The 57671-nt window shown below is 71.6% G+C and carries 45 protein-coding genes and 1 pseudogene (2 of these 46 cut by a window edge); 29 read left to right on the plus strand and 17 right to left on the minus strand.

Features of this window, described 5'->3' with window-relative positions; all coding sequences use genetic code 11:
• From serA to ACH4SP_RS32950, 3 genes are all read left to right on the plus strand, one after another.
• A protein-coding gene (gene serA, locus ACH4SP_RS32940; protein WP_398420409.1) for a phosphoglycerate dehydrogenase crosses the window boundary here: on the plus strand, positions 1-690 show its final stretch. The gene continues 906 nt to the left of window position 1, outside the view; only the last 690 of its 1596 coding nucleotides appear in the window; its start codon lies beyond the left edge, outside the window; its stop codon occupies positions 688-690.
• 79 nt (positions 691-769) lie between these two features.
• Positions 770-1363, plus strand: coding sequence for a TetR/AcrR family transcriptional regulator (locus ACH4SP_RS32945; RefSeq protein ID WP_398420411.1), 594 nt, complete (start codon positions 770-772; stop codon positions 1361-1363).
• Positions 1364-1541: 178 nt separating this feature from the next.
• A complete protein-coding gene (locus ACH4SP_RS32950) occupies positions 1542-5243 on the plus strand; it encodes a glycoside hydrolase family 2 TIM barrel-domain containing protein (RefSeq protein WP_398420413.1) in 3702 nt (1233 codons plus the stop codon).
• Between the two features lie 5 nt (positions 5244-5248).
• Here ACH4SP_RS32950 and ACH4SP_RS32955 read toward each other — a convergent pair whose 3' ends face one another.
• The gene (locus ACH4SP_RS32955) at positions 5249-6508 is read right to left on the minus strand and encodes a PucR family transcriptional regulator (RefSeq protein ID WP_398420415.1); all 1260 of its coding nucleotides are present in this window, start codon (positions 6506-6508) and stop codon (positions 5249-5251) included.
• A 196-nt stretch (positions 6509-6704) separates the two neighbouring features.
• On the opposite strand from ACH4SP_RS32955, the gene ACH4SP_RS32960 reads away from it, so the two are divergent.
• The 4 genes from ACH4SP_RS32960 (at position 6705) to ACH4SP_RS32975 (ending at position 11283) form a co-directional block, all read left to right on the plus strand.
• The gene (locus tag ACH4SP_RS32960) at positions 6705-7631 is read left to right on the plus strand and encodes a proline dehydrogenase family protein (protein ID WP_398420417.1); all 927 of its coding nucleotides are present in this window, start codon (positions 6705-6707) and stop codon (positions 7629-7631) included.
• A gap of 61 nt (positions 7632-7692) precedes the next feature.
• A complete protein-coding gene (pruA, locus tag ACH4SP_RS32965) occupies positions 7693-9324 on the plus strand; it encodes an L-glutamate gamma-semialdehyde dehydrogenase (protein ID WP_398420419.1) in 1632 nt (543 codons plus the stop codon).
• A gap of 406 nt (positions 9325-9730) precedes the next feature.
• A complete protein-coding gene (locus ACH4SP_RS32970) occupies positions 9731-10774 on the plus strand; it encodes a S1 family peptidase (RefSeq protein ID WP_398420421.1) in 1044 nt (347 codons plus the stop codon).
• A gap of 56 nt (positions 10775-10830) precedes the next feature.
• Complete coding sequence (locus tag ACH4SP_RS32975) at positions 10831-11283, plus strand: hypothetical protein (protein WP_398420423.1); 453 nt, start codon at positions 10831-10833, stop codon at positions 11281-11283.
• Here the strand turns inward: ACH4SP_RS32975 and ACH4SP_RS32980 are convergent.
• From ACH4SP_RS32980 to ACH4SP_RS32990, 3 genes are read right to left on the minus strand one after another with little or no spacing between them, the layout of a single operon-like run.
• A complete protein-coding gene (locus ACH4SP_RS32980; protein ID WP_398420425.1) occupies positions 11261-12463 on the minus strand; it encodes a lysophospholipid acyltransferase family protein in 1203 nt (400 codons plus the stop codon). The genes ACH4SP_RS32975 and ACH4SP_RS32980 overlap by 23 nt on opposite strands.
• A complete protein-coding gene (locus ACH4SP_RS32985) occupies positions 12460-13497 on the minus strand; it encodes a phosphatidate cytidylyltransferase (RefSeq protein ID WP_398420791.1) in 1038 nt (345 codons plus the stop codon). The genes ACH4SP_RS32980 and ACH4SP_RS32985 overlap by 4 nt, the downstream gene beginning before the upstream one ends.
• Positions 13498-13511: 14 nt before the next feature.
• A complete protein-coding gene (locus tag ACH4SP_RS32990; RefSeq protein WP_398420427.1) occupies positions 13512-14114 on the minus strand; it encodes a CDP-alcohol phosphatidyltransferase family protein in 603 nt (200 codons plus the stop codon).
• 100 nt (positions 14115-14214) lie between these two features.
• Between ACH4SP_RS32990 and ACH4SP_RS32995 the strand changes: the two genes are divergently transcribed.
• Complete coding sequence (locus tag ACH4SP_RS32995) at positions 14215-14823, plus strand: GNAT family N-acetyltransferase (protein WP_398420429.1); 609 nt, start codon at positions 14215-14217, stop codon at positions 14821-14823.
• A 61-nt stretch (positions 14824-14884) separates the two neighbouring features.
• Here the strand turns inward: ACH4SP_RS32995 and ACH4SP_RS33000 are convergent, their stop codons facing one another.
• Both ACH4SP_RS33000 and ACH4SP_RS33005 read right to left on the minus strand, forming a co-directional pair.
• Entirely contained in the window at positions 14885-15646 is a 762-nt protein-coding gene (locus ACH4SP_RS33000; protein ID WP_398420430.1) for a hypothetical protein, read from the minus strand.
• The gene (locus ACH4SP_RS33005; RefSeq protein ID WP_398420432.1) at positions 15643-16002 is read right to left on the minus strand and encodes a PadR family transcriptional regulator; all 360 of its coding nucleotides are present in this window, start codon (positions 16000-16002) and stop codon (positions 15643-15645) included. Before ACH4SP_RS33005 ends, ACH4SP_RS33000 begins: the two co-directional genes overlap by 4 nt.
• A gap of 324 nt (positions 16003-16326) precedes the next feature.
• On the opposite strand from ACH4SP_RS33005, the gene ACH4SP_RS33010 reads away from it, so the two are divergent.
• The 3 genes from ACH4SP_RS33010 (at position 16327) to ACH4SP_RS33020 (ending at position 18979) form a co-directional block, all read left to right on the plus strand.
• A complete protein-coding gene (locus ACH4SP_RS33010; protein WP_398420807.1) occupies positions 16327-16503 on the plus strand; it encodes a hypothetical protein in 177 nt (58 codons plus the stop codon).
• A gap of 84 nt (positions 16504-16587) precedes the next feature.
• Positions 16588-17631: a 3-isopropylmalate dehydrogenase gene (locus ACH4SP_RS33015; RefSeq protein WP_398420434.1), complete on the plus strand. Its 1044-nt coding sequence runs from the start codon at positions 16588-16590 to the stop codon at positions 17629-17631.
• A gap of 256 nt (positions 17632-17887) precedes the next feature.
• Positions 17888-18979 (plus strand): branched-chain amino acid aminotransferase, encoded by a 1092-nt coding sequence (locus ACH4SP_RS33020; protein ID WP_398420436.1) that lies wholly within the window; start codon positions 17888-17890, stop codon positions 18977-18979.
• A 199-nt stretch (positions 18980-19178) separates the two neighbouring features.
• On the opposite strand, the gene ACH4SP_RS33025 is transcribed toward ACH4SP_RS33020, so the two are convergent.
• Together ACH4SP_RS33025 and ACH4SP_RS33030 are read right to left on the minus strand one after the other, a co-directional pair.
• Positions 19179-20354: an amidase gene (locus tag ACH4SP_RS33025; protein WP_398420438.1), complete on the minus strand. Its 1176-nt coding sequence runs from the start codon at positions 20352-20354 to the stop codon at positions 19179-19181.
• The gene (locus ACH4SP_RS33030) at positions 20351-21217 is read right to left on the minus strand and encodes an endonuclease/exonuclease/phosphatase family protein (RefSeq protein WP_398420439.1); all 867 of its coding nucleotides are present in this window, start codon (positions 21215-21217) and stop codon (positions 20351-20353) included. Before ACH4SP_RS33030 ends, ACH4SP_RS33025 begins: the two co-directional genes overlap by 4 nt.
• A gap of 141 nt (positions 21218-21358) precedes the next feature.
• Here ACH4SP_RS33030 and ACH4SP_RS33035 point away from each other — a divergent pair, with 141 nt between their 5' ends.
• From ACH4SP_RS33035 to ACH4SP_RS33065, 7 genes and pseudogenes are all read left to right on the plus strand, one after another.
• On the plus strand, positions 21359-22579 hold the full coding sequence (locus ACH4SP_RS33035) for a hypothetical protein (protein WP_398420441.1): 1221 nt from the start codon (positions 21359-21361) through the stop codon (positions 22577-22579).
• 365 nt (positions 22580-22944) lie between these two features.
• Positions 22945-24609, plus strand: a complete 1665-nt coding sequence (cimA, locus tag ACH4SP_RS33040; RefSeq protein ID WP_398420443.1) for a citramalate synthase — start codon at positions 22945-22947, stop codon at positions 24607-24609.
• Positions 24610-24857: 248 nt separating this feature from the next.
• A complete protein-coding gene (locus tag ACH4SP_RS33045; RefSeq protein ID WP_362416699.1) occupies positions 24858-24974 on the plus strand; it encodes a keywimysin-related RiPP in 117 nt (38 codons plus the stop codon).
• A gap of 19 nt (positions 24975-24993) precedes the next feature.
• The gene (locus ACH4SP_RS33050; protein ID WP_398420445.1) at positions 24994-26895 is read left to right on the plus strand and encodes an asparagine synthase-related protein; all 1902 of its coding nucleotides are present in this window, start codon (positions 24994-24996) and stop codon (positions 26893-26895) included.
• A pseudogene (locus ACH4SP_RS33055) lies at positions 26892-27146 on the plus strand (lasso peptide biosynthesis PqqD family chaperone); the annotation flags it as partial. The gene ACH4SP_RS33050 and the pseudogene ACH4SP_RS33055, both read left to right, overlap by 4 nt.
• Positions 27147-27250: 104 nt before the next feature.
• Entirely contained in the window at positions 27251-27679 is a 429-nt protein-coding gene (locus tag ACH4SP_RS33060; RefSeq protein ID WP_398420447.1) for a lasso peptide biosynthesis B2 protein, read from the plus strand.
• 119 nt (positions 27680-27798) lie between these two features.
• Entirely contained in the window at positions 27799-29163 is a 1365-nt protein-coding gene (locus ACH4SP_RS33065; RefSeq protein WP_398420449.1) for a hypothetical protein, read from the plus strand.
• 63 nt (positions 29164-29226) lie between these two features.
• Here ACH4SP_RS33065 and ACH4SP_RS33070 read toward each other — a convergent pair whose 3' ends face one another.
• Positions 29227-29838: a YceI family protein gene (locus ACH4SP_RS33070; protein WP_398420794.1), complete on the minus strand. Its 612-nt coding sequence runs from the start codon at positions 29836-29838 to the stop codon at positions 29227-29229.
• A gap of 288 nt (positions 29839-30126) precedes the next feature.
• Here ACH4SP_RS33070 and ACH4SP_RS33075 point away from each other — a divergent pair, with 288 nt between their 5' ends.
• The 8 genes from ACH4SP_RS33075 to ACH4SP_RS33110 all read left to right on the plus strand — a co-directional run bounded on the left by ACH4SP_RS33075 (position 30127) and on the right by ACH4SP_RS33110 (position 43832).
• Positions 30127-33993 carry an endo-alpha-N-acetylgalactosaminidase family protein gene (locus tag ACH4SP_RS33075; protein WP_398420451.1) on the plus strand — a complete coding sequence of 1289 codons (3867 nt, stop codon included), beginning with the start codon at positions 30127-30129 and terminating at the stop codon, positions 33991-33993.
• A gap of 109 nt (positions 33994-34102) precedes the next feature.
• A complete protein-coding gene (locus tag ACH4SP_RS33080; protein ID WP_398420453.1) occupies positions 34103-35503 on the plus strand; it encodes a serine protease in 1401 nt (466 codons plus the stop codon).
• Positions 35503-37785, plus strand: coding sequence for a tetratricopeptide repeat protein (locus ACH4SP_RS33085; RefSeq protein WP_398420456.1), 2283 nt, complete (start codon positions 35503-35505; stop codon positions 37783-37785). The genes ACH4SP_RS33080 and ACH4SP_RS33085 overlap by 1 nt, the downstream gene beginning before the upstream one ends.
• Before the next feature lie 109 nt (positions 37786-37894).
• Positions 37895-39487: a hypothetical protein gene (locus tag ACH4SP_RS33090; protein WP_398420458.1), complete on the plus strand. Its 1593-nt coding sequence runs from the start codon at positions 37895-37897 to the stop codon at positions 39485-39487.
• Positions 39484-40560, plus strand: a complete 1077-nt coding sequence (locus tag ACH4SP_RS33095; protein ID WP_398420460.1) for a hypothetical protein — start codon at positions 39484-39486, stop codon at positions 40558-40560. Before ACH4SP_RS33090 ends, ACH4SP_RS33095 begins: the two co-directional genes overlap by 4 nt.
• Positions 40557-41837, plus strand: a complete 1281-nt coding sequence (locus ACH4SP_RS33100; RefSeq protein ID WP_398420462.1) for an extracellular solute-binding protein — start codon at positions 40557-40559, stop codon at positions 41835-41837. The genes ACH4SP_RS33095 and ACH4SP_RS33100 overlap by 4 nt, the downstream gene beginning before the upstream one ends.
• Before the next feature lie 154 nt (positions 41838-41991).
• On the plus strand, positions 41992-43572 hold the full coding sequence (locus ACH4SP_RS33105; RefSeq protein ID WP_398420464.1) for an acyl-CoA carboxylase subunit beta: 1581 nt from the start codon (positions 41992-41994) through the stop codon (positions 43570-43572).
• A gap of 41 nt (positions 43573-43613) precedes the next feature.
• On the plus strand, positions 43614-43832 hold the full coding sequence (locus ACH4SP_RS33110; RefSeq protein ID WP_185034324.1) for an acyl-CoA carboxylase subunit epsilon: 219 nt from the start codon (positions 43614-43616) through the stop codon (positions 43830-43832).
• 311 nt (positions 43833-44143) lie between these two features.
• Here the strand turns inward: ACH4SP_RS33110 and ACH4SP_RS33115 are convergent, their stop codons facing one another.
• The 8 genes from ACH4SP_RS33115 to ACH4SP_RS33150 form a co-directional block, all read right to left on the minus strand.
• On the minus strand, positions 44144-44725 hold the full coding sequence (locus tag ACH4SP_RS33115) for an ATP/GTP-binding protein (protein ID WP_185034326.1): 582 nt from the start codon (positions 44723-44725) through the stop codon (positions 44144-44146).
• The gene (locus ACH4SP_RS33120) at positions 44706-45317 is read right to left on the minus strand and encodes a DUF742 domain-containing protein (protein WP_398420466.1); all 612 of its coding nucleotides are present in this window, start codon (positions 45315-45317) and stop codon (positions 44706-44708) included. The genes ACH4SP_RS33115 and ACH4SP_RS33120 overlap by 20 nt, the downstream gene beginning before the upstream one ends.
• 153 nt (positions 45318-45470) lie before the next feature.
• A complete protein-coding gene (locus ACH4SP_RS33125; protein ID WP_030980891.1) occupies positions 45471-45884 on the minus strand; it encodes a roadblock/LC7 domain-containing protein in 414 nt (137 codons plus the stop codon).
• Between the two features lie 10 nt (positions 45885-45894).
• Positions 45895-49266, minus strand: a complete 3372-nt coding sequence (locus ACH4SP_RS33130; RefSeq protein ID WP_398420468.1) for a nitrate- and nitrite sensing domain-containing protein — start codon at positions 49264-49266, stop codon at positions 45895-45897.
• A 397-nt stretch (positions 49267-49663) separates the two neighbouring features.
• A complete protein-coding gene (locus ACH4SP_RS33135; protein ID WP_362416163.1) occupies positions 49664-50251 on the minus strand; it encodes an ATP/GTP-binding protein in 588 nt (195 codons plus the stop codon).
• Positions 50232-50648, minus strand: a complete 417-nt coding sequence (locus ACH4SP_RS33140) for a DUF742 domain-containing protein (protein ID WP_362416166.1) — start codon at positions 50646-50648, stop codon at positions 50232-50234. Before ACH4SP_RS33140 ends, ACH4SP_RS33135 begins: the two co-directional genes overlap by 20 nt.
• 141 nt (positions 50649-50789) lie before the next feature.
• Positions 50790-51203 (minus strand): roadblock/LC7 domain-containing protein, encoded by a 414-nt coding sequence (locus tag ACH4SP_RS33145; protein WP_185034582.1) that lies wholly within the window; start codon positions 51201-51203, stop codon positions 50790-50792.
• A gap of 9 nt (positions 51204-51212) precedes the next feature.
• A complete protein-coding gene (locus ACH4SP_RS33150) occupies positions 51213-55487 on the minus strand; it encodes a nitrate- and nitrite sensing domain-containing protein (RefSeq protein WP_398420470.1) in 4275 nt (1424 codons plus the stop codon).
• 505 nt (positions 55488-55992) lie between these two features.
• On the opposite strand from ACH4SP_RS33150, the gene ACH4SP_RS33155 reads away from it, so the two are divergent.
• The 3 genes from ACH4SP_RS33155 to gltX all read left to right on the plus strand — a co-directional run.
• Complete coding sequence (locus ACH4SP_RS33155) at positions 55993-56214, plus strand: hypothetical protein (RefSeq protein ID WP_398420472.1); 222 nt, start codon at positions 55993-55995, stop codon at positions 56212-56214.
• A 108-nt stretch (positions 56215-56322) separates the two neighbouring features.
• On the plus strand, positions 56323-57099 hold the full coding sequence (locus ACH4SP_RS33160) for a fumarylacetoacetate hydrolase family protein (RefSeq protein ID WP_398420474.1): 777 nt from the start codon (positions 56323-56325) through the stop codon (positions 57097-57099).
• Positions 57092-57671, plus strand: the start of a protein-coding gene (gene gltX / locus ACH4SP_RS33165; protein WP_398420476.1) for a glutamate--tRNA ligase. 929 nt of this gene lie beyond the right edge of the window; the window shows 580 of its 1509 coding nt (coding positions 1-580); its start codon is at positions 57092-57094; its stop codon lies beyond the right edge, outside the window. Before ACH4SP_RS33160 ends, gltX begins: the two co-directional genes overlap by 8 nt.

The raw sequence follows: 57671 nt of genomic DNA on the forward strand, positions 1-57671 counted from the left end.
CTCGCGCTCGCCGGTGAGCTCGTTCCGGACGCGGTCAACGTCCAGGGCGGCGTCATCGCCGAGGACGTACGACCGGGTCTGCCGCTGGCCGAGAAGCTCGGCCGGATCTTCACCGCGCTGGCGGGCGAGGTCGCGGCCCGCCTCGACGTCGAGGTGTACGGCGAGATCACCCAGCACGACGTGAAGGTGCTCGAACTCTCCGCGCTCAAGGGCGTGTTCGAGGACGTCGTCGAGGAGACGGTGTCCTATGTGAACGCGCCGCTCTTCGCGCAGGAGCGCGGTGTCGAGGTCCGCCTCACCACCAGCAGCGAGTCCACCGAGCACCGCAATGTGGTGACGGTGCGCGGCACCCTCACCGGCGGCGAGGAGGTCTCGGTCTCCGGCACGCTGGCCGGTCCGAAGAACCTCAAGAAGATCGTCGCCATCGGCGAGTACGACGTGGACCTGGCGCTCGCCGATCACATGGTCGTCCTGCGCTACCAGGACCGCCCGGGTGTCGTCGGCACCGTCGGCCGCGTCCTAGGGGAGGCCGGTCTGAACATCGCGGGCATGCAGGTCGCCCGTGCGGGCGCGGGCGGCGAGGCCCTCGCGGTCCTCACCGTCGACGACACCGTCCCGCAGAACGTCCTGGGCGAGCTGGCCGAGGAGATCGGCGCGGCTTCGGCCCGCTCGGTCAACCTGGCCGACTAGTACGGCAGTCGTCCATGGCGTACCCCTGCTCTAGACGTTTGTCTTACACAAGCGTCTAGGGCGGGGGTACGCTGCATCCATGGGACATCGTGAGGATCTGCTCGAAGGCGCCAAGCAGTGCCTGCTGGACAAGGGGTACGCCCGGACCACCGCCCGTGACGTCGTCGCCGCGTCCGGCACCAACCTCGCCTCCATCGGCTACCACTACGGCTCCAAGGAGGCCCTGCTCAACCAGGCCTTCCTGGCCCTGACCGAGGAGTGGGGCAACGCGGTCGGCCCGGCGGGACGAGAGGGCGCGGCGCCGCTGCCCGCCGATCCGTACGCCCGCTTCGAAGCGGTCTGGGGCCAGGTCATCGACTCCTTCGAGATCAGCCGCAAGGTGTGGAAGCTGCAGCTGGAGGTCGTCACCCGCCTCGAACACGACGAGGCGCTGCGCGAGGCGATCAAGGGGCCGCAGGAGGAGGGCCGTTCGGGGATGGCGGAGGCCTTCCTCGGCATGGACCCCGAGGCCGACCCGGAGAAGGCGCGGGCCGCGGGCATGCTCACGCAGGCGCTGATGGCGGGCGTGATGGTGCAGTGGATGACCGACCCCGAGACCGCGCCGTCCGCGAAGGACCTGACGGCGGGCCTGCGGGCGTTCATGGAGCAGCGGCCCACGGCTCAGGAGAGCTGACCTCCGCATTCGTACCACCTCAATCACCGGCCACGCGCGCCCCATTGACGACACGTCAGGTGTTGAATACGGTGCGCGCGTGTTCATGTCTGGTGGTTTCGTATTGAATCTGCGAGGTGGCATGGTGCGTACGGGCGCGACAGGGCCGAGAAGCGGCCGGAGATTACTGAGCGCGGTGGTGGCACTCGCCGCAGCCGTCGGACTGAGTGTGACGGCCGGTGGCAGCGCCGCGGGCCGGCAGGGTGACCTGGGCAAGTTTCCCGCCGACGTCCACACGTACCTCGAAGACCCGGGGATGACGGGGGAGGGGCAGGAGCCCCCGCACGCCCGCCTCCGCCAGAGCGACGCCCGCAAGTGGGAGCGCAGTCTCGACGGACAGTGGCGGTTCAAGATCGCCGAACGGCCCGACAAGGCGCCCGAGGGGTTCTGGAAGGAGGGTTACGACACCTCCGGCTGGCAGCAGGTCAAGGTGCCGCACACCTGGCAGACCGACGACCTCGACCACCCGGTCTTCCGCAACGTCCAGTCCGAAATGGTGCCGGACGCCCCGCCGAAGGTGCCGCGCGAGACCAATCCGACCGGTGCGTACGTCCGCGACATCGACATGCCGAAGGAGTGGGACGGCCGGCGGCAGGTGCTCCGCTTCGACGGGGTGACCTCGGGCTGGTTCCTGTGGGTGAACGGGGAGTACGTCGGATACGACCAAGGGGGTTACGTCCCCGCCGAGTTCGACGTCACCTCTCACCTGAAGCCCGGCAAGAACCGCATCGCCGTCCAGGCCCACCGCTGGTCCGCGGGCTCCTACCTGGAGGACTACGACCAGTGGCGGTACGCCGGAATCTTCCGCTCCGTCACGCTCTACTCCACGCCTCGTACGCGCATGGAGGACGCGCAGATCAGCACTGACCTTGATGCCGCGTACAAGGACGCGACCCTGAGCGCGCAGGTTGAGGTGAAGGGCGAAGGGAACGGCCTCACGGTCTCCGGCACGCTCCTCGACCCGCGCGGACACGAGGTGCAGCGTCTCTCCGCCCCCGTGAACGGCGGCCTGGCCGACCTCACGGCACAGGTGAAGGACCCGGCCAAGTGGTCCGACGAATCACCGCAGTTGTACGTTCTCGCGCTCGCGCTGCGCGACGCCGAAGGACGCGCCGTCCAGTCCGTCCGGCAGAACGTCGGCTTCCGTGAGATCGAGATCAAGGACAAGCAGCTCAGGCTCAACGGCAAACGCGTCCTGATCCGGGGCGTCAACCGCGCCGAGACCGACCCCGACACCGGGCGGCACGCGACGAAGCAGCGCATGGAGCAGGACGTCGCGCTGATGAAGCGGCTCAACGTCAACGCGATCCGCACCTCCCACTACCCGTCCGACCCGTACCTCTACGAGCTCGCCGACCGGGAGGGCATCCTGATCGACGACGAGATGGAGGTCGAGACGCACAGCCACGAGAGCTGCCCGACCGACTGCCTCGCCGACCGGCCCGAGTGGCAGAAGGCCTTCCTGGAGCGCCACCAGGGCATGGTCGAGCGCGACAAGAACCACCCCAGCGTCATCATGTGGGACACGGGCAACGAGGCAGGACTCGGCAAGGCGCACTACGCGATGGCCGACTGGACCCGCAGGGCGGACCCGACCCGGCCGCTCTACCACCAGTCCAACTCGCCCGACGGGGACGCCCCGTTCGCGGACATCTCCGGGCCCCGCTATCCGACGCCCGCGGGCCTGCGCGAGAAGGCGAAGACCTTCACCAAACCGATCGTCATGGGCGAGTACGCGCACGCCATGGGCAACAGCCTCGGAAACTTCCGGGAGTTCTGGGACGTCGTCCGTGAACACCCCAACGTCCAGGGCGGGTTCATCTGGGACTGGGCCGAGCAGAACATCCGCCGCCCGCTGATCACCACCCCCGACTCCTCCCGCAACCGCATCGCGGCCTCGCTCTCCGGGAAGCCGAAGGTGGTCCCCGGCCACCGGGGCAAGGCCCTGGAACTCTCCGGTCTGGACGACTTCGTCGAGCTCTACCGCGACAAGGCCCTCGACCTCACCGGCTCGGCCGTCACCCTCGACGCCCGCATCAAGCCCCTCGAACCGTGGACCGGTGACTTCACCATCCTGAGCAAGGGCGAGCAGTACGTGCTGCGGATGAAGGACGCGCACACCCTCGAATTCACCCTCACCGGCGGCGGCAGGGCCCGCACCGTCACCGCCCCCGTCCCGGCCACCGGCTGGTCGGGCGCCTGGCACCGGGTCACCGGCGTGTACGACGGCAAGGCGCTGCGGCTGTACGTCGACGGAAAGCAGCTCGCCGAGACCCCGTACACGGGGAACATCGACTACACCGGCTTCGACCTGGGTGTCGGCCGCAACAGCGACACCATGGAGGACGGCTACGGGGGCCACACCGCCCGCGGCGCCGTCGACCAGGTCCGCGTCCACGGCACCGCGCTCGGCCCCGCCCAGCTCGCCGCCGACCAGGACCCCGCATCGGGAGCCCTGCTCGCGCTCGACTTCGACCGCTTCGAGAAGAAGGGCAGCTATCTCTCCTACGGGCTGTACGAGTCCGGCGTCGACGGCCTGATCTCCTCCGACCGCGGGGCGCAGCCCGAGACCGCACAGCTCGCCTGGGTGCAGGCACCGATCCGGATCACCGACGGCGGTGCACGCGAGGGCAGGGTCAAGGTCTTCAACGAGCGTGCGTTCACCGGGACTTCGGACCTGAGGCTCCGCTGGGAGGTGACCGAGGGCAGGAAGGTCGTGGCCTCCGGCACCCGTGCCCTGGAGGTGGCCCCGGGGGCGACGGAGGAGATCCGGCTGCCCGCCCCGCCCGCGAACCCCGGCGGCTACGAACGCCATCTCACCGTACGGGCGGTCACCGCCCGCGATGCGGACTGGGCGAAGGCCGGACACACCGTCTCCTTCGGACAGTTCGCGGTCGGCGGCGACAAGGTGCCGGGCCTCCCGGCGACGCTGCCCGCGACCGGCAGGGCGAAGGCCGCCGAGCAGGGCGGCGCGACCAGGGTGACCGGCGACTCCTTCTCGTACACCTTCGACAAGAAGTCCGGAACCCTGTCCTCCATGCGGTCCGGCGGACGTGAACTCCTCACCGCAGGGCCTGAGTTGGACGTCTGGCGCAACCCGATCAGCAATGAGCGCTTCGACTGGGGCACCGCCGAGTCCAAGCGGTGGCGGGCGCTCGGCCTCGACCGGCTGCGCACCACCGTGGACTCCACGGACACCACGACGGCCCCCGACGGCACGGTCACCGTCACCGTCCGCTCCACCGCCGCGGCCCCCGACGTCACCGGCGCGTCCTTCGGCCAGACGGTGACGTACCGCGTCGACGGCTCGGGCGCGGTCCGCGTCCAGCACCAGGTCGAACCGCGCGGCGAGTTCCGCAAGCTGTCGTACCTCCCGCGCATGGGCCTGCAGTGGAAGGTCCCGCAGAAGTACGACACCTTCCAGTGGTACGGGCGCGGGCCGGTCGAGAACTACAACGACCGCAAGGACGGGACACCGATGGGGACCTGGTCGACCTCGGTCCAGGACCAGTACGTGGACTACGTACGCCCCCAGGAGCACGGCAACCACGACGACGTCCGCTGGGCGGCGCTCTCCGACGGCCGCACCGGCGGGCTCCTCGTCTCCGGCGACCTGGAGGCGTCGGTCACCGCGTACGACGAGCTGGACCGGGCCGCCTACCCCCACCAGGTCCGCCGCAACGACGGCTGGAACACCTTCCACGCCGACCACGCGGTCACCGGCGTCGGCGACACCCCGAACCCGGTCCGCCCCGAGTACCGGGTCAGGGCCGACCAGTCGTACGACTACACCCTCACGCTGCGCCCGCTGACCCCGAAGGAGGCGGAGTCGACCCGCTGAAGGCCCTAGAGCCGCGCCGCCTTCAGCGACATGTGCAGCAGCAGCCGGTCCTCGCCCTCGTGGAGGTCGAGGCCGGTGAGCTGCTCCACCCGGGACAGCCGGTAGTAGAGGGTCTGCCGGTGGATGTTGAGGGCCGTCGCCGTACGGCCCGCCTGGCCCGCACAGTCGAGGAACACCTCGGCGGTGCGGGCCAGTTCGGCGTGCGCGGGGGTGAGCAGCGGACCCACCGCGGGGTCGACGGGGTGCCCCGGGCCGCTGTCGGGGAGGGCGGCGAGGAGGCGGTACGGGCCGATGGCCGACCATTCGGCGACGGGGCCGAGGTGCGGGCGGGCCAGCGCCGCGCGCACGGCGGCGGAGGCCTCGCGCCAGGCGGCTGGCAGGTCGGCGAGGCTGCGGACGGCGGTGCCGATGCCGACGGCGGAGGGGGCATTGCCCGACGCGCCACCTCCCGACGCGCCACCTCCCGACGCGCCACCTCCCGACGCGCCACCTCCCGACGCGCCCCCGGACGCACCACCCCCCGGCGTCCCCGCCAGCAGCGTCCTCGACGCCGACTGGGCCGGCCCCAGGTCCGCCCCCGCGCCCAGCCTGACGAGCACCGCCAGGCGGGGCCCGGAAGCCCCCGGCACCGGTACGAGCGTGAGGGCCGAGGCCCCCGGCACCGTACGCAGACCGGGCAGCGGCCCGGCCCACGGTGCGGCGCACAGCAGGGCGTAGGGCCCGCCCGCCCCCAGCGGTCCCGACAGTGCGGTGAGCGCGGCCTCCCGGCGGTCATCGGACTCGGAGGTGAGCAGGGTGAACAGATGCGGCCCGAGATCGGCGCGGGCCCGTGCCTCGTCGGCGAGCTGCGCGCCGATCCGGCCGCACACCGCCATCGCCGCGTCCAGTTCTGAGTCCGCCAGCTCGGTGTAGGGCAGCGTCGGCGCGGGGGCGTCCCCGGCCAGCAGCCACACGTACCCGAACACCGTCTCCCGGTGCCGCACCGGCAGGCACAGCCGGCCGCGCAGCACCCCGGCCCCCGGGTCCGCCGGAATGCGCACGGGTCCGCTCGCCGTCGCGATGCCGAAGCGCTCGAACCAGGCCTTGACCTCCGCCGTCGAGCGCCGCGTGAGGATCGACCGGGTGCGGACCGGGTCCATCGCGCCCGCGTCCTCACTGTCGTGCGCACCGAAGGCGATCAGCCGGAAATCCCGGTCCTCAAGGGTCGCCGGAGCGCCGAGCAGCGCGGAGATTTCGTCGACCAGATCCTGGTAATCGGCATTCACAGCCCCATTCTCGCACCGCCGGAACCCCTCTTCAGACAGATGTATGAGGCGGGGTGTCCGGATGCGTGACAGCTGTCGGTAGTCCAGGCTCGGCGCGATACCTAGATTTCACCGTGGTTATCCGTGCCGTCCCAGTTCTGTCACAAAACAGCTGGTCACGGCACCTTCGAGTCTTTTAGTTCAGTGGAGGTGCCCCGTGCTGGGTCCCGTGATCCTCGCCGCATCGCGCAGCGACCAGATGCGCCGTTTCGTCTCGGCTGCTCCGGGCACCAAACAGGTCGTCGGCCGGTTCATCGCCGGTGAGTCCGTCGACCAGGTGGTACCGATCGTCGTGGCCGCCGCGGCCAAGGGCCTGGAAGTCACGCTCGACGTCGTCGGTGAGGACATCACCACCGCCGAGCAGTCGTACGCCGCCCGCGACGCGTACCTCGACCTGATCGCACACCTCAAGGACCTGGGCCTGGGCACCAAGGCCGAGATGTCCGTGAAGCTGTCGATGTTCGGCCAGGCCCTCGAAGGCGGCCACGAGCTGGCGCTCGCGAACGTACGCCCCGTCGTCGAGGCCGCTGCCGCCATCGGCACCACGGTCACCCTGGACGCCGAGGACCACACCACCCTCGACTCGATGTTCGCCATCCACGAGGAGCTGCGGAAGGACTTCCCGGAGACCGGCTGCGTCATCCAGGCATACCTCTTCCGCACCGAGGACGACGCCCGCCGCCTGGCCGCCGCCGGCAGCCGCGTGCGCATCGTGAAGGGCGCCTACAAGGAGCCCGCCTCCGTCGCGTTCCAGGACAAGGGCGAGATCGACAAGGCGTACGTCCGGATCACGAAGATCCTGATGGAGGGCGACGGCTACCCGATGATCGGGTCCCACGACCCGCGCCTCATCGCCATCGCGCAGGAGCTCGGCCGCCGCGCCGGGCGCAAGCTGGACGAGTACGAGTTCCAGATGCTGTACGGCATCCGCAGCGAGGAGCACGTCCGGCTCGCCGCCGAGGGCCACCGGATGCGCGTCTACACGGCGTACGGCACCGACTGGTACGGCTACTTCATGCGCCGCCTCGCCGAGAAGCCCGCGAACCTGCTCTTCTTCGGCCGCTCGATCATCACCAAGAACTGACACACCCCCGCTTCGCCCCGCGACACCCCGCAACCTTCTGACGCAAGGAGCTATGGAACACATGGACGCAGTGACCCAGGTCCCCGCCCCGGTCAACGAGCCGGTGCACTCCTACGCCCCCGGTTCGCCGGAGCGTGCCCGCCTTGAGGCCAAGCTCAAGGAGCTGGCCGAGAACCCCATCGACCTCCCGATGACCATCAACGGTGAGAAGCGGATGGGCGGCGGCGACCGCTTCGACGTCGTGCAGCCGCACAACCACAAGTCGGTCATCGGTACGTACGCCAACGCGACGACCCAGGACGCGCAGGACGCGATCGACGCCGCCCTGGCCGCCGCCCCGGCATGGCGCGCGATGGCCTTCGACGACCGCGCCGCGATCATTCTGCGCGCCGCCGAGCTGCTGAGCGGCCCGTGGCGCGAGACGCTGGCCGCGTCCACGATGCTCGGCCAGTCGAAGACCGCCCAGCAGGCCGAGATCGACACCCCGTGCGAGCTCGTCGACTTCTGGCGCTTCAACGTCAAGTACGCCCGCGACATCCTCTCCGAGCAGCCCCCGGCGAACTCGGCCGGCGTGTGGAACCGCATGGACCACCGCCCGCTGGAGGGCTTCGTCTACGCGATCACGCCGTTCAACTTCACGGCCATCGCGGGCAACCTCCCCACCGCCCCCGCCCTGATGGGCAACGTGGTGGTCTGGAAGCCGTCCCCGACGCAGACCCACGCCGCCGTCCTGCTCATGCAGCTCCTGGAGGAGGCGGGCCTCCCCAAGGGCGTCATCAACCTGGTCACCGGTGACGGCATCGCGGTCTCCGAGATCGCGCTGAACCACCGCGACCTGGCCGGCATCCACTTCACCGGCTCGACCCCGACCTTCCAGTACCTGTGGAAGACGGTCGGCGAGAACATCGCCAAGTACCGCACGTACCCGCGCCTCGTGGGCGAGACGGGCGGCAAGGACTTCGTCGTCGCGCACCCGAGCGCCGACCGCGCCATCCTGAAGACGGCGCTGACCCGCGGTTCCTTCGAGTACCAGGGCCAGAAGTGCTCCGCCTCCTCGCGCGCCTACGTCCCGGCCTCGATCTGGAACGACGGCTTCAAGGAAGAGTTCGCGGCCGAGGTCGACTCCATCACCATGGGTGACGTCACCAACCTCGACAACTTCATCGGCGCCGTCATCGACGCCCGCTCGTTCGCCAAGAACAAGGCCGCGATCGACCGCGCCGCCGCCGACGCCTCCTGCACGATCGTCGCGGGCGGCACGTACGACGACTCCGAGGGCTACTTCGTCCGCCCGACGGTCATCGAGTGCTCGGACCCGGCCAACGAGGTCTTCCGGGACGAGTACTTCGGCCCGATCCTCGCCGTCCACGTCTACGACGACGCGGACTACGACGCGATGCTGGAGCAGATGGAGTCGGTCTCCGACTACGCCCTGACCGGCGCCGTCATCTCCAACGACCGTGCCGCGGCCGCCCACACCATGGAGAAGCTGCGCTACGCCGCGGGCAACTTCTACATCAACGACAAGTCGACGGGCGCCGTCGTCGGCCAGCAGCCGTTCGGCGGAGGCCGCGCCTCCGGTACGAACGACAAGGCCGGCGCCCCCCAGAACCTCCAGCGCTGGACCCTGACCCGGGCCATCAAGGAGACCCTGGTCCCGCCGACCGACTACCGCTACCCGCACCAGGGCTGAGCCCCTGCTGCTGCGGCAGCCCCCTGAACCCCGCCCTCGTCCGACCCCACATCGGACGGGGGCGGTGTTGTGTCCACGGCCGGTGTTGTGTCCACGGCCGGTCACGCATTCACGGCTTTCCTGGCCGCCCAGTGGGCAGACAGGACCTGCTGACCCCGAGCAATCCGCAGTCTCGGCGTACCCCCGCGCGAAAGATGTCTCGCTTACTCGTGCAAGTGAGACATTCTTCGCGCGCACCTCCTCCGCGCGCCCGCCAGAGCTTTCGCCACCGCGGACGCCAGGGCCCGCGCGGGCGACGGGCGGTCTTGTGGGTTCGTGATGGGCATGTCAAATTCAACGCTGGTGCCCCCACGGCACCGAAGCACGCGTACCTCCCTCGGACGGCCGGCCCAGAAGGAGATCCCCCATGCGCATCAGACGTACCGCCACCCTGTCCGCCCTGCTCCTCCTCACCTCTCTCGGCCTCGGCGCCACCCCCGCCGGGGCCGAACCCACGCCCGGCGCGGCCCCGTCGCTCTACGCCCAGGACTCCGCCGCACGCGCCGAGCTGGGTGCCGACAGCGCCGGTACGTACGTGGACGCCAGGACGGGCGGCCTGGTCGTCACCGTCACGACCGAACAGGCCGCGGCCAAGGTGCGCGCGTCCGGCGCCACCCCGAAGCTGGTGGCGCGCAGCGCCGCCCAACTGGCCGGTGCCATGCGGGAGTTGGAGGCAAAGGCGAAGATCGCCGGCACCTCCTGGGGTCTGGACCCCCGCACCAACCAGATAGCCGTCGAGGCCGACAGTTCCGTCTCCGCCCGCGATCTGGCCCGGCTGCGCAAGGTCGCCGACTCCCTCGGCGGCGCGGTGCGGATCGCCCGCGTCCCCGGCGTCTTCAAGAAGGAGATCATCGGCGGCGACGCCATCTACGGCGGCGGGTACCGCTGCTCCTCGGCCTTCAACGTCAAGAAGGGCACGTCGACGTACTTCGTCACCGCGGGCCACTGCACCAACTCGGCGAGCTCCTGGTCGGCGACGTCCGGCGGGTCGGCGGTCGGCGTCCGCGAGGGCACCAGCTTCCCGACCAACGACTACGGCCTCGTCCGCTTCACCGACGGCTCCAGCCCCGGCGGCACCGTGAACCTGTACAACGGCTCCGCCCAGGAGATCTCCTCGGCAGCGGACGCCGTCGTGGGGCAGTCCCTCAAGAAGAGCGGCTCCACCACCAAGGTCACCAGCGGCACCGTCAGCGCGGTCAACGTCACGGTCAACTACGGCGAAGGACCGGTCTACGGCATGGTCCGTACGACCGCCTGCTCGGCCGGCGGCGACAGCGGCGGCGCCCACTTCGCGGGCACGGTCGCCCTCGGCATCCACTCGGGCAGCTCCGGCTGCACGGGCACGGCGGGCTCCGCCATCCACCAGCCGGTGAAGGAAGCGCTGTCCGCGTACGGGGTGACCATCTACTGACCGGAAGCGCACGGGTGGGGGCGGTCCCGTGCCCCCACCCGTGCGAGGGTGCGAACGTGTTCGAGATTCTTCCGGACCGGGGAATGGTCCTTCCGCACAGCGCCGGAACCCTCGCCTACGGCATGTCCGAGCAGGCCGCCCAGTGGGCCGTCGCGACACTGTGCGATGTGCGCGAGTCGTGGGTGTGCGGACTGGAGTGGTCGTTCTCGGCCACGTACCGGGGGCTGGACCTCCTGGTGGGCGGGGAGCACGCCGACGGGATGAACACCCTGTATCTCGAACGGGCCGGAGACCCGCCCCTCGGGCCCGCCGCCGTGCCCGTCGTCCTCGACGGGGTCGACGTGTGCGGGTATCCGCAGGACGAGGTGGCGGAGGCCCTGGCGGGACGGCCCCCGCACCCCCGGCTCAAGCTGTGGCGCAGCCACCTCCCCGACGCGTACCTGTACGCCGTCCACCTCGGCCCCGCCCGCCCGCGCTCCGGCCGGCTCAGCTCCAGCCGAGCACGATGAGCGTCAGCCCCGCCGCGAACCCCGTCCCCAGCAGCACCAGATACCCCGGGTAGAGCCTGCGCCAGCGCCGCATCAGCAGCCCGAACGCCGCGAAGCCCAGGCCCACGGCGAGCGTGCGGGCGCCGCGTGCCTTCGCGGAGGCGAGCAGCCAGTCCGTGGCGGGGAGCTCGGCGCGGCCGGCCTCCGCCGCGTACACCTTGAACGGGATGCCGTTCCAGGGCTGGTGGCGGACGGCTGCCGCACCCTCGGCGACGAGTTGCGCGCGCACCTCCGCGCGCATCAGGTCCGTGGTGAGCGGGGCGGGCAACTGCACGCCGGACGAAGCGAGTTGGAGCGTGAGGAGACTGCCCGCCAGGCTGCCGGCGAGGGCGGTGGCGGAGAGTTTCAGGGCGGCTCGCGGCGCGGCCACGCAGGCCACCGCGAGCAGGAGCTCGGGCATCAGCGGCCAGCTCAGCGCCTCCGCGCCCGCCCACAGGAACGCGATCGGCAGCCCCCAGCGGGAGGCCGCGACCGCCGCGACACGGCGCCGTACGGCCGAGTCGCGGAGCGATTCCGCGTTCGTACGGTGGTGGAGTGCGGCCACCGCGTCGCGGGCCTCCTGCGGGGTGACGGTCGACGGCAGCGGGTCGCCGATCCGGATGCGTACGAGGGCGGAGCGCAGGCGGCCGTGCTTGGGCAGGAGGCGGTTGGTGCCCGCGATGCCGACGGGAACCACCGGGACTCCGGCCCGTTCGGCGAGGAGCAGGGCGCCGCGGTGGAAGGAGCCGACCGCACCGGCCCCACCGGCGCCCCGGGTCCCCTCAGGGAAGAGGACGACGGCACGGCCCGCGCGGAGCTCGTCGCTCATGGACAGCAGGTCGTCGAGGCCGCCGCCCTTGCGGCGCACCGGGAAACCGGCCGCGAGACGACGGCAGACGCGGCTGCGCCACGGGGACGCGAACCAGTAGTCGGCGGCGGCGCCGATCGCCGGGGCGTGCCGGGCGTCGAGCGCGGCGAGCAGGGCGGCGGTGTCGGCGTGCGAGGAGTGGTTCGCGACGACCACGCAGCCGCCGCGGGGGAGGCGCCCGCGGCGCTCGACGCCACCGGTGAGGGTGAGGAGGCTCCACCAGAGGGCGCGGCGGAGCAGGGCGGGGGTGCGGTGCGGGGCCGGGGTCCGTACAGGTGCGGTTGTCGTACTCACAGGGTCACCACCATCGCGAGCAGGAGGGCGATCAGGAGGGAGTCGATGCGGTCGAGCAGGCCGCCGAAGCCGGGCAGCCAGCTGCCCGCGTCCTTCACGCCGGACTCGCGCTTGACCATGGATTCGAGGAGGTCGCCGAGGAGACAGCCGAGCAGGACGGCGGCCCAGAGGACGGGGGTGAAGGCTCCGGCCGCGGCCAGGGCGGCGGCGGTCGCGGCCGCGCAGCCGGCCACGCCCGCCCAGGTCTTGTTCGGGGAGAGGGGCGAGAGCGGGCGCGCGAGGGGGCCGTGCTTGCCCAGCGCGGTGCCGCCGCACCAGGCACCGACGTCGCCGAGGGCGACGGCGAGACCGACGGCCACGGCGGTGTCCTGCCCGAGGAGGACGAGGCCGGTCAGGGCGGCCGGGATCCAGAGCATCCCGAAGGCGGTCCTGGCGGTCCGGGTGAAGCCGTGGTCGGCGTCGCCGGTGAGGATCGCGGGGAGGGCGGCGGCGACGAGGAGGAGGGCGAGGGCGCGGAGGTCGAGGAGGTGCGGTGCGAGCCAAGCGAGAGTGGGGAGGGTGAGGGCGGCTGCGGTCAGCGGGATGAGGTCGGTGGGGAGGGTGGGGCGGTGCGGGGTTCGGTTCACCGGGGGTGGGGTCCCGTTTGCCGGGAGGGCGGGCCGGTGCGGGGGCCGCTGCGCGGGCTGTCTCCCCGCCCCGCCCCTTCCCGAAAGCGCCGGCCGCGCGGCTGCGTGAACGGTTCCGTGCGGGTGCGTCGTGGCCGGTCGCGCAGTTCCCCGCACCCCCGAAGGGGCGTGCTTCGCGGCCCCCGGGGGCGGGAACGCCATCCGGCCGTACTCCAGTACCCCCACCACCCCCAGGCCCGTCGCCAAGGCGACCGCGCCCGGGGTGCCGAGCCACAGCGCGCCCACGTACAGCGGAGCCGCCAGCGCCCACGTCCGCCACCGCTTCCACAGTTCGCCGCGCATCCGCACCCGCGCCGGGACCAGTGCCAGCGCCACCCCGCTCACCGCCAGCACCCCCGCCACCAGCATGGGAACCCGCGCGCTCACAGCGACCTCCACAACCGCGCGCACCGCACGACGGCCGTGAGGGCCGAGCCCGCCGCCAGGACGGCCAGCACCCAGAAGGCCCAGCCGGGCACGGCCGCCGCGACGACCACCAGCAGGCAGCGTTCCGTCTTGCCGACCGGGCCGCCGTTCAGGCGCTCGGCGCCCGCCGCCGCGCCCGCCAGGGAGACCCAGGAGGGGAGTGTCGCGGCCAGCCCCGCGGTGGCCACCAGCCACAGCGGGGCCAGCGTCAGGAAGCCCGCGACGACGATCAAGTCGGCGGCCCGGTCGCCCAGTTCGTTGAGGAGCGCGCCCCGTCGTGTCGTACGCCCCGTGTCGCGGGCCAGCGCCCCGTCCAGGTTGGCGAACGCGAGCCGTGCCGCGAGAAGCACGGCGACCGGCAGTGCCGCGTACGGCGCGGGCACCAGGGCCAGCACCGCAGCCGCGCCCGCCGCGCACACCACTCCGGCGGCGGTCAGCGTGTCCGGCGACACCCGGCGGCGGACGAGCGAGGCGCGTACCCCGGACAGCCGGGCCGCGTACCAGGGCTTCAGGGCGTAGAGGCCGGCGCCGGGCGACCGGGGAGACGTCTTCGTGGACATGTCCCCAACTCTGCTGCGGTATCCGGCAGTACGACACGGCACGCGTACTCAAAGCACATCTGAGTACCCGTTACGGCCGGGGCCTGGGAGAGTGCTGTGCATGACTGAGTACGGGACGACGACGCACGGGACGCCGAACGGGACGACGCACGGGACGACGACGCACGGGGCGACGACGGTGCGCACCGTCCACACCGCCCACCTCACCCCCGCCGAGCTCGTCGAGGTCCGCGCCCTCCTCGACACCGCCTTCGACGGCGACTTCGCGGACGAGGACTGGGAACACGGCCTCGGCGGCATGCACGCGCTGATCAGCGAGGGCGGCGAGATCGTCGCCCACGGCAGCCTCGTCCAGCGCCGGGTGCTGCACCGCGAGCACTCGCTGCGGGTCGGCTACGTCGAAGCCGTCGCGGTACGCGCCGACCGTCGGCGACAGGGGCTCGGCGGCCGGATCATGGCGGCCCTTGAGGAGATCGTCGACGGGGCGTACGTCTTCGGCGCGCTGTCCGCGTCGGAGGCAGGGGCCGCGCTCTACCTGGGGCGCGGGTGGCAGGTGTGGCCGGGGGAGCTGTCGGCGCTCGGCCCGGCCGGTGTCGTACGGCTGCCGGAGGAGGAGGGCACGACGTACGTACGGCCCGCCGCGGGGCGGTCGTTGCCGGACGCGGAGGCGGGGCTCTTCTTCGACTGGCGGGACGGGGACGTGCTCTGACCTCTGAGGGGAGCGCCTGCGGGGAGTTCCGCGGGGAGCTCCTGCGAGGAGTTCTGCGGGGTCACTCCTCGACGTTCCTGGTGACGTCCCGCTTGACGCCGCGCCACCCCGCGACTCCGCCCACCAGGCCCGCGGCCGCCATGACGGCCAGTACCCACGGGTGCTCCGCCACGAAGTTCCCGTAGCCGCACACGTAGAGCACCGCGAGCGCCAGCACGGACAGTCCGAGCAGCAGGAGCATCCTGCTCAGCCGTTTGCCGAAGACGACCCGCTCGCCGGGCACCGGTACGAGCGTGTCCAGTTCCGCCGCCGGGCCCGCGCTCGCCGCCTTCGGGCGCTTGAAGTACATGTAGAAAGCCCAGTGCCCGCACGGCTCCCACGCGTCGGGGGCCAGCCCGGCGGTCCTGGCCGCCCGCTCCTTCGCGTTGTTCGCCGGCTCCCGCCGGTACTCCCAGCGCAGCGCGGCCGACGGGTCGCGGCGGCAGACGTACCGGCCGACGCGGTCGATGCGCTCGACCTCCCAGCCCTGGTCGCCGTACTGGTTGAGCAGCCTGCGGTCGTTGTAGATGTCCGTGGTCCACTTCCAGGTCTCGGCCCCGCCGGACGGTTCCTCGACGGGTGCGCCCCCGGTCAGCCGCGCCGCGAACTCCTCCGGTGCGCCGAACTCCTCCGCCGGGTCGGCCGCGCCCCCTTCCGCGACGGCCCCGTCCGTCACGTACGCGGTCAGGTCCGCGACGGTCGCCGTGACCTCGGCCTCCGGCATGCCGCCCGCGCGGAGGGCGGCGCCGAGCCGGTCGAAGTAGGTGTCGTTGGCAGTCATCATGATTCCCCCGTGGTGAGCGATGCGGTGAGCGTGTTCCGTACCGAGGTGTGGAACTCCAGCCAGGCGCCGGTCTGTTGGGCCAGTGCGGTGCGCCCCTCGCCGGTGAGCCGGTAGTAGCGGCGGCCGGGTCCGCGCTCGGTGGCGCGGAACTCCCCGACGACGTACCCGGCCTCTTCGAGCCGGTTCAGGACCGGGTAGAGCGTGCCGCCCTTGATGTCCCCGAGCCCCGCCCCGGCCAGCGCCTTGGAGATCTCGTACCCGTAACTCTCGCCCTCCGTGAGGCAGGAGAGGACGAGGAGGTCGAGAACTCCCTTGAGCCAACTGGATCTGCGATCGGGCTTGCGGTCTGCGGCCATGCCGGTATTCCACCACCAGCTAGATAGGAATGCAACCTAGTTGGGGGAGTTATCTAGATGGCGGTCCCGGGCCAGTCCGTGCAAGGGGTCGGGCGTGATCGCGTCTCAGATAGTAGGAAGTCCGAGTAACTGTGGAGACAGCTGCCCGTACCTGCCCTAGCTTTGTAGGAGCCGAACGTCTCGCTCCATCAGCGAATGGCGGCCGCGGGCCGGTGCCCCGAAGCAGGCAACCCCTGCCGCACCCGCTCCCCGCCTCTTTCCGGCGCCTCACAGATGCAGCAATTCCCCCTGCACTTCCATGCCTCTGAAGGAGTCGATCCCCCCATGTCCGAGACGACGATGACGATGCACGCCGCGATGCACACCGCGATGCACCCGGCGGCCGCCCGCCGGGTCCGCCACTCCTCCCGTTCCGACCGGGCCGCCGACCGCAAGCAGGCCGCGGCCGCGCTCCAGCGCGCCCTGGACCGCCGGGACAACGGCGGCGAGACCGGCCACTGAGCCGCTCCCGGGACGGATCGCACGTCGCGTCCATATGGTGGACGCGACGTGTCATCCCCTGGGACGCGGAGTAGGGTCCCGGACATGTCTCGCAGCATCAATCTCGCAGTGATCCCCGGTGACGGCATCGGCCAGGAGGTCGTGGCCCAGGGCCTCAAGGTCCTCAACTCCGTCCTTCCGCAGGACGTGAAGCTGGAGACCAAGGAGTACGACCTCGGCGCCCGGCGCTGGCACCGCACCGGGGAGACCCTCCCGGACGCGGAGATGGCCGCGCTGGGGCAGCACGACGCGATCCTGCTCGGCGCCATCGGCGACCCGTCCGTCCCCTCCGGAGTGCTGGAGCGCGGTCTGCTCCTCAAGCTGCGCTTCGCCTTCGACCACTTCATCAACCTCCGCCCGTCGAAGCTCTTCCCGAACACCTCGACGCCGCTGGCCGGCCGCCCGGAGATCGACTTCGTGGTCGTACGCGAAGGCACCGAGGGCCCGTACACCGGCAACGGCGGCAGCCTGCGCACCGGCACGCCCGCCGAGGTGGCCACCGAGGTCAGCCTCAACACGGCGTACGGCGTGGAGCGCGTGGTCCGCGACGCCTTCGAGCGCGCGGCGGCCCGCCCCCGCAAGAAGCTGACCCTCGTCCACAAGAACAACGTGCTCGTCTACGCCGGCCACCTGTGGAAGAACACCTTCGACAGGGTCGCCGCCGAGTACCCGTCCGTCACCACGGACTACCTGCACGTCGACGCCGCGACGATCTTCTTCGTCACCCAGCCGGAGCGCTTCGACGTCATCGTCACCGACAACCTCTTCGGCGACATCCTCACCGACCTGGCCGCCGCCGTCTCCGGCGGAATCGGCCTGGCCGCCTCCGGCAACATCAACCCGACGGGCGCGTTCCCGTCGATGTTCGAGCCGGTGCACGGCTCCGCGCCCGACATCGCGGGCCAGGGCAAGGCCGACCCGACGGCGACCGTGCTCTCGGTCGCGCTCCTCCTGCGGCACCTCGGTTACGAGCCCGAGGCCGTCCGCATCGAGGCCGCGGTCTCCGCCGACCTCGCCGGGCGCAGCGCCTCCGCGGTCCGTACGACGGACGAGATCGGCGACGCGCTCGCGGCACGAGTAGCGGGCTGACCCGAAGGCTCTCCGTCCCCTCCACTCCTGCCACGACAGCCGCCGGGTCCCACCACCCGGCGGCTGTCGCTTTTCCGGCCCCGGGTGCGACCATCAACCCCTGGGCCGCACACCGCGCCAAACACGCCATTTCATCCCTGCACCCCCGAGAGCGATAATCGAACTCAGGGTCGCAGTATGAGAGGAAGCTCGGCCGTCCTGCTTCGGTGGGGCGTGAGCGCGGCCCTTCCCAGACGACCGGTGAAGGAACGTACTCATGACGACGCTCACGACGATCGAGCTCAAGCCCTCATCCACCCCGCTGGCCTCGGCGGAGCGCGAGGCGATCCTCGCCAACCCCGGGTTCGGCCGCCACTTCACCGACCACATGGTGACCATCCGGTGGACGGAGGGCCGCGGCTGGCACGACGCCCAGCTGGTGCCGTACGCACCGTTGTCCATCGACCCGGCGAACATGACCCTGCACTACGCGCAGGAGATCTTCGAGGGCCTCAAGGCGTACCGCCGCCCCGACGGGTCGGTCGCCACCTTCCGCCCGGAGGCCAACGCCAAGCGCTTCCAGTCCTCCGCGCACCGCCTCGCGATGCCGGAACTGCCCGTGGACACCTTCATCGCGGCGTGCGACGCCCTCGTCAAGCAGGACGAGGCCTGGGTCCCGGCGCACGGCGGCGAGGAGTCCCTCTACCTGCGCCCCTTCATGATCGCCAACGAGGTCGGCCTCGGCGTCAAGCCGGCCAACGAGTACCTCTTCATCGTGATCGCCTCGCCGGCCGGCGCCTACTTCCCGGGCGGCGTCAAGCCGGTCTCGGTCTGGCTCTCGGAGAACTACGTCCGCGCGGTGCCCGGCGGCATGGGCTACGCCAAGACCGGCGGCAACTACGCCGCGTCCCTGCTCGCCCAGGCCGAGGCCGCCGAGAAGGGCTGCGACCAGGTCGTCTGGCTGGACGCGCTCGACCACAAGTGGGTCGAGGAGATGGGCGGCATGAACCTGTACTTCGTGTACGGGGACAAGATCGTCACCCCGGAGCTGACGGGCTCGCTCCTCGCGGGCGTCACGCGTGACACGCTGCTGAAGCTCGCAGGTGACCTGGGCTTCTCCTCGGAGGAGGGCCGGATCTCCACCGACCAGTGGCGCGCGGACGCGGAGTCGGGAGCCCTCACGGAGGTCTTCGCGTGCGGCACGGCGGCGGTCATCACGCCGGTCGGCCATGTGAAGTCGGCCGCGGCACAGTGGACGACGGCGGACGGCCGGCCGGGCCGCGTGACGATGGCGCTGCGCAAGGCACTGCTGGAGATCCAGACGGGGCAGGCGGCGGATTCGCACGGGTGGATGCACGAGCTGGCGTGAGCACTGGCGGGCGGGCGGTGTCGGGGGCGTGCCGTCGCGGAGGGGGCGGCTCCGCGTGGGGGCCGCCCCCTTGCCCACCCGTCCCGCCCCCGGGGGGCGGCCCCGCTGCCCAAGAGGGCTGGGGGGTGAGGGGGCAGGCATTTAGGGGCGCGGGGAACTGCGCGACCAGCCACGACGCACCCGCATGTATCGCAGGGGGCTAGGCGAGGGTTCGCTGGAGGTCCGTGCCCCACTCCAGCAGCCTCTCGTCCTCCCCGGCCCGCGCCACACACTGCACTCCGAGCGGCAGTCCTCCCGCCCCCCTCCCCGCCGGGAGGGAGAGCGACGGCAGTCCCGCGAAGCTCCACGGCAGGGACATCACCGAACTCCCCGTCGTGGCAATCCCCTTCGGGGCGGGACCGGGTGCCGCCGGGGTGATCCACAGGTCGGTCCCGGCCCGCCGCACCGCCTCGGCGATGCGCGAGCGGAACTCCTCCCGGCCCGCCTTCGCCGCCTCGTACGAAGAGGTGTCGATCCCCTCGCCCTCCCGGATCACCGCCACCGTCTCCGCCCGGTAGAGGTGCCCGTACCGCCCGAACCACGGCGCGTGCGAGCGCACCGCCTCGTACCGGTTCATGGTGAAGAGCTGTCGGCGGACCTCGTCGAAGTCCGCCATCACCGGCACCCGCCGCACCTCGTACCCCGCCGCCCGCAGTGCCAGGATCTGCGCCTCGAAGGCAGCCAGGGCCGTCGGTTCCGCCTGTGCGAGGTACGGTCCGTCGGGCACGCCGAGCACCGGTGTCGCCGGAGCGGAGCCCGGTCCCCGCCACCCGTCGCAGACGACCCGCGCCGCCGGTACGATCCCGGCCACGTCGGTCGCGTACAGCCCCAGGGTGTCGAAGGACGGTGCGTTCGGGATCACCCCGTCGATCGGGATGCGCCCGTACGTCGGCTTGAAGCCGACGATCCCGCAGTACGCCGCCGGGCGGATCATCGAGCCCACCGTCTGCGTGCCCACGGCGAGGGGCACCATCCCGGCCGCGACCGCCGCCGCCGAGCCACTGCTCGAACCCCCGGGAGTGTGCGCCAGGTTGTGCGGATTGCGGGTCGGCCCGGGTGCCAGGATCGCGAACTCCGCGGTCACCGTCTTGCCCGCGACGTACGCACCCGCCGCCAGCAACCGGCCGACCACCGTGGCCTGTTGGCCTGCCAGGGCCTCCGGCGGCAGTGCCGAACCGCCCCCGGTCGGCAGCCCGTCCACCCGGACGATGTCCTTCACGCCGACCGCGACCCCGCTCAGCGGGCCGGGCGCGGGGACCGCCGGGGGATCGGCGACCGTGACGAACGCCCGTATCTCCCGGTCGAGTTGCTCGATCTCCGCACGCGTACGCCTCACCGTGCCGTCTCCGTAGTCTCCGCCGTCCCTGCCGTCCCTGCCGTCTCCGCCGCTCCCGCCAGGTCCACCCGTACTCCCGCATGGTCCGACGGCCACACCCCGTCCACCGTGCCGTGCCCGAAGCGGGCCACCCCGTGCACCGCGCCCAGCCCGCCGGGGCCCGGCATGCCCAGGTGCACGTAGTCGATCCGGGTGCTCGGTCCCGGCGTGTGGTACCCGTTCGTGGCGTCCCAGGTGGCCCAGGGGGCTCCCGGTTCCGCGTACTCCCACGCGTCCACGAAGCACTGTCCGGGCACCGGCGGCGCGGTCTTGTAGCCGCCCATCAGCCGCATCTCGTCCGAGTCGGGCCAGGCGTTGAAGTCGCCCGCGATCACCGGCGGGAACGCCCCGTCGCCCCGGTGCTCCGCCACGAAACGGTGCAGGGTGCGCACCTGCGCGCAGCGCGTCGCCGAGTCGTACGCCGCCGAGTTGAGGTGCGTGGTGAACACCGGGACCGGCCCGGCGGGGGATTCCACCCGGGCGTACAGCGCCATGCGCCCGTTGTCCACGGCACCGTCGGCCGGCAGCCGCACCGTTGCCCGCTCGCCGATCGGCCACCGGCTGAGGACGGCGACCCCGATGTCCGATGCGTCCGATTCGGTGCGCCGCTGCCAGTGGTGCGGCTCGGCGAACCGCGTCCACGTCCAGTGCTCCAGGCCCAGTTCGCCGGCCAGCCACTCCGCCAGGTTCTCGTCGCCGTTCGCCCACACCTCCTGCAGGGCGAGCACGTCCGCCCGCTGCTCGCGCAGCACGGCGAGCATCGCCTTCCGGCGGGCGTCCCACGGACCGAAACGCCACCACAGATTCCATGTCAGTACGCGCATGGGGTGAACGTACCGTCCCGGTGGCCGCCGCGAATCAGATGGGGAAACGTGCGAACCATGTGAAGGATCCATGCGTCTCCTGTACCGGCGGGTCACCACCTCCGCCCCCTCAACCACCTTACGAACACGGGGAGTTCCACCATGCACACCGCCACACGCGCCGCCGTGGGCGCGGCACTCGTCGCCGCCCTCACCGTGCTCAACCTGCCCGGGGCCGGTGCCGCGCCCGCCGGGCCCCGTACCGAGAAGCTCAGCACCGGGCCGGGCGGGGTGCAGGCGGACCAGTCGTCGCAGGGCCCGGTGCTGAGCACCGACGGACGGGTCGTCGCCTTCACCTCGTACGCCTCGAACCTGGCCGCCGGGGACACCCCGGACACCGAGGACGTGTTCGTGCGCAAGGCCGGCAGCAGTGCGCTCAGCAGGGTCGCCGTGCCGGGTGCGCAGACGGGCAACCCGCGCCTCAGCTCCACCGGCCGCTACCTGACGTTCACCGCCCGCGACGCGAGCTACGCCTACACGCTCCACCTGCGGGACCTGACCACCGGCAGGACCGTACGGGTCGACCCGAAGCTGCCGGACGGTTACCGGGGCGGCGGCCCCGCGCCGATCAGCACCGACGGGCGGTACGTCGGCATCAACGCCCAGCCGACGGACGCCACCCCGGCCGGGGCGAACGACGGCGGCAGGGTCTACCTGCTGGACCGGCAGACCGGGACGAGCGTCCGGGTCAGCGAGTCGCCCGGCGTGTGGAACCGCTACTGCTCGCTCCAGGCCCTCAGCGACGACGGCACCAAGGTCGTCTACACCGATCAGTACTCCGGCGGCCCGCTCGGCGGCGACTGGAGCGACATCTACGTCTGGGACCGCACCACCGGCAAGCGCGTCCAGGCGGACGCCACCCACGACGGCGCTCCGGCCGACAAGCAGGCCACCGACCCGCTGATCAGCGGCGACGGCACCAAGGTCGCCTTCACGTCGCTGGCCACCAACCTCGTCCCGGGACCGCACCCCGTCTCCGGCTACCACGCCTTCGTCCGCGATCTGTCGACCGGGAAGCTGAGCCGGGTCGACGGTCTCGCGCCCACCGACACCACCCTCGTGAGCGGCATCTCCCGCGACGGCGAGAAGCTGCTGATCGACGTGGTGGGGGAGAGCTGGAAGAGCGCGCTGTACCTCCGGGACCTGCCCACCGGCGCCTCGACCCTGGCCAGCCCCAACCTCGAAGGGAAGCCGACGGGAACGGCGGGGAGCGCCATGAGTGCGGACGCCTCGACGGTCGCCTTCCAGGCGGACGACGCGGCGAGGATCGTTGTGGGCGACACCAACGGCCAGTGGGACCTCTTCGTCCGCCACCTGAAGTAGGCCCCCGCCCCGAGTCCCCGCCCCGAGTCCCCGCCCCGAGCCGCAGGCCCTCGGGGCCCGCATCCTGAGACGCCCTGAGACACGGGGGCAGCCGTGTGCCAGACTGCCCCCGTGTCCTCGTACGCCATGATTATCGGCAGCAGGCGCGCCGGTCCGCAGTGACCGTCCCGTACACCCACCACCCCGTACGGCTCGGCCACTCAGCTCCAGACCCGCGCGCAGACCTCTCGCACCCGCGAGGGGTTTTTTCGTTTTACGGCCCCACCCCGGCCGGAGGAACGAGGCGCACGCGAAGATGGAGGCAAGTGGAGCAAGCCATTCCGCAGCCTGGGTCCACGCCCGGGACTCGACAGGAGTCAGACAGCATGACGACCGCAGACAGCGCAGCCAGCAGCGCAGCCCGCAGTGCAGGCAGCCTTGGCGCAGGCAGCCTCGACGACAGCTTCCACGTCTTCGACACCACGCTGCGCGACGGCGCCCAGCGCGAGGGGATCAACCTCACCGTCGCGGACAAGCTGGCCATCGCCCGTCATCTGGACGACTTCGGAGTGGGGTTCATCGAGGGCGGCTGGCCGGGCGCCAACCCCCGCGACACCGAGTTCTTCGCCCGCGCGCAGAAGGAGATCACCTTCCGTAACGCCGAGCTGGTGGCCTTCGGTGCCACCCGCCGCCCGGGTGCGAAGGCCTCCGAGGATCCGCAGGTCAACGCGCTCCTCGCGTCCGGAGCGCCGGTGATCACCCTGGTCGCCAAGTCGCACGACCGGCACGTCGAGCTGGCGCTGCGCACGACGCTGGACGAGAACGTGGCGATGGTCCGCGACACCGTCTCCTACCTGCGCGAACAGGGCCGCCGCGTGTTCGTCGACTGCGAGCACTTCTTCGACGGGTACCGGGCGAACCCCGAGTACGCGAAGGCCGTCGTACGGGCCGCGGCCGAATCCGGCGCGGACGTCGTCATCCTCTGCGACACCAACGGCGGCATGCTCCCCGCCCAGATCCAGGCCGTCGTCGCCACCGTCCTCGCCGACACCGGCGCCCGCCTCGGCATCCACGCCCAGGACGACACCGGCTGCGCCGTCGCCAACACCCTCGCCGCCGTCGACGCCGGTGCGACCCACGTGCAGTGCACGGCCAACGGGTACGGCGAGCGGGTCGGCAACGCCAACCTCTTCCCCGTGGTCGCCGCCCTGGAGCTCAAGTACGGCAAGCAGGTGCTCCCCGAGGGCTCGCTGCGCGAGATGACCCGCATCTCGCACGCCATCGCCGAGGTCGTCAACCTCACGCCCTCCACGCACCAGCCGTACGTGGGCGTCTCGGCCTTCGCGCACAAGGCGGGCCTGCACGCCTCCGCCATCAAGGTCGACCCGGACCTCTACCAGCACATCGACCCCGACCTGGTCGGCAACCGGATCCGGATGCTCGTCTCCGACATGGCGGGCCGCGCCTCCATCGAGCTCAAGGGCAAGGAGCTCGGCGTCGACCTCGGCGACGACCGCGAGCTGGTCGGCCGGGTCGTCGCCCGCGTCAAGGAGCGCGAGCTCAAGGGCTACACGTACGAGGCGGCCGACGCCTCCTTCGAACTGCTGCTGCGGGAGGAGGCGGAGGGGAGGGCCCGCCGCTACTTCCGCACCGAGTCCTGGCGGGCCATCGTCGAGGACCGCCCCGACGGCACCCACGCCAACGAGGCCACCGTGAAGCTGTGGGCCAAGGGCGAGCGGATCGTCGCCACCGCGGAAGGGAACGGCCCGGTCAACGCGCTGGACCGGGCGCTGCGGGTCGGCCTGGAGCGGATCTACCCGCAGCTCGCCAAGCTGGAGCTGGTGGACTACAAGGTCCGCATCCTGGAGGGCAAGCACGGCACCGAGTCCACCACCCGCGTGCTGATCACCACCGGGGACGGCAGCGGCGCGGGCGGCGGCGACTGGTCGACGGTCGGCGTCGGGGAGAACGTCATCGCCGCGTCCTGGCAGGCGCTGGAGGACGCGTACACATACGGACTGCTGCGCGCGGGCGTCGAGCCGACCGAGTAGCGCGGAAACCGACCGGACCGGTTCAATGAGCAACGAGTAAGCGCTCGTTCACCCTGGGTCAAGAGGGGCGAACCCGTCAGGTCTGCAGCCGAACAAGCCATCTCCGGGGTCCGGGGGTGCACAGGGGCAAGCGGAACCGTTCAAATGTTCCCCGGCCGCCACGGAGTTCACACGGGTCACACCGTCCACTTCCGTAACAGCCATGAATTGCTCGGTGCATCCCTATCCACGGAGAGGACGTGACGACGATGAAGAAGACCTACGTCAAGCCGTCGCTGTTCAACCAGGGCGACTTCAGCAAGAAGACCGCGGGCATGTTCTATGCCTCGTGCAAGGAATTCTGGTCCCGCAAGCTCTGCATCTGAGCAGCCGGGTAACCGACTGATGAAGATGCCCGGTCACCTGCACCTCCGTGACTTCTTCGTGGTCCTTCCGGACACCGCCGAAGGCGAGGCGGCGGCCGGGCACCTTCGCTCGGCGGCGCCCGCTCCGCACGACGCCTTCGAGACCGTGCCGCACCCCTCCGGCCGGCCCTGGATCCTCGCCAGGCTTCTCGTACGGAACCTGGTCCGGGTCGCGCGGGGCGACGACGCCCTCGTCCTGATCGGCCCGAACAAGATCCCCACCGCGGCCCTGGACGCCGTCATCGGCCCGGCCCGCGACACCCCTGACCTGCACCGACGGCTCACCGAGCGGCCGGGCCTCGGCCATGTCGTCTCCCGAATGGGGGGCGAGACGTGCGTACGGGGCACGGCCTCGGGCCACCGCCGCGTCTACCACGCCGAGCACACAGGCGGACGCGTCGCTTCCGACCGGCCCGCGGTCCTCGCGCACCTCACCGGAGCCGACCTCGACGACGGCGCCCTCGCACTGCGCCTGCTGGACTTCGTACCGCACCCGCTGCGGGAACGGCCGCTCTGGCAGGGCGTCCGGGAGATCGACCCGGCGTACGCGCTGCTGCTCCGCGACGGCGGCAGGACCCATTCCGTACGACGCTGGTGGCTGCCGCCCGAGCCGAGGCTCACCGCGGCCGAAGGCGCACCGCGCGTCGCCGCCGCGCTCGCCGCGTCCGTCGCCGCGCACCTGCACGGACGTACCCGGGTCAGCGGCGAACTCTCCGGCGGCATGGACTCCACCGCCGTCACCTTCCTCGCCCAGCAGGCCGGCGCGCAGGACGTCACGCTGCTCACCGTGGCCGCCCGCGACGACCGCTCCGAGGATCAACTCTGGGCGGAACGCGGGGTGTTGGCGGCCCGCGAAGCCGCGGCGGCCGACGACGGCCCCCGCAAGATCGAGCACCGGATCGTCCCCGCCGCGGACGCGCCCCTCTTCTACGCCGACCTCGCGGGCACGGGCGGCGAACTCCTCGACGAACCCTTCCCCGTCGCACCCGCCCGCGCCCGCGCCGCCATGCTGCTCGGACGCGCCGCCGACACCGGCTCCGAGTACCACCTCACCGGCTACGGCGGCGACGAACTCTTCCACGGGCTCGCCTCCGCCTGCCAGGACCTCCTCCCCGCCAAGCCCCTCAAGGCCTGGAACCGGATGAGCGCCCTGCGCCACCAGTCCGGCTGGCCCCTGCTGCCCACCCTGCGCGGCATGCTCCTCCCGCCCGCCTTCGGGAAGTGGCTCGCCCGCTCGCTCGTCGACACCGCGACCGCCGACTCCCGCACCCCGCAGGTCTCCTGGGGGATGCGGCAGGCAATGCGGCCCTGGCTCACGGAGCGGGCGAGGGGGCTGATCCGCGAAGAGTTCCGGAAGGCGGCGCAGGGCGCCCGGCCCATCGCGCCGCGCCCGGGACGCCACATGGACATCGACACCGTCCGCCTCGGCGCCCGCTACTTCCAGTCCATGGAGGACCTGGGCGCCGGGCTCGGGCTGCCCGTCGCGGCGCCGCTCTTCGACGACCGGGTCATCGAGGCCGTCCTGGCGGTACGGGTCGAGGACCGGGTCGTCCCCTGGCGCTACAAGCCGCTCCTCGTCGAAGCGATGCGCGACGTGGTCCCGGCACACCTCCTCGCCCGTACGACGAAGGACGACATGTCCGCCGACGACGTCCAGGGGCTGCGCGAACACGCCCCGGAGATACGGGACCTGTGGACCGGGTCACTGCTTGCCGAACGCGGTCTCATCGACGCCGGGCAGCTCCGGCGGCTCGCCGACGACCCGTTCTCACCGGTGCTCCAGCAGTACCCCATCGACGCCACGGTGTCCTGCGAGGCGTGGCTGCGCACGGCGTGCGACGCCTGGCCGGAGACCCCTGCGAACAGTGAGGCCACGTCATGAGTCCACAGCTCCGGCTCCGCAAGGGCATAGCCGTCACCACCACCGAGTACGGCGGCGTCCTGCTCGACGAGAAGGACGGCACCTACTGGCAGCTGAACGAGTGCGGCACCCTCGTCGTGACCGCGATCTCCGAGGGAAGATCCCCCTCCGACGCCGTCGACCAGCTCCTCGCCGAGTACGACGTGGAGCGCGCCGAGGCGGAGGCGGACGTCGCCGAACTGACCGACCAGCTCATCAGAGCGAAGATCGTCACCCGGGCCGGCGGCCCCGGAACCCGGACCGGCGGTCTCCGAACCCGGACCGGCGGTCTCCGAACCCGGACCGGCGGTCCCCGATTCCGGACCGGCGGCACCCGATGACCACCGAGATGACCATGCCCCGGCGCGGGGCGGGCCCCGGCGGCCTCAAGCTCCGCACCGCCGTCGCGGCTGCGCTCCTCCTCGCCAGACTCAAGCCAGGCCGCCTGCGCCGGGTGCTGACCCTGCTCGGCCGGGGCGCGCGCCCGGCCTCGTACGACCAGACCCTGCAGACGTACCGGTCGGTGGTCGCCACCAGCCGCAAGTGCGCGGGCTGGTACGGCTGTCTGCCCCGCTCGATCGCGATCTCGCTGGCCTGCCGCATGTCGGGCACCTTCCCCGACTGGCACGCGGGCGTCCGCGACGCCCCGCCGTTCCAGCCGCACGCGTGGGTGGCGGCGGACGGCCGGACCGTCGGCGAGGACGTGCACGACTTCCGTCCGCTGATGAAGGTGACGGCGGGCGGCGGGCGGAACGCCCTGCGCTGAGGATCCGGGCTCCACGTGTCCGGGCTCCAGGCGTCCGGGCTCCAGGCGTCCGGGCCTCCGCACATCTGGGGCCCCGCGCGACTCGTGCTTGTCCGAACGCATCGGGTAGCGTCGAATGCATGAGGACCAGGCCGTTTTCCGTCATTTCGGCCCTCGCCGGGTCGACGCTCCTGCTGCTGCTCCCGTTCGCCTCGGTGGCGGCCGCCGCCACCGGTACGACCGAGGCGGGCGACGCCCTGAAGAAGAGTCCGGTGTACGTGGCCGAAGCGGCCAGGAGCCAGCTCTCCCGGGCCGACCAGGACGCCCTCGCCAAGAAGATCAAGGACGCGGACAAGCCCCTCTTCGTGGCGGTCCTGCCGCAGAGCCCCGAGTTCCCGCCGACGTCCGTGCGCGGCAACCTCCGTAACGCGACGGGCGTCACCGGTGTGTACGCGGTCCGCCTCGGCGACGGCTTCGAGGCGGGCGCCGACCCGCGCGCGCTGCCCCGCGCCTCGGTCCGCAATCTCGTCACGGCGGCCAAGACCCCGGCGGGCCTGGACGCGGCCACCCAGCTCAACACCTTCGTCGACCAGGCGCTCCCGCAGATCAAGGGCCACGCCCCGGCGTCCTGGGACGGCGGCTCGGGCGGCAGCACCGGCGTCGGCGTGCTGGCCGGGATCGGTGCGGTGGCGGTCGTGGCGGGCGCAGGCGGCTACGTCCTCGTACGCCGCAGCCGCAAGCGCAAGGAGGAGGAGCGCCTCGCATCCCTGCGCAAGCTGACGGTCGTCGTCGACGAGGACATCACCGCGTACGGCGAAGAGCTCGACCGCCTCGACTTCCACCCCTCCGAGCCGGGCGCCACGGACGAGATGCGCACCGACTACGAGCGCGCGCTGGACCTCTACGAGACCGCCAAGTCCCGCATGGCTGCGGTGCGTCAGCCCAATGACGTACGGGGCGTGACGGAAGCCCTCGAAGACGGCCGCTACTCCCTCGCCGTCCTGGACGCCCGCCGCACCGGCGCCCCGGTCCCCGAGCGCCGCTCGCCGTGCTTCTTCGACCCCCGCCACGGGCCCTCGGTCGCCGACGCGACATGGACCCCGCCGGGCGGCGCGGCCCGCGAGGTCCCGGTCTGCGCGGCCGACGCGACCCGCATCGCGGACGGTCAGGACCCCGCCGTCCGTACGGTCGACACGGCCGACGGCCGTCGCCCCTACTACGACGCGGGCCCCGCCTACGGCCCCTGGGCGGGCGGCTACTTCGGCGGCGGCATGCTCCCCGGCCTTGTGATGGGCACCATGCTCGGCTCCATGCTCGCCTCGCCCGCCTACGCGTCGGAGTACGGCGAGGGCACCGGCTTCGACTCCGCGGGCGCGGGCTACGAAGGCGGTGACGTCTCCGGCTCGGACTACGACTCGTCGGGCTTCGGGGGCGGTGACTTCGGTGGCGGCGGAGACTTCGGCGGCGGAGGCGGGGGAGGGGACTTCGGGGGCGGCGGCTTCTAGTCCGCGCCCCGGCCCCTGGCCCCGGCCCTCTTCCGGTTTCCGGCTTCTTCTCCGGCCCGGCTGCTAGCCCGCGTTCTTGATCGCGGAGATGTCGAAGTTCAGCTTGATCTTGTCGCTGACGAGGACGCCGCCCGCCTCCAGCGCCGCGTTCCAGGTCAGGCCCCAGTCCGAGCGCAGGATCGTCGTCGCGCCCTCGAAGCCGACGCGCTCGTTGCCGAAGGGGTCGGTGGCCGTGCCGTTGAACTCCAGGTCGATGGAGACCGGGCGGGTCACGTCCTTGATCGTCAGGTCACCGGTGATCCGGTAGTCCTCGCCGCCGAGCTGCTCCGCCTTCGTCGAGCGGAAGGTCATCTCGGGGAAGGCCTCCACGTCGAAGAAGTCGGCGCTGCGGAGGTGGTTGTCGCGGTCATCGGAGCCCGTGTCGATGCTGGCCATGCGGATGGTGAGGGCGGCCTCCGACGCTGCCGGGTCCGAGCCGTCCAGCTTCAGGGTGCCCTCGGCGTCGGTGAAGGCGCCGCGCACGTTGGTGACCATGGCGTGCCGGGCCGTGAAGCCGATCCGGCTGTGGCTCGCGTCGATCGTGTACTCGCCGGTCAGGGCGGCCAGGGCCGGGTCCACGGCGGTGGGGGCGGCGGTGTTGTCGGTGGTGTCGTTGCGGCGGCCGAAGAGACCCATGGCGTTCCTCCTGGGGAGAGCGGGGGGAGTGGGGAAGTTGTTGGTTGAAGCTTCAATGAGCTTCATGTGGACGACCATAGCGCGATGATGTTCAACTTTCAACCTTTGTGGTCGGGGGTCGTCGAAGTTCAGCCGTTCGGCCCACCGCGCCCCGCTCGGACTTCCCCGCTCGGGCTTCCCCGCTCGGACTTCCCGCTTGGACTTCCGGGCGGGGATTGTTGGACTGCCGGGAGCAGAGGGGTCCGATGCCGTTGACGGGGCCCGTGGGGGCGGGCTTACTCAGGCCCCATGTCGCGAAGATTCCGTGCGTCGTGCGCCCTCGCCGCCGCCTCAGCCGTCGTATTCGCCCTCGCCGGGCCGGCCCTGCCGGGGGCTGCCGCGCCGGTGCCGGGGCCCGCCGCCGACACCGCCGTCATCCGGTCCGCCCAGCTGTCCGTCACCGTCGCCAAGGACTTCCCGCGCGTCGTGTCGTACACCGACCGTGCGGGCGGGGGCCGGCTGCTCGGCAGCACCCGGCCGGTGACGTCCGTCGTGCTCAACGGGACCGCCCACCCCGTGCAGGTCAAGGCCGCACCCGTCGTCCGGGCCGGGTCCGCCGCGTACACCCTCGTCTTCCCGTCCCTCCCCGGCGTCGAGATCGACGCCACGCTGTCCGTCAGAGGCCGGGCCACCACCTTCAAGGTCACGGCGGTACGGGACACCGAGGCGTTCCGCGTCGGGACGCTCGACATACCCGGGCACGACCTCGTGTCGGTGGGCAGCGGCGAGGCGGGCGCCGAGACCGCGTTCACCCGGCTGGACCCCGACTCGACGCGGACCGCCGACGTCTTCGCGAAGGTGACCGCGGCGACCCCCGTCGACGCGGCCCCCGTCGGCGCCTCGTACGGCATCGTCAACACCGGCTCCCTCGCCGCCGCCGTCGAGTCCAACTCCTCGTACGACAAGCCGGGCGGCGCCAGTGCCAAGGACGGCGCCCGCCTCTGGCACCGGGCGACCAAGGGCGAGGACGGCGGCGTCCGGGTCGGGCTGTGGTCCGGGCAGTGGACGTACCGCGGCGAAGGCGCCGCGAAGCCCGAGAGCGGCAAGGACCTGCCGTGGGCGAAGGTCGTCGTGACGCCCGACGCCAACGGCGACAAGCAGGTGGACTGGCAGGACGGGGCGGTCGCCTTCCGGTCCATCGGGATCGAGGCGCCCGGGGCGAAGGAGACCCCGGACCGGGTCGTCACCCACATCCCGTTCAACTTCGCCAGCCAGGCCACCCACCCCTTCCTGCGCACCCTCGACGACGTCAAGCGCGTCTCGCAGGCGACCGACGGGCTCGGCCAGCTCGCCGTGCTCAAGGGGTACGGGTCCGAGGGACACGACTCCGCGCACCCCGATTACGGCGGCAACTACAACAAGCGCGCCGGTGGGCTCACCGACCTCAACAAGCTGCTCAAGGACGGCAAGAAGTGGGGGGCGACCTTCGGCGTGCACGTCAACGCCACCGAGTCGTACCCCGAGGCGAAGGCCTTCGACGAGAAGCTCGTCGACAGGACGAAGCCCGGCTGGAACTGGCTCAATCAGAGCTACTACATCGACCAGCGCCGCGACATCAACAGCGGTGACCTGGCCCGCAGGTTCCAGCAGCTGAGGGATGAGACCGACCGCAATCTCAGCCTGCTCTACATCGACGTCTACTACTCGCACGGCTGGATCGCCGACAAGACGATGCAGGCGGTGCAGCGGCAGGGCTGGAACGTCGCCACCGAGTGGTCCGACAAGTTCGAGCACGCCTCGCTCTGGTCGCACTGGGCCAACGACCTCAACTACGGCGGCAAGACCAACAAGGGCCTCAACTCGCAGATCATCCGGTTCATCAGGAACGGCGAGAAGGACATCTGGAACGACCACCCGATCCTCGGCCAGACCGCCATCGAGGAGTTCGAGGGCTGGACGGGCGAGACGGACTTCCAAGCCTTCTCCGCCAACATCTGGCAGCGCAACCTCCCCGCCAAGTTCCTCCAGCAGCAGAGGATCCAGCACTGGGAGAAGGACCGCATCGACTTCACCGGGGGAGTGCGCGGCGCCGTCGAGAACGGCAAGCGCGCCTTCTACGTGGGCGGGGCCAAGGTCCTCGACGGGGAGAACTACCTCCTCCCGTGGGACGGCGGAAAGAAGCTCTACCACTACAACAAGGCCGGGGGGACGACGACCTGGACCGTCCCGGCACAGTTCAAGAGGGCCGGATCCTTCACCGTCAGCAAGCTCACCGACAACGGCCGGGTGAAGACCGAGACCGTCCCGGTGAAGGACGGCAAGGTGACGCTGAAGGCGACCGCCGGTCAGCCGTACGTCCTGTACCCGGCCGGCCGCACCCCCGCCGCGCGCGACGCGGACTGGGGCGAGGGCACCGCGGTCGCCGACCCCGGCTTCAACGACGCGAAGCTCGGTGACTGGCGTACGACGGGCAAGGCAGTCCGCGACACCGACGGTCAGGGCCGCAACAGCGCCGCCCTCTCCGGCACCGCCGCCGCGTCCCTCTCGCAGCGCATCACAGGTCTCAAAGCGGGGCAGCGCTACACCGCGTCCGCGTGGATCGAGGTGCAGCCCGGTGCTTCCCGCCGTACGACGATGACCATCGGCGGCAAGGAGGTCGCCGTCGAACGGTCCACCGCCCAGGAGCAGACCGCGGCCAACGACTGGCACGGCACCTACTTCCAGCGCGCCAAGGTCAACTTCACCGCCCCGCCCGGCGGCTCGGCCACCCTCGACTTCCAGGCGGCGAAGGCCACTTCGGACGTCCGGGTGCGCATCGACGACGTACGACTCGTCGCCAACGCCCCCACCGTCAGGCCCGGCGCCCTCGTCCACGACGACTTCGAGGCCGTCGACCAGGGCTGGGGCCCCTTCTTCAAGGGCAACGCGGGCGGCGACACCGACCCCCGCACCCACGTCTCCCAGAAGAACGCCCCGTACACCCAGGCAGGCTGGAACGGCAAGCGCATCGACGACGTCCTCGGCGGCAAGGAGTCGCTGAAGTCCCACGAGGAGAACGACGGGCTCGTCTACCGCACCGCCCCGTGGACCGTCCCCATGAAGGACGGAAACCGGTACAAGGTCGAGTTCGACCACCAGTCGAGCCACGCCGGTGCCTACGAGTGGGTCACCGGGTACGACCGGATCGGCGCCGACGGAAAGCCCGCGTCCGTCGAGACCCGCCGCACCCCGATCGCCGAACAGCGCACCACCGCCCGCCTCACCGAGACCGTCACCGCGGGCTGCGGCGACACCTGGGTGGGTCTGCGGAAGAAGGCCGGGGCGCCCGAGGGCGCCGACTTCGTCCTCGACGACTTCACCGTCACCGACCTGGGCCCGGCCCCCGAGCGCGCCGCCTGCGGCAACCTCGCCCTGACCCCGGCCGCCGGCGCCTTCGAGCCCGGCCAGAAGCACGAGGTCACAGCCGCCTTCACCAACTACGAGACGACCCCCGCCACCGACGTCGCCCTCACCCTCGGGCTCCCCGACGGCTGGCGGGCCGAGCCCGCCGGGCCGGTCGCCTTCCCGGCCGTCGCCCCCGGCGCCAAGGTCACCGGCAGCTGGCAGGTCACCCCGCCGGTGGACGCCAAGTACCAGCCGTACGAGCTGAGTTCGGCGGCCGCCTACACCACGGGCGGAACCGCGCGCAGGCTCGCCGCCACCGCGGGTGTCCGCACCCTCCCGCCGCCGCCCGCCAAGGACGCGTACGCCAGCGACCTCGACTGGACGTCCATGGAGAACGGCTGGGGCCCCGCCGAGAAGGACATGTCGAACGGGGAGACCGCGCCCGGCGACGGCAAGCCGCTCACCCTCAACGGCACCGTCCACGCCAAGGGCCTCGGCACCGCGTCACCCGGCACGATCCGCTACTACCTGGGCGGAAAGTGCACCTCGTTCGCCGCGTCGGTCGGCCTGGACGACGCCCAGAGCACCCGCGGCAGCGTCCAGTTCGGCGTCCTCGCCGACGGTACGGAGAAGGTGAAGTCTCCGGTGCTGCGCGGGGCCGACCCCGGGTGGGCGCTCACCGCCGACGTGACCGGCGCGAAGTACGTCGACCTGGTGACGGGGGACGGCGGCGACGGACCCGGGAACGACCACGCGGACTGGGGCAACGCACGGTTCCAGTGCGGAAGTTGACCGTTGACAGGCGGTAGCTGACCGCGTGCCGGAACCGGCCGTACGAATACTCCCCGGGCTCTGTCAAGAGCCTGGGGAGTTCCGTGTACGGGGCGTATTCTCCCCGTGCATGGGGGACATGCGGGGTATGGGGGACCGGGGGAGCAGCAGTCGCAGACACCGCTTCTACGCGGACTGGCGGCTCAGGCTCCGACGCGGGGACGCACACGGCCCGGTGTGCGGCGCGGGCATCCTGGTGACCATGCGCCACGTGCTGACCTGCGCCCACGTGGTCGGCAGCCCGGACCAGCGGATCTGGGTCGAGTTCGTCGAGAGCCCGCTGATCGAGGGCGTCGAGGCCACCGTGGCGCCGGGCCCCGGCAGCTGGCACCCGCCCGGAGCGCAGGAACTCGGGCTCGACGCGGCCCTGCTGGTGCTGCGGACGCCCCGCCCCAGAGCCAGGCCCGCCCTGCTCAGCGCGGTGCTGGAGACCGGGCAGGAAGTGGTGGGCACCGGCTACACCGAGTACCACGAGTCGGGGCTGACCCTGGCCGCCCGGGTACTGGGCCCGCACGGGCGCTGGGTGCAGCTGGACTCCGTCACCGGGCCCGTCCGGCCGGGCTTCAGCGGCGGAGCCGTCTCCACCCTCCCGGACGGGGGCGGGCCCGCGCGCGTGGTGGGCATGACCGTCGGACGGCGCGAGGACGACCCCGCCCTGCCCGGCGGCGAGCAGCACTCCCGGTCGTACATGATCCCCATGTCCGAGCTCGGCCTCGACATGCCGCTGATACGGGAGTTGAGCCTGCCGGACGCCTGGGACCAGGGCTTCAGACGGCGGCTGCGCAGCTGGTTCACCGACCCCGGCCAACCCGATGTGAAGCTCAGCGCCGTGCCCGCGGGAAGCGGCCGCGACCGCACCCTGCGGCACGAGCTGTACCGGGCGCACGTCCACTACGCGGGCGGGCGCACCGACCGCGGGGAGTTCGCGGAACAGCTGGCCGCCCTGATCCTGCCGGGCGGCGGCGGCCTCGACGCGTTCCAGCGGTGGCTGCTGCGCGGCGGCACACCCCCCGAGATCGCCGGGAAACGGCCGGTCAGCCGGGTGGCCGTCGCCGTCACCGCACTGGACCGGGACCCCGACCCCGAGCAGCTGACCGAGCTGCTGATCAGGGTGCGCAGGCTCGGCTTCCGTACCCTGATCACCTTTCAGGAAGGCAGCGGCGACACCTGGCGCAGGGCCAGGAGCGCACTGCTCGACCCGACTCTCCTCGACTTCGCCGGGCAGCTGGTACGGCAGCTGGAAGCGTGCGAACGGGCGCAGGACGCACCCGCCTCGGGTCCTGGCGGCGGGCACCCGCCCGACGTGCGCGGCGCCCGCCGGTACGCCGAGACCCTGCACCGCATGCGCACCGGCCCCGAACACGGCCCGGAGTACGGGCCGCACGCGGGCGACGCCGCCAGGACCGCCCTCCTGCTGCACCTGATCCGTGCCGTCCAGCGCGATCTCCTGGCGTGGTCGAGGTGGCCCTGATGAACCGCTGCCCGCACCGCCTCGTCACCGGCGCCCCCTGCGCCGGCAACGTCCTCGCCACCGGCTACTGCGACACCTGCGGACAGCACGAGGACGCGCCGCCGCTGCCGCCGCTCGCCGACCACCCGTGCGACAACGGCCCCGAAGGGCTGCTGCAGCTGCCCCTGCAACAGCCCAGCAGCCCCGAGGACCGGCTGCAGGGCGCCGAGGCACGGCTGCCCACCCTCATGAAGTGCTCGTCGGCGGAGTGCGGCACCGTCTTCCTGCCGCCGTACGTCTCGGGGGCCGTGCCGCCCGCCGGCCGCTGCCCCCGCTGCCGCACCCCCTACTCGTACGAACCGGACCTGGACACCGACGAGGACACCCCGCTCCTGGACGGCCAGTACCAGGTCATCGGCGTCATCGCCCGCGGCGGGCAGGGCTGGGTGTACCTCGCCCGCGACCTGCACCTCGACGAATACGTGGCGATCAAGGGGCTGCTGAACCGGTACGAGGAGAACGGCCCCGCCCAGGCGGACAAGGAACGCCGCGACCTCACCGCCATCCGGCACCCGCGCATCGTCCGGATCCGCAACTTCGTCCGCCGCTACGACCCCGCCGACCCCCGGAAGCTGACCGGCGCGTACATCGTGATGGAGGACGTCGGCGACCGGACGCTGGAGGCGGTGATCGACGCCACCCGGCGCGGCGAGTTCGTCCTCGACGTCGAACACGTCCTCACCTACGGCGTACGGATACTCGAAGCGCTGGAGCACCTGCACGCGATGGGCTCCGCCTACATGGACATGAAGCCGTCCAACGTCGTCCACCACGAGGACAGCGTCAAGGTCATCGACCTCGGCGCGCTGCGAGACCTGGACATCCGCCACCCGGAGCTGGTCCGCACCCGCCACTACGCCTCGCCCGAGATCGACGTGACCCATGTGCCGACCGTCGCCCACGACATCCACACCGTCGGCGCCACGCTGGGCGAACTCGCCGCGTGGGCCGTCGGCGACGACGTGCCGGGGCTCGGCACCGCCTCCTTCCGCGCGGTCCTGGCACGCGCCACCGCGAGCGACGCGGGCCGCCGCTTCGCCACCGCCAAGGAGATGGCCGACCAACTGCTCGGCGCACTGCGGGAGATCAGGGCCCTGCGCGGCAAACGGGACCAGCCCCGCCCTTCGGCCTGCTTCACCCCGGCCCCGCACCTGCTCGGAGCCAGGCTGGGGACCGTACCGCAGCCGGAGCACTGGACCGCCCGCCCGCTGCACCCGCGCGAACGGGCTACGGACGCACCGTTACTGGGCCTCGGGACACCGGCCCCCGCGGAGGTCGCCCGCGGGCTGCCGGTGCCGGTTCCCCACGAGGACGACCCGCAGAAGGAGTGGTTCGGGGTCAGCACCTACGATCCCGCGCGCTACCAGCACGGACAGCCCGACCCCGGCAGGCCGTCCGTCGAGGTCTGTCTGCACAACGTACGGGTGAGGGTGGCCGAGGGCACCCCGCGGGCGCTCGACGACGCCTGCGAACAGCTCGACGCGGCCGACAGCATCCCCGGGGAGCGCGCCGTCCGCGCCTGGCGGCTGGAGTGGCACCGGGGACTGATCGCACTCGGCCGCGGCGACCTGCCCCGGGCGTGGCAGCACTTCACCGAGGTCTACCGGGCGCTGCCGGGGGAGTACGCGGCCAAGCTCGCCCTCGCGCACTGCGCCGAACTCCTCGGCCCGGAGGCGCCGTTGGCCCCGGCGACGCCCGCAGAGCCCGAAGCCCCCATGGCGAACCGCCTCTACCAGGCGGTGCACCTGCGCAACCCCTCGCACGGCGGGGCCGCCCTCGGGCTGGCCCGGCTGGCGCTGGCCGAGGGGGACCGGGCGGGGGCGCTGGCGGTGCTGGACCACGTACCCGAGACCTCCCGGCACCGGTCCTTCGTACGGATCGCCGTCTGGCGGATCCGGGCGGGACGGCTGGCCGACGGCCTCGCCGGGCTGCCCGCCCCGGAGGAGACCCGGGCGGTCCTCGACGAGGTCAGGGCCGCAGCGGACGATCCGGTGCTGCCGCTGTCGGACGACGACGTGCTGCGGCTGCGGACCGAGCTCCTGGAATGGCGGCTGGACACCCTGCGGGCGTGGCACGACGCGACCGGCGCGCGGTGGTGGCGGCGGATGTCTCCCGAAGAGCTTTCCGTACGTGAGCAACTGGAGGGAAACTACCGGCGGCTGGCCCAACAGCGGCTGGACCGCGAGGAGTTCGAGCACCTGATCGACCTGTCGCACGCGGTCCGCCCACCGACCCGCTTCTGACACCCCGCTGCTGAACCCCGCTTCCGACACCCTGATTCTGAACCCCGATTCTGAACCCCGGGTGGGCCCACAGGGCCGCGCCGGGTCCCGCCGACCCAGGAGGCATCGCATGGCCACGCCGAGGGAAGCGCCCGCCCGTCCGCCGGGTCTCACCTTCGGCGTGCGCGTCGAGCACGGGCACGAGCAGAGCCCGCGCCCCGACACGGTCCTGGACGTGGTCGTCCACGTCGACGCCACGCCCGCCGCCGCGGTCGAAGGGCCGCGCCCCGCCGTTCCCCGGTACGGCGAATTCGCGGTCGTCGTCGCCGTGGACCTCGACGCCGACCGCGCCGACTCCGCCAGGGCGGCACTGGCCGAGGCCCTGCGTGCACTGCCCCCCGGCTGCAGCTTCGCGCTGCTCGGCGCGGACGGCCGCCCCGGCTACCCCTTCGACGGCGGCTGGGCCGTCGCGGGCCCCGGCACCCTCGGCGAGGCCGCCTTCGTCGCCACCTCGCGCAAGCTGTACGTCGACCGGAGGGCCTGGGGCCCGGGAACCGGCGGTGCGGGAGTGGCCGGGCTGCTCGCCGCGGCGCGCGCCCGGTTCGCCCTGGGGGCGGGCCGGGTGCCGCCCGTACGGCATCTGCTGCTGATCACCGACGGCAGCGGCGGTCCAGGTCCAGGTCCAGGTCCAGGTCCTGGACCCGGTCCAGGTCCGGGACCGGGGCCAGGGCCTGGGGGGCCCGGACCCGTGGAGCCCGAACTCCGGCTCTGTGCAGGGCAGTTCACCTGCGACGTGCTCGCCCTGGACGGCGACTGGGACCCGCAGCTCCTGCTCGCGGTGGCCGAGCGGCTGCACGGCACCGCTCAGTCGGTGCCCGACCGGTTCGAGACGGCCGCGGGCCAGGCGCTCGAAGCCCGCCACAGCGCCGCCCCCGAACTGCCGCTGGAACTGACGCTGCGGCGGGGCGTGCGCCTGGTGGACCTGGCGGAGACCGAACCGGGGCAGTACTCCCTCCCCGCACTCCCCGTCCCTGACCGGCCGGGAGTGCTGCGGACCCAGGCGTACCCGTGGCACCCGGGCAGGCGCAGCTATCTGCTCCGGCTCGGGGCCGACGCCACGGCCGACCCGCTCGCCACCGACCTGCAGCTGGCCGTGCTGACCGTCGGCGGTACGCACACGCCGGTCGTGGTCCGCTGGGAGACCAGGCCGCGCGCCAGGCCGACCCCGCTCCCCTCGCCGTCCGGCCGGACCCCCGCCGTGGAGGAGCCGGCCGGCCCCGGTGCGGAAGGAGCGGGGGCCCGCCCCTACGGCGTCGACGAGAACACCGTCATCGTCGCCGGAGCCGTCGAGCAGATGCGCAAGGAACTCAAGCGGGGAAAGATCGCCCTGCACAACAACCGGCGCGAGTCCGCCGAACACAGGCTCGGCGCCGCCGTCCAGCTCGCCCACCAGCTCGGCGTCGACTGGGCGCTGGCCGAGGTCCGCAGACTCGCCGACATCGAGGACGCGCGCCTGGGGATCGTACGGGTGCACGAAGCGGTCGACAGGGAAGAGCTGAAGCGGTCCATCCTGCACCGCGAGGGCACCGCGGCGGCGGGCCCGCCGGCCGCGGAGCCGACCTTCGCCGTCGTACTCGGCTGTCCGTACTGCGGACGGCGTGCGGGGGCCCAGGCCCGGTACTGCATCAGCTGCGGCGAGGAACTGGCCGGAGCGCGCCCATGAGCGCCCCGGCCCCCGCACCCCCGTCCGGGCGCTTCTCCGGGCCCGCCGCCGTCGGCACCCTGCGCCTCATGCTGCGCCAGTGGTGGCACCACCGGCGCAGCGGTTCCCGCACCCGCCGACTGCTGGAACGGCACCTCGCCGCAGCGCTGTTCCTCGCCGTCCTCGGTACCGGCGTCATGCTGGTGTCGTACCGGGAGATCGACCGGACGTCCGCCGAGCTGGCAGGCGCGTCCGCGCCCGCCGTGCAGAACCTGGCCGCCGCCCGGCTCGCCCTGCTGCGCGCCCACGAAGAGGTCCGACGGGCCAGGAAGGCGAATCTCACCGACGTGGTCGGCCCGGGGGAGAACTACAACACCCAGCTCTCCGCCGCCGACCAGGGCCTCTCCCGGCTGGTGCAGATCCAGATCGACGGTGCCAGGGGCCGCACCGCCCTGGGCACCAGCAACGGCCTGGTGGAGAAGTACGCGATCTCCGTCGCCGACGCGGTCCGCTACCAGGCGTCGGACCTCATGTGGCGGCAGAAGTTCGGCGAGGCGACCTCGCTGCTCACGCGCAAGCCGGTCGGCGTCGTACCCCGGCTCGACGAGTTGCAGGGGGACCAGTTCCGCAAGGTCGAGACCGACACCGGCCTCGGCGGGCTCCAGGTCGCAGGCTGGGCCGTCGCCGAACTCGCCCTGATCGGCCTGCTGTTGACGATCCTCTCGGCCCTGCGCGTACTGCGCCGCCGGTGCGGCCGCCGGTACGACGGCTGGCTCGCCGCCGCCCTGCTGCTCACCGCGGCCCTCGCCGTCCTGCCGCTGTGGGCGACGACGGTCACCCAGGACCGGCTGGACGCGTCCCGTGACGAACTCGCCCGGTACATCGCGAGCTCGCGGGACGACACCCGGGGCGTGGCGGACAGGCAGGAGGAACTCACGGCGGCCTCGTCGGAGTTCCTCGTCCGCTTCAGCGCCGAGGACTGGCGGGCGGGCGCCTACTACGCCTTCCTCGCGGGCGGCGCCCTGGTCTGCGTCCTGCCCGCAGTCGGGTGCGTGCGAAGGCTCAACGCCGACTACTGGAGGGCGAGTTCATGAACCCGCACCCGAGGACGGGCCGGGTCCGGGCCGTCGCCGCCGCCCTCCTCCTGGCCCTTGCCCTGCTCCTGCCCACCGGCTGCACCCTCGCCGCCCCCGGCGGCGGAGCCCCCGCCGAGGACCGGGTCACCGTGCTCGGCCCGTGGACCGAGGAGCAGGAGACGCGTTTCACCGCCCTGCTGGACGGCTTCGGCATCCCGTACACCTACCAGGGCACGGCGGCCCAGCGGGAAGTGCTGCTCTCCCAGGTGCAGGCGGGCACCGCGCCGGACGTGGCGATCATGCCCGGGGTCGGCGAGCTCGCCGACTACGCGGCCAACGGACAGCTCAAGCCGCTGGACTGGCTCGACCCCGAGGACCTGAAGCAGTACGGCGACCCGTGGCTGTCCCGTACCGGCGACCACAAGGTCCGCTGGGTCCCCGTCAAGGCCGACCTCAAGAGCATCGTCTGGCACCGCAAGGGCCGCCTCCCGCCCCTGGAGCCCGCCCCGGCGGCCGCCTGGTGCATGGGCATGGGCGACGACGGCGCGTCCGGCTGGCCGGGCAGCGACTGGATCGAGGACATCGTCCTCCAGTCGCAGGGGCCTGAGGTGTACGAGGGCTGGGCGAGCGGCCGGATCCCGTGGACCGACCCGAGGATCGCCTCGGCCTGGCGGGCCTGGGGCGCCCTGATGGCCAAGGACGACGCGGCGGCCAGGACCGCACTGCTCACCGACCACAGGGGCCCCGCCCCCGCACCTTCGGAGACCGGCGGCGGACTTCTCTTCGGCGGCGGTGCGTGCACCCTGGAGCACCAGGGCTCGTTCGCCTCCGCCTTCTACGGGCCGAAGGCCGCCGACGCGGAGTTCGTCGACTCGGCGAAGCTGCTTCCCGGCGGTCCTTACCCCCAGCGGGGGCACGAGGTGTCGGCGGACTTCGCGGTGCTGTTCAACGACACCCCGCAGGCCCGCGCCCTGCTGAGCAGGCTGGTGTCCCGCGAGGGCCAGGAGGAGTGGGCAGGGGACGGGAAGGTGTTCTCGGCCCGTTCCGACGTGCTCACCGGTCGGCTGCCGGATGCGGGGGTGCGTTGCCTCGACGCGTCCGACGTGATGTCGCCGGCCGTCAGGGACGCCTTCTACGAGGCCGTACTCCTCTATCTGGCCGACCCGGGCCAGAACCCGGCGCCACGGTTGGCGGGCATCCAGAAGGTGCAGACGGTGCAGAAGGAGCAGGAGAAGCAGCGCGCGAACGGCGCGCGAACGGTCGGGGTCACCGAGGTGTGCAGCGAGTCACACTGAGTGCCTTTGTGAGCTCTTTACAAAGAGCGTCCGCACCGAGCAGGGATTTCCTCCTTTCCCGGACATGGTTCTGTTCAGCTCCCACAGGGATAGCGTCCGGAGACTGTGCAGAGTCGACGGACCGTTTTCTTGGCGTTCTTCGTAGGGTCGACACATGACCGTTTTGGATACTCCGGGCGAGCCCACCGACTCCCGCGGCCGGGTGGCCGAGCTGCACGCGCTGCGTGAGCAGGCCGTCCGCGGCCCGAGCGAGCGGGCGACCGAGGCGCAGCACGCCAAGGGCAAGCTGACGGCGCGCGAGCGCATTGAGCTGCTGCTCGACCCGGACTCCTTCAAGGAGGTCGAGCAGCTGCGCCGGCACCGGGCGACCGGTTTCGGTCTGGAGAGCAAGAAGCCGTACACCGACGGTGTGATCACGGGTTGGGGCACGGTCGAGGGCCGGACGGTCTTCGTCTACGCGCACGACTTCCGGATCTTCGGCGGTGCGCTGGGCGAGGCCCACGCCACCAAGATCCACAAGATCATGGACATGGCCATCTCGGCCGGTGCGCCGCTGGTCTCCCTGAACGACGGCGCGGGCGCCCGCATCCAGGAAGGCGTGTCCGCCCTGGCCGGGTACGGCGGCATCTTCCAGCGCAACACCCGCGCCTCGGGCGTCATCCCGCAGATCAGCGTGATGCTCGGCCCGTGCGCGGGCGGTGCGGCCTACAGCCCCGCCCTCACCGACTTCGTGTTCATGGTCCGCGAGACCTCGCAGATGTTCATCACCGGCCCGGACGTGGTGCGTGCGGTGACGGGTGAGGAGATCACCCAGAACGGCCTCGGCGGGGCCGACGTCCACGCCGAGACCTCCGGCGTCGCGCACTTCGCGTACGACGACGAGGAGACCTGCATCGCCGAGGTCCGCTACCTCATCTCGATGCTGCCGTCCAACAACCGGGAGAACCCGCCGACGGTGGTCTCCGAGGACCCGGCCGACCGGCGCGGCGACGTCCTCCTTGACCTCGTCCCGGCCGACGGGAACCGTCCGTACGACATGCGCAAGGTGATCGAGGAGCTCGTCGACGACGGCGACTACCTGGAGATCCACGAGCGCTGGGCCACCAACATCCTCTGCGCACTGGCCCGGCTCGACGGCCAGGTCGTCGGGATCGTCGCCAACCAGCCGCAGTCCCTCGCGGGTGTCCTGGACATCGAGGCCAGCGAAAAAGCTGCCCGGTTCGTCCAGATGTGCGATGCTTTCAATATCCCCATCGTGACGCTGCTCGATGTCCCCGGCTTCCTGCCGGGTGTTGATCAGGAGCACGGCGGGATCATCCGGCACGGCGCGAAGCTGCTGTACGCGTACTGCAACGCCACGGTGCCGCGGATTTCGCTGATCCTGCGGAAGGCGTACGGGGGCGCGTACATCGTCATGGACTCGCAGTCCATCGGCGCCGACCTGACCTACGCCTGGCCGACGAACGAGATCGCGGTGATGGGCGCCGAGGGTGCGGCCAATGTCATCTTCCGCAAGCAGATCGCGGAGGCCGAGGACCCGGAGGCGATGCGGGCGCGCATGGTCAAGGAGTACAAGGCCGAGCTGATGCACCCGTACTACGCCGCCGAGCGCGGACTGGTCGACGACGTGATCGACCCGGCGGAGACCCGCCAGGTCCTCATTTCCTCCCTGGCGATGCTGCGCAACAAGCACGCGGACCTGCCGTCCCGCAAGCACGGCAACCCGCCCCAGTAATTCTTCCTGCCGGAAACGACGAGACGGAGACGACGAAACCGATGAGCACCCCTGCCGATACGGCTGCCACGAAGAACCTGCTGCGCGTGGAGAAGGGCGAGGCGGCTCCCGAGGAGCTGGCCGCGATCACCGCGATCCTGCTGGCGCGTGCCGCCGCGCGCCCGGCCGAGGTGTCGGCCCCGCACGGCCGCACGGCGGCGGGCTGGCGCCGGCTGGAGCGGACGCCGGGATTCAGGGCACCGCACAGCTGGCAGGGCTGACGCCGGCCGGCTTCTCGTACGGTACGTACGCCGAAGGCCCGGCACCCCGTTTGTTCGGGGTGCCGGGCCTTCGGCATGAGCGCTCGCTGCGGGTGGGTGTTGTGCGGGTGCGTCGTGGCTGGTCGCGCAGTTCCCCGCGCCCCTAAAAGCCTGCCCCCTAGCCCCCGTGGGCGGCTGACGCCGCCGACCCCCTAGCCCCCTTGGGCAGCGGGGCCGCCCCCCGGGGGCGGGACGGGTGGGCAAGGGGGCGGCCCCCACGCGGAGCGCGCCCTCTTACGACCGCACGCGCTCGCCACCGCCCCCCGCCCGTACTACCGAAGCCGCGCCATCAGCGCATGCTCCACCAAAGTAATCAGCGCACTCTTCGCATCCGCCCGATGCCGCGCGTCCGTCGTGATGATCGGAGTGTCGGGCCCGATCTGGAGGGCCTCGCGGACCTCCTCCGGGTTGTACGGCTGGTGGCCGTCGAAGCCGTTGAGGGCGATGACGAAGGGCAGGCCGCTGTTCTCGAAGTAGTCGACGGCGGGGAAGCAGTCGGCGAGTCGGCGGGTGTCGACGAGGACGACGGCGCCGATCGCACCGCGCACCAGGTCGTCCCACATGAACCAGAAGCGGTCCTGACCGGGCGTACCGAAGAGGTACAGGATCAGGTCCTGGTCCAGCGTGATGCGGCCGAAGTCCATCGCCACCGTGGTGGTCGTCTTGTCCCCGGTGTGGGTGAGGTCGTCGATGCCCGCCGACGCGGACGTCATGACGGCCTCGGTGCGCAGCGGGTTGATCTCCGACACGGCTCCGACGAACGTCGTCTTGCCGACGCCGAAGCCGCCCGCCACCACGATCTTCGCGGAGGTTGTGGAGCGGGCTGCTCCGCTGCTAGAGCTTGCGAAGTCCACTGAGCACCCTTTCGAGCAGTGTCACATCTGGCTGACCGCCCGCGGCTTCGTCGCCGCCGGGCTGGTGAATGGCGACGAGTCCGGCCTCTGCCAGGTCGGCGACGAGGATCCGGGCAACGCCGAGGGGAATGGAGAGCAGTGCCGAGATCTCGGCGACCGACTTGATCTCACGGCACAGGTGGCAGATCCGCTGGTGCTCGGGCAACTGCCCTTGCAGCCTGGCGGGTTCCGCCGTGGTGCTGACCAGCGCCTCGATGGCGAGCTGGTAGCGGGGCCTGGTACGGCCGCCCGTCATGGCGTACGGACGCACCAGGGGGTTGTGGGTGCCGCCCGGGGAGGACGACGCGGGGGAGCCCGAACCGCGGCCGGCCCCCGGGCGCGGCTGCACCGGCTGGATGCCGGGCTGCTGCGGCGCACGGTGCGAAGGCGGCGGGGGCTGCTGCTGGTAGGGGCGCTGCTCGTACGGTGAACGGCTGGGGGTGGAGGGGAAGTTGAAGCGGTTCTGCGAGGGGTCGCCGGGACCACCCTGACCCTGTCCCGGGCCACGGCCATAAGGCCAGTCGGCCGACGAACCGTTTGGGGGCGTTGCCACGTTCTCCTCCTCCGACTGCACTGCGGGCACCATTCACTGTGGAGCCACGTCCCCGAACCCTAAAGCCCGGGGACGCCAATACGCACGGGGTGTCTGCTAGTTGAGAACACTTGTGTCTGCCTGTTCGACTACGGGCAGATCTTCAGCGAATTCTCAGTTGAGCAGACTCCCCTGAAGCTCGGCCCGCAGATCCGGGGTCAGCACCGTGCCGGCCCGGTCCACGAGCAGTGCCATCTCGTAGCCTACGAGGCCGATGTCGGCGTCGGGGTGCGCAAGCACCGCGAGCGAGGATCCGTCGGAGATGGACATGATGAAAAGGAATCCACGCTCCATCTCCACCACTGTCTGGTTGACGGCGCCGCCCTCGAAGATCCGAGAGGCACCGGCTGTCAGCGACGTCAACCCGGAGGCCACGGCCGCCAGTTGATCGGCACGGTCACGGGGGAATCCTTCGGACATCGCCAGCAGGAGTCCGTCGGCGGAGACCACCACCGTGTGGGAAACACCAGGGGTGTTGTCCACGAAGTTGGTGATCAACCAGTTCAGATTCTGCGCCGCCTGGCTCATCGGGCTCACACTAACGCTCCTGGTTGTAGGTACTACCCGGTCCACTGTGCTGATCGTAAGTGGCCGCTTGGTTCTGGTCCGTTCCCGCGCTGCGTCCCCGTTGCACGCCCCGGCGCAGGTTGCTCAACCTGCCCCGTACGTCCTCGGGTGCGCGAGAGACCTGGGGGCCGCTCTGCGGGCTCTGCTCCGCGGTGCCCTCGACCAGGTTGGCCTTGGGCACCCGCTTGGGGAGGCCGGAGGGAGTGATCCCGCCCGCCTTCGGGTCCTTGAGCTTCTCGGCCCGCTGCCAGCGCTCGTCGTTCGACGTCCGCCAGCCGCTGTCCGCCGCCTCGGCGTCACCGGGGGCGCCCTGCTGACCGGGGCCCTGCGCACCGTCCTGCGCGGCGGCGGGCCGCTGCGGGAGCTTGGCCTGCGGGGGCTGCGGCGCCTGGGAGGTCTGCGGCGCCTGCTCCTGCTGCTCCGAGCCGCCGGCGGACTTGCTGTGCCGGCTGAGCATGCTCTCCGGACCGGACTGGCTGCCACGGCGCGGGAGACCGGCGTCGGTCAGTGCGTGACCGGCGCGCGGTGCGGGAGGAGTGGGTCCCGGACGGTCGAAGCCTACGGGGTCCTGCGCCGCTTCGGGGGCCTCGGGGGAAGACTGACCGGATTCCGCTTGTGCCGGGTACGAGGGGTCGTACGCGGCCTGGAAACCGTTCTGGTCCTGCCAGTTGGCCTGCTGAGGCTGCTGGGACTGCTCCTCGTAAGCCTGGTACTCGGGTTCCGGATAGCCCGGCTGCGACTGCTGCGGCTGCTGCTGGGACTGCCCGGTGTACTGCTCGGTCGAGCCGAAGGAGTCCCGGGGGCCGAAGCCGTCGAAGCCGCCGGAGGAAGCGGGGGAGGCGGGGGGCGCGGCCGGGTAGCCGTTCTGGTCGTAGCCCGGCTGCTGCTGGTCGTACTCCTGGTACGAGGGGGAGGGGGCCTGGTACGCGGATTCCTGGTAGGGCTCCTCGTACCCGCCCTGCTGCGGCACCTCGTCGCGGAACAGCGGGCGGTCCTCGCCCTGCGCGGACCTGCCCTCCAGGGCGGCCCTGCGCTCCTCGCGCTGCAGCGAACGGTTCACCGGATCGAGCGGTGCCTCGTACTGCGAGTCGTCGAAACCGAGTTCGGCCGCGGTCCGCAGCGGGGCGGTCTCGAAGGCGGGCCGCTCGGGCGCGTTCTGCTGCTCCGCCATGATCGAGGAGACCGTGAAGTCGCCCTGCGGCAGGTTCTCGCCACCGCCACCGTGGGTGATCGCGTCCGGGAGCATGACCAGCGAGGTCGTACCGGCCTGCTCGCCCGAGGGGCGGAGCTGGACCCGGATGCCGTGCCGGTCGGCGAGGCGGCCGACCACGAACAGGCCCATCCGCTGCGAGACGGCGGCGTCCACCGTCGGCGGGTTGGCCAGCTTGTGGTTGATGTCCGCGAAGTCCTCGGCGGTGAGGCCGATGCCCTTGTCGTGGATCTCGACCATGACGCGGCCGTCGGGCAGCCGGGTCGCGGTGACGCGGACCTTGGTCTGCGGGGAGGAGAAGGTCGTGGCGTTTTCGAGCAGCTCGGCGAGCAGGTGCACGAGGTCGGTCACGGCCTGGCCGTGGATCTCCGACTCGGGGACGCCGGTCAGCTCGATGCGCTCGTACGACTCGACCTCGGAGGAGGCGGCGCGCAGGACGTCGACCAGCGGAACCGGCTGGTTCCAGCGGCGGCCCGGCTCCTCGCCGGCGAGGACCAGGAGGTTCTCGCCGTTGCGGCGCATACGGGTCGCCAGGTGGTCGAGCCGGAACAGGCTCTCCAGCTGGTCGGGGTCGGCCTCGTTGTTCTCCAGGTCGGTGATGAGGGTCAGCTGGCCCTCGATCAGCGACTGGTTGCGGCGCGAGAGGTTGGTGAAGATCGCGTTGACGTTGCCCCGGAGCATGGCCTGCTCGGCGGCGAGCCGGACGGCCTCGCGGTGCACCTGGTCGAAGGCGCGGGCCACTTCGCCGATCTCGTCGTGCGAGGTGATCGGGATGGGCTGCACCCGGGTGTCGACGCGGCCGGGTTCCGTACGGGAGAGCTGGTCGACGAGCATCGGCAGGCGCTGCTCGGCGATGGAGAAGGCGGCGGTGCGCAGCCGCTTCATCGAGCGGCTCATCTGGCGGGCGACCGTACCGGCCAGGATGAAGGCGGCGAGCAGGGCGACCACGACGATCGCACCGTTGATGATCGCGTCGTTGCGGGAGTCCTCGGAGATGACCGCGGCGTCCTTGACGGCCTTGTCGACGAGCTCGTTCTCGATCTGCGAGTAGCCCTCGAACTTGGCGGTCGAGGCGGCCGTCCAGGTCTCGGGAACGATGCCCTTGGCGGCCAGCGCCCGCTTCGACTGGCCCTTGCAGATCTCGGCGGCCATGCCGTCGAAGACCGAGCCGTTCTTGCTGGGCGGCGTCGGGAAGGGCTTGCCGGCGGCCTGCGCGGCGGCCTTCGCCGCGGCGAGCTTCTTGGCGCCCTCGTCGGCCTTGCCCTTCATGACCTCGCGGAGCCGGTCCACGTCGTGCTGGGTGCCGCCCGACGCGTACTCGCCGAGGGCGATCGTCTCCAGGTAGTTGTACGAGCAGAACGCCTTGACCTGGCCGTCGTAGATCGTGCCGTTGCCGTTGCCGCCGGGGCGGATCAGCAGGTGCAGGCCGATGGCGCGCTGCAGCGACTCGGCGGCCTTCGCCAGCTCGACGGCGTACACGGTCCGCCCGTAGGAGGTGATGTTGCCGGAGTCCAGGCTCAGCTCGTTCGACACCTCCATCAGGAAGTGCTGGACGTCGCGGTAGCCCTCTTCGGTGGCGACCGGGTTCTTGTTCTCGACGCCCGCGGTGTACGCGCTCTCGCGCAGCGCCGGGAGCTTCGGCTCGGCCTCCCGGATGCGGTGGAGGCGGTTGCGCAGGCCCTGGTTGTCCGGCATGCCCTTGACGGCCGTGTCGAACTTCTGCTTAGCGGCGTCGGTGACGGCCTTCGCCGCGACGACGTCCTTGCCGTCCCTGCTGCCGCCCGCGAGCAGCGGTGCGGCGGTCAGGTCGCGTTCGTTGAGCAGTGCGTGGCCGTACTCGGCGGCGGCGCGCACGATCAGCGCGGTCTTCTCCGCGTCCTGGGCCTGCCGCCAGTTGTTGATGGAGCCGCTCACCTGGAAGCCGCCCATGACGAGGGCGACCAGGGCGGGTATGAGGAGGATCGCGTTCAGCCTGGTGGCCACCCGCCAGTTGCGGGGCGACATCCGGCTGGTGCTGCCGCTCTGCGGGGCGTCCGCGGGTATGTCGGCGGCACCCGGCGCCGCAGCACGCGACGGCGGGGTGAAGTTGCCCCGCGTCTGCTGCTCTGCGGAGCTCTTCTTGCTTCGCCTCACTCGACCAACAACCTCTCGGCGTCGGCACCTACGCTGTGCCGTGTTTCGTTCAGGGCCGTACGGACTGCTCGTCCTACTCGTACTTACTCAGGAGTTTCGCCGAATTCCAGCACGGCCGACGGTTCTGAACCAAACAGCCGGAAGGCAGCCTTCCTAGTGGCCCATCCCTCAGATAAAACGGGCATAAAGAACGAGCCCCGTCAAAAGACGGGGCTCGTGTGAGCACAGCGACACCGAATGAACGCGTCGGGTTGCCTTGCTCCTGCAATTCTCTGTCGAAACGTTATGAACTCCACGGCGAAGCAGGGGCGGAGAGTGTCGTACGCCACAACCCGTCCCGCTTCGGCTACGGCAACTGCCGTATGCCGGGCCCCACTTGTGTCCTACTTTGGCCGGTCTACTTCAACCGGGCCATCAGCGCGTGCTCGACCAGCGTGATCAGGCCGCTCTTCGCGTCCGCCCGGTGCCGCGCGTCGGTCGTGATGATCGGGGTGTCGGGCCCGATCTGCAGGGCCTCGCGCACCTCTTCCGGCGTGTACGGCTGGTGGCCGTCGAAGCCGTTCAGCGCGATGACGAAGGGCAGGCCGCTGTTCTCGAAGTAGTCGACGGCCGGGAAGCAGTCGGCGAGTCGGCGGGTGTCGACGAGCACGACGGCGCCGATCGCACCGCGCACCAGGTCGTCCCACATGAACCAGAAGCGGTCCTGACCGGGCGTACCGAAGAGGTACAGGATCAGGTCCTGGTCCAGCGTGATGCGGCCGAAGTCCATCGCCACCGTGGTGGTGGTCTTGCCCCCGGTGTGGGTGAGGTCGTCGATCCCCGCGGACGCGGAGGTCATCACGGCCTCCGTGCGCAGCGGGTTGATCTCGGAGACCGCGCCCACGAACGTGGTCTTGCCGACGCCGAAGCCGCCCGCCACCACGATCTTCGCGGAAGTGGTGGAACGGGCCGCGCCCGTCGCGCCGTCAGAGCTTCCGAAGTCCACTGAGCACCCTTTCCAGCAGCGTGACGGCCGGCGTTCCGTCGGCGTCCGCGCCCTCGCCCGGCTGGTGGATCGCCACCATGCCGGCCTCGGCGAGGTCGGCGACCAGGATGCGTGCGACGCCGAGCGGCATCGCGAGGAGCGCCGAGACCTCGGCCACCGACTTGACCTCGCGGCACAGGTGGCAGATCCGCTGGTGCTCGGGGAGCAGCGTGGACAGGTGTGCCGGGTCGGCCGTGGTGCTGACCAGCGCCTCGATGGCGAGCTGGTAGCGCGGCCTGGTCCGGCCGCCGGTCATCGCGTAGGGACGTACCAGCGGCTGGTCGCCCTCGTATGCGTCGTACGGCGCATCGGTATGTGCGCCGCCGTACGAATCGTGAGAGGCGGGGGGCGGGGTCATGGGTCCTCCGGGCATGACAGCAGGGTGTCGGCGTGCCGTCTGACGGGGCCGGTGGGGGGATCGGGCTTACGGCCGGACGGTGTGAAGCTCTTTGGGGAAATTCTTGAGCGGGGGTGGAGCGGGGGTACGAGGCGGCTGCGCCTAGTGGAGCAGGCTGCCCTGGAGTTCCGCGCGGAGGTCCGGGGTGAGCACCGTGCCCGCCCGGTCGACCAGCAGCGCCATCTCGTACCCGACCAGACCGATGTCGGCGTCGGGGTGCGCCAGCACGGCCAGGGACGAACCGTCCGAGATCGACATGAGGAAGAGGAAGCCTCTCTCCATCTCGACCACGGTCTGGGCGACCGGGCCGCCCTCGAAGATCCGGGACGCGCCGGCCGTCAGCGAGGTCAGCCCGGAGGCCACCGCCGCCAACTGGTCGGCACGGTCACGGGGGAATCCTTCGGACATCGCCAGAAGGAGTCCGTCGGCGGAGACCACCACCGTGTGGGACACCCCGGGGGTGTTGTCCACGAAGTTGGTGATCAACCAGTTCAGATTCTGCGCCGCCTGGCTCATCGGACTCAACTAACGCTCCTGCTGGTGAGTGGGGTCAACGGTGCGGAAGCTGCCAGTGGTGCCGTTGGTACCGGCCTGGCGGCCCTGCTGAATGCCCCGACGAAGATTGGTCAGCCGGCCACGCACGTCGTCGGGCGCACGGGAGACCTGCGGACCACTCTGGTGGTTCTGTTCCTGCGCGGTGCCCGGGACCAGGTTGGCCTTCGGGACGCGGCGCGGAAGTCCTGAGGTGGTGACACCGCCGGCGGCGGGCTTGCGGACCCGCTCGGCCTGCGAGGCGAGCTCGTCGTTCGGCGAAGCGCGCCAGCTCGGCTCGGCGGCCTCGCGGCCGCGCTCGGGGGCGGAGGCGGTGGGCTGCTGCGGTACGGCAGCGGCCTGGCCCTGCGGCCCGCCCTGCTGACCCTGCGCGCCGGGCTGCTCGCCGTGGAACCAGTTCGATTCCAGCGTGTCGAAGAGCGGCGTACGGCCGTCCCCGGGACCGGCGGGCGGCAGCGCGTCGGACGGCTGCTGCGGCTGCCTGGCCTGCGGAGCCCGGGGTGCGGACTGCTGGTGCTGCGGCCGGTCCTGGCGCTGCGGGAGGGCCTGCGGCGGGGCCTGCTGCGGCGAGGGCTGCGAGGGCAGGCTCGCCACGGGGCGCGATGCGCCGAAGCCGGAGTCGCCGCGGCCGTCCGTGCCGCCCTCGGGACCGCGCGGGCGCGAGGCGTCCGGCGACTGCGGTACGCCGGTGGGCGGCGCCGGAGCGGGCTGGAAACCGGGACGCTCGTACGAGCCGGTGTGGTGCGAGCCGGTGTCGTACGGGTCCACCCGGTGCTGCCCGGTGTCGCCGTCGCCCTGTGCGCCCCGTACGTCGGGGCGCTCGAACTGGCCGGGCGCGGCGGACCGGTTGGCCTGCGGGAACCGGCCGGTGGCGGCCGGGTCCTGGAAGCCGCGGGCGTCGTCCTGGAACCCGCGGGCGTCGGCCTGCGGGAACTGGCCGGTGGCCGCCGGGTCCTGGAACCCGTGGGCGTCCGCCTGCGGGAACTGACCGGTCGCTGCCGGGTCCTGCGGACCGCGCGCCCCGACCTGCGGGAACTGCCCGGTCGAGCCGGGGCCCTGGCCCGGTCCCTGGCTCTGCGGCCCGCGCACGTCAGGACGCTCGAACTGGCCGGTGGTGCTGTTGCCCTGCGGTCCCCGTACGTCGGGGCGCTCGAACTGCCCGGACGTGGCGGAGCCGTCGGCCTGCGGGAACTGACCCGTCGCTGCCGGGTCCTGGAAGCCGTGACCTGCCTGCGGGAACTGACCGGTGGCGGCCGGGTCCTGGAAGCCGCGGGCGTCGTCCTGGAACCCACGGGCGTCGGCCTGCGGGAACTGGCCGGTGGCCGCCGGGTCCTGCCGGACGTCCGGACGCTCGTACTGGCCCGTCGTCGAACCCGTCCCGGGCGGCGGCCCGTTGAAGTCCGGACGGTCGAACTCGGCGGTGGAGCCGGGACCCTGGCGGTCCGCCGTCTCCTCGTGACCGCGCGGCGCGTCGGCGGGGTTCGGCCTGGCGCCCCAGCTCGTACCCGGCTGATCGTCCTGAGGGGCGGGACGCTGCGGGGCCACCGGGTTGCCGCCGGGCAGCTCGGCCCGCGGACCGCCGGCCCGGGGGAGCGAGGCGGGAGCGCCGCGCTCCGGCTCGGGCGCGTTGTTCTGCCGTACGTCCTCACGGCCGCCGCGAGCGCCGCCGAAGGCACCGGCGAGACCGCCGCGCTTCGGGGGACCCGCGGGCGCCGGGTTCGCCAGGCCCGCTCCGGGCGTACGGCCCGGCAGCGCGGCCCGCGGACCGGAACCGGCCTGGACCTGACGCCGAGGCGGCTCGGAGCCGAGCAGACCGGGACCGCCCTGCGGCGCACCGGGACGGCTGCCGGGGCCACCGCCCGCACCGGGACCCGCGGGCAGACCCGGACGGGCGCCGGGACCTGCGGGCATCTGCGGCGCACCGCCCTGGGCGCCGGGAGCGCCGGGCTTGCCGGGAAGCTTCTTGCCGCCCTGGGCGACGTCCACGGGGAGCATGACCAGTGCGGTCGTACCACCGGAGTCGGACGGGCGGAGCTGGATGCGGATGCCGTGTCGCAGGGACAGGCGGCCGACCACGAACAGACCCATCCGGCGGGACACCGAGACGTCCACGGTCGGGGGAGCGGCGAGCCGCTCGTTGATCGCGGACAGGTCCTCGGGCGAGAGGCCGATGCCGGTGTCGTGGATCTCGACGAGCACCCGCCCGTCGGGCAGCGCGTGACCGGTGACGCGCACCTTGGTCTGCGGCGAGGAGAACGAGGTGGCGTTCTCCAGCAGCTCTGCCAGCAGGTGGACGAGGTCGTTGACGACGCGTCCCGCGACCTCGGTCGAAGGCACCGACGACAGTTCGATGCGCTCGTACTGCTCCACCTCGGAGGCGGCGGCACGGAGCACGTCGACCAGCGGCACGGGCCGGGTCCAGCGGCGGCCCGGCTCCTCACCGGCGAGGACGAGGAGGTTCTCGCCGTTCCGGCGCATACGGGTCGCGAGGTGGTCGAGCTTGAAGAGCGAGGACAGCTGGTCCGGGTCGGCCTCGCGGGACTCCAGCTCGGAGATGAGCGAGAGCTGACGCTGGATGAGGCCCTGCGAACGGCGCGAGAGGTTGGTGAACATCGCGTTGACGTTGCCTCGCAGCAACGCCTGCTCGGCGGCGAGCCGGACGGCCTCGCGGTGCACGTCGTCGAACGCGGAGGCCACGCGGCCGATCTCGTCCCTGCTGTGCACGCCGACGGACTCGACGGAGGTGTCGACGTCCTGCGGGTCCGACTCGGAGAGCGCCTTGACGAGCTCGGGCAGCCGGTCCTGGGCGACCCGGGTCGCGGTGTCCTGCAGCCGGCGCAGCGAGCGGATCATGGAGCGGGCCACCACGAAGGCGCCGACGACCGAGACGCCGAGCACCAGGAGGATGACCGCACCGGAGATGATCGAGGAGCGCTCGGAGTCGGCCTGGAGCTCGCGCGCCTTCTGGTCCATCTCGCTGAGCAGCTGGGCCTCGATGCGCTTCATGGCCTGGATCTCGTTGCTCGCCTGGTCGCCCCAGTCCATGTAGGACCGCTTCTGGACGCGGGCGATGCCGTTTTCCTTGGTCAGCACGTCACGCGCGTACGTATCGGCGCGCTGGGCGTCGGGGCTGCCGTGCTCCAGCACGTTGAGCAGCACTTTCGCCTCGGTGTCGCCGTAGATGCGGGTGAAGGAGGTGAGCGCGTTGCGCTCGTTCTCCAGGGCGGCCTTGCCGAAGAGCCGGTCGCTCTCCTGGAGCAGGGCCTTCTGGCTGGGGTCGTCCGGATTGGCGGGGAGCGCGCCCGCGATGATCGCGCGCTGGATCGAGGCGTACTCCTTGGCGGACGAGAACGCCGCCAGGGCACGGGTGCGCTGGATCATCTCGCGGCTGGAGGTGGCCTGCGCCATGTCCTGCGAGAGGCTCAGCAGCGAGGTGATCAGGTTGCTGTACGCGCTGACGGTCTGCGAGTTGCCCGAGCCGCCCTGGCTCTTGAAGGCCTCCGAGCGGATCTGCTTCAGGTCCTGCAGCTTGACCGAGATCTCGATCAGGCTGCCCCGGATGCTGTTCAGCGCCGGGTCGGTCTCGGAGCCGTTGTCGACGTCGCTCGTGCCGGTGATGAACGCCTCACGTATGAGGTCGGTCTTGTCGGTCTCGACCTTGACCGTCGGGTCGGAGCGCTCGGTGCCGGTGTGCAGCGGACCGGCCGTCTTGTCGCGCTCGTTCTGCAGGGCGGCGGCGAGGTCGGTGGCCTGGCGGGTCATCTTGGTCAGCAGCTGCATGTGCTCCAGCTGCTGCATGTCGTCGAGGGACTCCTGGATACGGAGTCCGCCGAGCGCGGTCGCCGCGACCACGGGGAGGGCCAGCAGCGAGACCAGACGGGTGCTGATGCTCCAGTTGCGGAGGGATATTCGGGTGCCCGCGCTGATCGGCTTCGGGGTCCTGGACGCCTTCTGCTTGGCCGCGCCGGGGCCGCCGGGGGCCGCCGGGCCCTCCTTGCTGCCGCCGCCGAAGGCACCGCCGCCGCCGAAGGCGCCACCACCGCCACCGCCGCCGAACGCACCGTTGCCGCCCGCGCCGCCTGAGGGTCCTGGCCTGGCAGCTCCGCCGCCGGCCTGCGCCGGGCCCCTGTTCTGGGGGCTCTGCGGAGTCTGGGCGTGCTGGGGCTGGGGCGATGAGCCGCGGTCGGTCCCGCCGCGCGGCTCCTGCTCCGCCGCAGCACTGCCATCCCTCTTGAAACGTCCCTGCACTAGCGTCGCAACCTCTGGACCAGGCGTCCTGCCGCAGAGCGGCACAACGGTGTCGAGTCGTGGGGTACCGGATCATCCCCTATTTGGTGGTCGTGAGTGACCGCGGTCCGGGGAATTCCAGCACAGTGCAGGATCTCCAACAAGGCCCGAGGGGTCCGGTGCACCGGGAGTGACGCTTTGTGCCGGATGAGTCACCAGTCGTAGACTCCTTTCCCCTACGAAATGGACAATTGCCTACGAGTCGCTTACGGGTGGGGGGTGCCCCAGTCGAGACGATCAGGAGCGGAATGAATCCTTCAGGCATGCAATGTCCGTTTCTGCCCGCAAGATCAACAGCCTGAAATGCGGCATTTGCCCAACAACTCGTGAGGAAACTCACACGAAGATCCCTGCACATTCCCGGCTTTGGCCGGGAAGCGGATGTTTAGCCTGGCGCTTTACAGGGATTGCGAATCCGACCACCGGCGCCCGCCCGGCGCCCCCACGACAAGGCGCGAGCACTCATATGAAGACGACGAAGACGGCGAAGAAGTCGGCCCCGGCGATCCGCAACCTGGCCAACCCGCAGCGCACCACGCTCGCCCACCTGGACTCCTCCGCGACCCCCAGCACGGCGGCCCTCCCGGAGTACGCCCAGGAGCTCCCCACCGTCACCGCGAACTCCCGCCGCACCATCCTGATGGTCGCCCCCGAGCCCCAGCAGCTGCCCGAGGCCGTCTCCGCCTGACCGGCCCCGCGCCCCCCTCGTAACAAACGGGGCGAAGCCCGCACCCCCACCCGCGTTAGCCTGGAGCATCAGACTTCAGCCAGCTCAGTGAAGGGGCGCAGGCATCCCGTGCGCATCGCCAGATTCTCCATCGACGGCAATGTCGCCTTCGGCGCGGTCGAGGGCGAGGGCCCTGACGGCCTCGTCCTCGACATCATCAAGGGCATTCCGTACGCCGACTTCGAGCTCTCCGGCGTCAAGGTCCCGCTCGACAAGGTGAGGCTCCTGCCGCCCGTCCTCCCCAGCAAGGTCGTGGCCATCGGCCGCAACTACGCGGAGCACGCGGCGGAGCTCGGCAACGAGGTCCCGGACGTCCCGGTCGCCTTCTTCAAGCCGTCCACCTCGGTCATCGGTCCCGGCGACTCGATCGCGTACCCCTCCTTCTCCTCCGAGCTGCACTACGAGGCCGAACTGGCCGTGGTCATCGGCCGGATGTGCCGCGAGGTCCCCCGCGAGCGCGTGAAGGACGTCGTCCTCGGCTACACCTGTGCCAACGACGTCACCGCCCGCGACGTGCAGCAGCGCGAGAAGCAGTGGGCCCGCGCCAAGGGCTTCGACACCTCCTGCCCGCTGGGCCCCTGGGTCGAGACCGACCTTGACCCCTCCGACCTCACCATCCAGTGCACGGTCAACGGAGAGCAGCGCCAGCTCGGCCGCACCAGCGACATGGTCCGCTCGGTCGCCGACCTCGTCGCGCACGTCTCCGAGGCGATGACCCTCCTCCCCGGGGACGTCATCCTCACCGGCACCCCCGCGGGTGTCGGACCCCTGAACGTCGGCGACGAGGTCGCCGTCACCATCGAAGGCATCGGCACTCTCACCAACAAGGTGATCAAGCGTGGCTAACACCCCCTCCGCCCCCGTCCGCGTACGGTTCTGCCCCTCCCCGACGGGCAACCCGCACGTGGGCCTCGTCCGTACCGCCCTCTTCAACTGGGCCTACGCCCGGCACACCGGCGGCACCATGGTCTTCCGCATCGAGGACACCGACGCCGCGCGCGACTCCGAGGAGAGCTACCACCAGCTCCTCGACTCGATGCGCTGGCTCGGCCTCGACTGGGACGAGGGCCCGGCTGCGTACGACGGCTCCTCCGTCGAGGGCGTCGGCCCGCACGCGCCGTACCGCCAGTCCCAGCGGATGGACCTCTACAAGGACGTCGCCGAGAAGCTCCTGGCCGCCGGTCACGCGTACCACTGCTACTGCTCCACCGAGGAGCTGGACGCCCGCCGCGACGCCGCCCGCGCCGCCGGCAAGCCGTCCGGCTACGACGGACACTGCCGCGAGCTCACCGCCGAGCAGGTCGCCGCGTACGAGGCGGAGGGCCGCCCGGCGATCGTCCGCTTCCGGATGCCCGACGAGGCGATCACCTTCACGGACCTGGTCCGCGGCGAGATCACCGTCCTGCCCGAGAACGTCC

Source organism: Streptomyces sp. NPDC021093, assembly GCF_044333135.1.
In the GTDB taxonomy this organism is placed as follows: Bacteria; Actinomycetota; Actinomycetes; order Streptomycetales; family Streptomycetaceae; genus Streptomyces.

Bases quoted from the DNA above. Each gene is read 5' to 3' on its own strand.
- ACH4SP_RS33035 (WP_398420441.1), top strand. From the start codon at position 21,359: ATGCACACCGCCACACGCGCCGCCGTGGGCGCGGCACTCGTCGCCGCC.
- ACH4SP_RS33060 (WP_398420447.1), top strand. From the start codon at position 27,251: ATGACCACCGAGATGACCATGCCCCGGCGCGGGGCGGGCCCCGGCGGC.
- ACH4SP_RS33155 (WP_398420472.1), top strand. From the start codon at position 55,993: ATGAAGACGACGAAGACGGCGAAGAAGTCGGCCCCGGCGATCCGCAAC.
- ACH4SP_RS33075 (WP_398420451.1), top strand. From the start codon at position 30,127: ATGTCGCGAAGATTCCGTGCGTCGTGCGCCCTCGCCGCCGCCTCAGCC.
- ACH4SP_RS33020 (WP_398420436.1), top strand. From the start codon at position 17,888: ATGACGACGCTCACGACGATCGAGCTCAAGCCCTCATCCACCCCGCTG.
- ACH4SP_RS33050 (WP_398420445.1), top strand. From the start codon at position 24,994: ATGAAGATGCCCGGTCACCTGCACCTCCGTGACTTCTTCGTGGTCCTT.
- ACH4SP_RS33105 (WP_398420464.1), top strand. From the start codon at position 41,992: ATGACCGTTTTGGATACTCCGGGCGAGCCCACCGACTCCCGCGGCCGG.
- ACH4SP_RS33010 (WP_398420807.1), top strand. From the start codon at position 16,327: ATGTCCGAGACGACGATGACGATGCACGCCGCGATGCACACCGCGATG.
- ACH4SP_RS33090 (WP_398420458.1), top strand. From the start codon at position 37,895: ATGGCCACGCCGAGGGAAGCGCCCGCCCGTCCGCCGGGTCTCACCTTC.
- ACH4SP_RS32945 (WP_398420411.1), top strand. From the start codon at position 770: ATGGGACATCGTGAGGATCTGCTCGAAGGCGCCAAGCAGTGCCTGCTG.
- ACH4SP_RS33015 (WP_398420434.1), top strand. From the start codon at position 16,588: ATGTCTCGCAGCATCAATCTCGCAGTGATCCCCGGTGACGGCATCGGC.
- ACH4SP_RS33080 (WP_398420453.1), top strand. From the start codon at position 34,103: ATGGGGGACATGCGGGGTATGGGGGACCGGGGGAGCAGCAGTCGCAGA.
- ACH4SP_RS32990 (WP_398420427.1), bottom strand. From the start codon at position 14,114: ATGTCCACGAAGACGTCTCCCCGGTCGCCCGGCGCCGGCCTCTACGCC.
- ACH4SP_RS33070 (WP_398420794.1), bottom strand. From the start codon at position 29,838: ATGGGTCTCTTCGGCCGCCGCAACGACACCACCGACAACACCGCCGCC.
- ACH4SP_RS32985 (WP_398420791.1), bottom strand. From the start codon at position 13,497: ATGCTGGTGGCGGGGGTGCTGGCGGTGAGCGGGGTGGCGCTGGCACTG.
- ACH4SP_RS33045 (WP_362416699.1), top strand. From the start codon at position 24,858: ATGAAGAAGACCTACGTCAAGCCGTCGCTGTTCAACCAGGGCGACTTC.
- ACH4SP_RS33030 (WP_398420439.1), bottom strand. From the start codon at position 21,217: ATGCGCGTACTGACATGGAATCTGTGGTGGCGTTTCGGTCCGTGGGAC.
- ACH4SP_RS32995 (WP_398420429.1), top strand. From the start codon at position 14,215: ATGACTGAGTACGGGACGACGACGCACGGGACGCCGAACGGGACGACG.
- ACH4SP_RS33100 (WP_398420462.1), top strand. From the start codon at position 40,557: ATGAACCCGCACCCGAGGACGGGCCGGGTCCGGGCCGTCGCCGCCGCC.
- ACH4SP_RS33065 (WP_398420449.1), top strand. From the start codon at position 27,799: ATGAGGACCAGGCCGTTTTCCGTCATTTCGGCCCTCGCCGGGTCGACG.
- pruA (WP_398420419.1), top strand. From the start codon at position 7,693: ATGGACGCAGTGACCCAGGTCCCCGCCCCGGTCAACGAGCCGGTGCAC.
- cimA (WP_398420443.1), top strand. From the start codon at position 22,945: ATGACGACCGCAGACAGCGCAGCCAGCAGCGCAGCCCGCAGTGCAGGC.
- ACH4SP_RS33140 (WP_362416166.1), bottom strand. From the start codon at position 50,648: ATGACCCCGCCCCCCGCCTCTCACGATTCGTACGGCGGCGCACATACC.
- ACH4SP_RS32970 (WP_398420421.1), top strand. From the start codon at position 9,731: ATGCGCATCAGACGTACCGCCACCCTGTCCGCCCTGCTCCTCCTCACC.
- ACH4SP_RS33085 (WP_398420456.1), top strand. From the start codon at position 35,503: ATGAACCGCTGCCCGCACCGCCTCGTCACCGGCGCCCCCTGCGCCGGC.
- ACH4SP_RS33095 (WP_398420460.1), top strand. From the start codon at position 39,484: ATGAGCGCCCCGGCCCCCGCACCCCCGTCCGGGCGCTTCTCCGGGCCC.
- ACH4SP_RS33125 (WP_030980891.1), bottom strand. From the start codon at position 45,884: ATGAGCCAGGCGGCGCAGAATCTGAACTGGTTGATCACCAACTTCGTG.
- ACH4SP_RS33145 (WP_185034582.1), bottom strand. From the start codon at position 51,203: ATGAGCCAGGCGGCGCAGAATCTGAACTGGTTGATCACCAACTTCGTG.
- ACH4SP_RS33110 (WP_185034324.1), top strand. From the start codon at position 43,614: ATGAGCACCCCTGCCGATACGGCTGCCACGAAGAACCTGCTGCGCGTG.
- ACH4SP_RS33000 (WP_398420430.1), bottom strand. From the start codon at position 15,646: ATGATGACTGCCAACGACACCTACTTCGACCGGCTCGGCGCCGCCCTC.
- ACH4SP_RS33005 (WP_398420432.1), bottom strand. From the start codon at position 16,002: ATGGCCGCAGACCGCAAGCCCGATCGCAGATCCAGTTGGCTCAAGGGA.